Origin of the sequence: Oleisolibacter albus (genome assembly GCF_003336875.1) — a bacterium.
Classification (GTDB): Bacteria; Pseudomonadota; Alphaproteobacteria; order Azospirillales; family Azospirillaceae; genus Niveispirillum; species Niveispirillum album.
In genome coordinates, this window is sequence record NZ_QGNJ01000002.1 from 113,700 (window position 1) to 167,835 (window position 54,136).

Here is a 54,136-nt window from a genome sequence, read left to right on the forward strand (position 1 = left end):
ACTGGCGACCAGCAGCTATTTCAGCTCGGCCGACAGCTTTGCCATGATCCGCGGCGGCCATATCGACCTGTCGGTGCTGGGCGCCATGCAGGTGGCGGCCAATGGCGATCTGGCCAACTGGATGATACCGGGCAAGATGGTCAAGGGCATGGGCGGCGCCATGGATCTGGTGGCCGGGGTGAAGAAGGTGGTGGTGGTGATGGAGCACTGCGCCGTGGACAAGGCCACCGGCGCGCTGGACCCGAAGCTGCTGCCGGCCTGCACCCTGCCGCTGACCGGCACGCGGGTGGTGGACATGGTGGTGACCGATCTCGGCGTCTTCACCATCGATAAGCAGGGCGATGGCGGCATGACCCTGGTCGAGCTGGCGCCCGGCGTGACCGTGGGCGAGATCCGGTCCAAGACCGGGGCACCGTTCCAGGTGGCACCGGGCTTGGTCTGAGCGCCGCCGGCGCCTGCTGACCGGCGTCCGTGCAAGGAAACGGGCTGGAGAGACCTCTCTCCAGCCCGTTCGTCATTCTGCCTCTCCGGCGCGGCCCGGCGGACCGGGGACGGTCAGGCGGCCAGCTTCACGGTCACCGGCTGCGCCGCGGCGACCACGGCGGCATAGGTCTCGCGCTGCTCGGCGAAGTTGTCCAGCAGATCGCCCAGGCTTTCGCGGGCGAAACCCGGGGCGGCTTCGGCCATGTGGGACTTCACCACCGCACTCAGCTGGTCCAGAACCTGCAGATGCAGGCGGGCGGCGATGGTCAGGTCGGCGGCGATGGCGGTCATGGTCGTGATCTCCGGTTTGGGTGGGGGCGTTCGATAGGGCGATTACAGCGCCGGCCCGGTTAACAACGACTTAATTTTGTCTGTCCACTGCTGGTTAATACTGTGGCGATGTTGGGTATTTCCTATTTTATATTTGGGTTACCCCGTTTGTCATGTTTGCCTGTCTTTTGGGATTGCCCTGCCGGGCGCAATGCGCAAGGGCAAATCGGCGGGGCCTGCCGGCGCCGGGCCGCCGCATCTCGACCGGGGGCCGCCGCGCGCCTGCTTCAAGGCGGGGCGGTGCGCTTTACCGCTGAGCGCAGCCGCGATAGGCTGCGCCCAGGCACTGTTCCAGGCGCCTGCCCGCCGACGGACTGCCGCTGTCCTGCCATTCAGGCGGGCCGGGTCATCTGCGCATGCGATAGAGGCGCAGCACGAGCAGGGTCCCGCCGGTAACGGATGGGGCCCGGCCCTCATCCCTCCGGCCTTGATCCAGGGGGACGAGATGATGACCGACCATGACACGCCCATCCGCCCGGCAGCGCCGGATCTGATCATCCGTGCCCGCCGGCTGGAGGATTGGCAGCAGATCGAAGCGATGACCCAGCAGCCGCGCTTCCTGCACAACACGCTGCGCCTCCCGTTCCGCAACCCGGAGGAAGCCAGACGCCGCCTGGAGGCCGTCAAGCCCGAGGATACGGCCATCGTGGCCGAGTTGGACGGTCTTGTCGTCGGGGCGGCGGATCTCACGCGGGGCCGGGGACGCCGTGCCCATAGCGCAGTGCTGGGCATCGGCGTTCATGACGGGCATCAGGGCCAGGGCATCGGCACGGCCCTGCTGCGGACACTGGTGGATGCCGCCGATCTCTGGCTCGGTCTCCACCGCATCGAGCTGACCGTGTTCGCGGACAATGCCGCGGCCATCGCCCTTTACCGCCGTTTCGGTTTCACGGAGGAGGGGCGGTTGCGCGACTACGCCTTGCGGGCCGGCGGCTACGCCGATTGCCTCGCCATGGCCCGGCTGCGCCATCCGCCATCTGCTCCTTCGACCTCCGCCGCGCCGCACCCTCGGCGTTGATCTTCGGGTTTTCCCGCCGCGTCAGTCCAGTGCGGCCAGCAGGCCGCGGACGGCGTGCAGGTCGGGGGCGACCAGCTGGCACAGCGCGCGGATCTCTTCGGTTGCCGGCAGCAGGTCGGGAACCATGACGGCCATCATGCCGGCCCCGTGGGCGGCGCGGATGCCATTGTGGCTGTCCTCCAGTGCCAGACAATGGGCAGGATCAACTCCCAGCCGGGCGGCCGCGGTCAGATAGGGTTCGGGATGCGGCTTGCCCTGGCTCACCTCGTCGCCGGTCACCAGCAGGCGGAACCGGTGCAGGATGCCGACCTGGGCCAGATGCTCCTCGGCCTTGGCCCGGCGGGTGGAGGTGGCGACGGCCAGGGGCAGACCGGCGGCGTCCAGCGCGGCCAGCAGTTCCTCGACTCCCGCCATCAGCCGCACCTCGGCCAGATGGCGCTCCACCTCCTGCTCGAAGGCGGCGCGGAAGCGCCGCGCCTCCTCCTCGCCGCCGAACCACTGCTTCAGCCGGCGCCAGGTCTCCGGCCAGGGCGTGCCGATGACGGTGACGTAATAGGCATCGGTCATCGGCTTGCCCACGGTCTCCGCCGCGGCCAGCGTGGCCGTGCGCACATGGCGTTCGGTGTCGATCAGCAGCCCGTCCATGTCGAAGATCACGGCGTGGACCGGACGCGGCAGCGACGGGAACAGGGCGCGGGGGCGCGGGGTGGGGGAAGGGCTGGACGGGAGGGTCAAGGCGCAGGCTCCGGCCGGAAGGGCGGCAGCGGCGGGTCTTCACCTCAGGCCGCTGCCGGGGCCGCCACCATGATCTGGTTTCGGCCCTGCTGCTTGGCGCAATACAACGCCTGATCCGCCCGGTCCAGCAATCCGGCCAGGGTCTCCCCCAGGCCGTTCCACTCGGCCACGCCGATGCTGGCCGTGAGGACGAAGGACACGGCCTCATGGGTGATGAGGCTGCCGGCGATCCGCTGGCGGATGCGTTCGGCCACCCGCTCGGCCGCGGCCAGCCGTGTTTCGGGCAGCAGCACCACCAGTTCCTCGCCGCCGTAGCGGGCCAGCGAATCGGTGCTGCGCAAGGCGCTGGCCGTGCGCTGTGCCGCCTCGCAGATGGCGCTGTCGCCCGCCGCATGGCCGAAACTGTCATTGATGGTCTTGAAATGGTCGAGATCGATCAGCAGCAGGGAGAAGCTGCGGCCATAACGCTGGCAGCGGTCGCGCTCGGCCCCGGCCAGCTCGATGAAACGGCGGCGGTTCAGGATGCCGGTCAGGCTGTCCAGGCTGGCCAGCTGCTCCAGCTTGGTGTTGGCCTCCATCAACTCGCGGGTGCGGGCGGCCACCCGCGCCTCCAGCGTCTGGGTGATGGAGCGCAGCTCGGCATTGGCCCGGCGCAGCCGGCCATGCAGCACGACATTGCCGAAGCTGGCCGACATCTTGGCGGCGAACATGGCCAGCAGGTCGCGATCCGTGGCCGTCAGGCCCGGTTGTGCTTCCAGATGCACGAACAGATCCTGGCCCCCCGGCACGGGAATCGGTAGGGTGGCGGTGTCGGTGCCCAGGCGCGGACGGCCCAGCACCCGCGCTTCGGCCAGGGCGTCGCGGACAGTCGTGTCGAGCAGCGGCCCGCCGTCGGGATGCTGCTGGGTGAAGCGGCCGCTGCTGGCCAGGACGCCGAAACTGGGCACCAGCCCCCCGGTCAGCACCAGGGCGCAGATCACATGGCACCGGCGCTGCTCCAGCAGCTGGTGCAGCTGCGTCAGCGCATGCTGGGCGAAGTCCGGCAGGGATGCCCCCTCCGGCAGGCCATCCGCCGCCTCGATGATGCGGCGCAGGCCGCGGCGGTTGTCTTCGATGGCCATGATGTCGGCATAGCCGCGCAGGGCGGCGATGACGGTGGTGAACAGCTTCTGCGCCGTCAGCTCGGTCTTGGCCCGGTAATCGTTGATGTCGTAATCGAGGATGACCCGGTCCTCCGGCGCCTGACCCGGCTGGCCGGTGCGCAGGATCAGGCGGACGGCACTATTCCCCAGATCCTCGCGGATGCAGCGGACCAGCCGCAGCCCCGCATCATCTGTCTCCATCACCACATCCAGCAGCACCAGGGCGATGTCCGCTGTGGCGCGCAGAATGCGCAGCGCCTCGGCCGCGGAATAGGCCGAGATCAGATCCAGCGGCCGGTTGCGGAATGTGACCGTGCGCAGGGCATAGCGGGTGACGGTGTGGACCTCCGGGTCGTCATCGACCACCAGGATGCGCCAGGGGTCGGCACCGCAGGTGGCCGGCTCGGGCCGTGACAGCGGGCCGTGTCGCAGCGTCCCGTCTTCCGCGAACAGGAATTCCTTATCCATGCAGCCCGTCAGCTCCCCGCTCAGCGAGCACCGCACGCGGCGGGACCCCACGGCCTTCGCCGCCTGTCCGGGTAGACCGGATTCTGTTGTGGAGCACGCTGCCGGCCCGCTGATCGGGTTGCATAATACCGTGTTTTGCAATCGCTGCACGGGTCTTTTCACCCCCCGGTCGTGGTGCTGTCACCACCTGCGCTGGGGGCTGGCGGGGAAGCGGCCGGCCGTCCTATGGTGGGCGCGCAACAGCGTGCCCGACGCCATGCCCGAAACCGTGATCGAAAGCCCCATGTCCCAGCCTGATGCCGCCGTGCCGTTCCGTCAGAGCGCCTTTCCGCCACCGCCGCTGGCGCGGCAGGAGCCGGTGGTCCTGACCGCCCATGGCGACAGCCGCCAGGATCCCTATGACTGGCTGCGCGACCGCGGCTATCCCCAGGTCACCGACCCGGCGGTGCTGGCCCATCTCACGGCGGAGAACGACTATACCGACCGTGTGCTGGGCACGGAGGGGGAGGGGCTGCGCCAGTCCCTGTTCGAGGAGCTGAAGGCGCGTCTCAAGCCGGACGACAGCGGCGTGCCCTACCGCGCGGGCGGATTCCTCTATCAGGTCCGCTTCGCCGCCGGTCAGGACCACGCCATCCATGTGCGCTGGCCGCTGGCGGCGGCCCTGGACGGCCAGCCGGCCGGCGACCCGCAGGTCATCCTCGATGTCAATGCCCTGGCCGCGGGCAAGGATTTCATGGATGTGGGTGCGGTCGAGCCCAGCCCGGACGGGCGTTATCTCGCCTACAGCGTCGATGACCAGGGCGCGGAGATGTTCACCCTGCTGGTCAGGGATCTGGCCACGGGCGAGATCCTGGGGCCGGGCGTGCCCGGCACCTCCGGCGAGGTGGCCTGGGCCTCCGACAACCGCACCCTGTTCTATGTGCTGCGGGACGAGAGCCAGCGCCCGAAGAAGGTGATGCGCCATACCCTGGGCAGCGACCCCGGCACCGATGTGCTGGTCTATGAGGAGGCGGACCCCTCCTGGTGGGTGGGGATCGGGCGGTCGCTGTCCGGCCGGTTCATCCAGATCGGCACCGGCACGCTGGTGGCCAGCGAAACCCGGCTGATCCCGGCCGACGATCCCACGGCCCCGCCGCGGGTGGTGGTGCCGCGGCGTGACGAGCATCTGTATTCCGTGGCCGACCAGGGCGACGGCCTGTGGATTCTGACCAACGACCGCCACCTCAATTTCCGGCTGGTGCGGGCGCCGCTGGACGATTGGTCGGAGTCCGCCTGGCAGGAGGTGATGCCGGCTGGCGACCGCCAGTATCTGACCGGCCTGCTGGCCCTGCGCGACTGGCTGCTGGTGTTCGGCCGCCAGGACGGGTTGCAGCAGGTCTGGGTGCGCGACGCGGCCGGGGCCACCCACACCATCGCCTTCCCCGACGCCGTTTTCGCCGTGGGGGCCGGGGCCAATGCCCATTACGAGGCTGCAACGGTGCGCCTGCGCTATGACAGCCTGGTCACGCCGCCGACCACCTATGATTACGACCCGGCCGCCCGCCGCCTGACGGTGCGCAAGGTGCAGGAGATCCCCAGCGGCTACGACCCGGCGCTCTACACCAGCGAGCGGCTGATGGCGCCGGCCCGTGACGGCACCCTGATCCCGGTCAGCGTCGTCTACCGCAAGGACTTCCGCAAGGATGGGGCCGGGCCGCTGCATCTCTACGGCTATGGCAGCTATTCCATGGCCATGGACCCGCATTTCTCCCCCAGCCGCATCAGCCTGCTGGACCGGGGCTTCGCCTATGCCATCGCCCATATCCGCGGCGGCGACGAGTTCGGCCGGCCCTGGCACGATGCCGGCCGTCTGCTGAACAAGCCCAACACCATCAACGATTTCCTGGATGCGGCCCAATTCCTGGTGCAGCAGGGGTTCGCCCGTCCGGGCCACATCTCCATCGAAGGCGGCAGCGCCGGCGGCACGCTGGTGGGGGCGGCGCTGAACCAGGCGCCGGAGGGGCTGTTCCGGGCTGCCGTGGCCCATGTGCCCTTCGTTGATGTCATCAGCACGCTGCTGGACGAAAGCCTGCCGCTGACCGCCAGCGATTATCCGGAATGGGGCAATCCCAACGACCCCGCCATCTATGCCGTGATGAAGGGCTACAGCCCCTATGACAATGTGGCCCGGCGGGCCTATCCGCATCTGCTGATCACCGCCGGCCTCAACGATTACCGCGTCACCTACTGGGAGCCGGCCAAATGGGCGGCCAAGCTGCGCACGCACAAGACCGACGACCATGTTCTGCTGCTGCGCACGGAGATGAGCGCCGGCCATGGCGGCTCCACCGGCCGTTTCGACCGGCTGAAGGAGGTGGCGCTGGCCTACGCCTTCCTGCTGTGGGCCCATGGGCTGGCCTGACGCCATGATCCGCGGCCGCTACCCCGCCGAGGCGCTGAAGGCGGATTATCTGCGCACGGCGGCGGGGCTGGCACTGGGCCTCGCCCCCTTCCTGCTGGCCCGGCCGCATCCGCTGGTGGCGGTGCCGGCCATGGCCGTGCTGCTGCTGTTCCTGGTCTATGGGCTGCGCACGGGCCTGCGCCAGTTCAGCGAGATCCAGGCCGACGACACCGGCATCCTGCGCCAGGGGCCGCTGGGCCGGGCCATCCGCTGGGATCAGGTGGACGCGATCAGTCTGAAATATTACTCCACCCGCCGCGACCGCAAGGAGGGCTGGCTGCACCTCACGGTGAAGGGGGCCGGCCGCCGCATCGACCTGGACTCCACATTGACCGGGTTCCAGCCCATCGCCGAACGGGTGGCGGCGGCGGCCCTGGCTCGCCGCCTGCCCCTGTCGGACCTGACGCGGGAGAATTTCGCCTCGCTCGGCGTCTCGCTGCCGCGTCTGGCCCCCGTCCCCGGGCAGGGGGCACCGGGGGGCGGCCGATGACCGCCCCCGATCAATGGCCGGCGGTTTGACCGGCTTTTTTGCCTGTGCGAGGGATATCCATGCTCGACCTGCCTTCCGTCATCGGCCATCGCGGTGCCGCCCGGCATGCGCCGGAGAATACGCTGATCAGCATCCGCACCGCCGCCCTGCAGGGCGCACGCTGGGTGGAGGTGGATGTCAAGCTGACGGCGGACGGCGTGCCGATCCTGCTGCATGACGACATGCTGGACCGCACCACCAGCGGCCACGGCCCGGCGGCGGCCCTGACCTTCGAGGAAATGCGCCGGCTGGATGCCGGCGGCTGGTTCCATCCCACTTTCCGCGGCGAGCGGGTGGCCGCCCTGTCGGAGCTGCTGGCGCTGGCGGTGGAGCTGGAGCTGGGCCTGAACCTGGAGATCAAGCCCTGTCCCGGCCGGGCGGAGGAGACGGCGGGCGTCGCCATCTCCCTGGCCCTGTCGCTGTGGCCGCAGGACCGGCCGCCGCCGCTGGTCAGCAGCTTCGACTTCGCCGCCCTGCGCATGGTGCGGCAGGTGGCGCCGCACTGGCCCATCGGCTATCTCATCGACCGGCGCCGGCCGGACTGGCGCCAGCAGGCCGACGCGGTCGGCGCCGCCACCATTCATGTCAATGCCCGGCGGGAGTCGGCCCGGACCATCGCGGAGTACCGGGCGACCGGCCGGCAGGTCCTGGCCTATACCGTCAACAGCGTGCCCGCCGCCCGCGAGGTTCTGGGCTGGGGTGTCTCCGGGGTCTTCACCGACACGCCGGAAACGCTGATCAAGGGGCTGGCGGCCAGGGGAACAGATCGGGGCTGAGAGGCGGGAATCCGGCCCCGGTCCTGGCCGTGGCCGGTCGCCGCAGCCGATTATCCTATGCAGAGGGTGGGGGACTCTTCCGCTGCATTTTCTTTTCCTATATGCACCCATACGGGCACAAAGCCCGTGGGACCCGCTCGGGCCCAACAGGGGGCGCGGGGGGCGGCCCGGTCTGGTTTTCGGTTTGGAGGGTAGGTTGAAGGCGCTGAAGCCTCTGGTGATGTCCGGTAAGGAAGTGCTGCCCCTGGTCGAGGGCGGCAAGGGTATTGCTGTCTCCAACGGACAGAGCTCCGGTGCCTGGGCCGCGGCTGGCGGCATCGGCACCTTCTCCGGTGTCAATGCCGACAGCTATGATGCGGACGGCAACATCGTTCCCCAGATCTATCAGGGCCGGACCCGGCGCGAGCGGCATGACGAGCTGGTGGAGTTCGGCATCCGCGGCGGCATCGCCCAGGCCCGTATGGCCCACGAGATGTCCAACGGCCAGGGCCGCCTGCACATGAACGTGCTGTGGGAGATGGGCGGGGCCGAGCCCATCCTGCATGGTGTGCTGGAGGGAGCCAAGGGCCTGATCCATGGCGTCACCTGCGGTGCCGGCATGCCCTACCGCGTGGCCGAGATCGCCGTGAAGTTCGGCGTCCATTACTATCCCATCGTCAGCTCGGCCCGCGCCTTCCGTGCCCTGTGGCTGCGCGCCTACAACCGCTTTCCCGACTTCCTGGGCGGCGTGGTCTACGAGGACCCCTGGCTGGCCGGCGGCCATAACGGCCTGTCCAACAGCGAGGACCCGAAGAAGCCGGAGGACCCCTATCCCCGCGTGGCCGCGCTGCGCACCATGATGAACAGCTTCGGCCTGACCGAGGTGCCGATCGTCATGGCCGGCGGCGTCTGGTGGCTGTCGGAATGGGAGCACTGGCTGGACAATCCGGAGATCGGCCCCATCGCCTTCCAGTTCGGCACCCGTCCCCTGCTGACGCGGGAAAGCCCCATTTCCGACGCCTGGAAGCAGAAGCTGCTGTCCCTGAAGCCGGGCGATGTCTATCTCAACCGCTTCTCCCCCACCGGCTTCTACAGCTCGGCGGTGCGCAACCCGTTCCTGGAGGAGCTGCGCCAGCGCTCCGAGCGGCAGGTGGCGTTTGTGGTCGAGCCCGTGGGCGAGCACACCGATGCCTTCCTGCTGGGGCCGCGCGGGCGTCCGGTCTATCTGGCGCCGCACGACCGCGAGCGGGCCGAGGGCTGGGTGCATGAGGGCTACAGCACGGCCCTGAAGACCCCGGACAACACCCTGGTCTTCGTGACCCCGGAGAGGAGCCGGGAGATCCTGAAGGACCAGGTGGACTGCATGGGCTGCCTCAGCGCCTGCGCCTTCAGCAACTGGGCGCAGAACGAGGAGGGCACGACCGGCCGCCGGGCCGACCCGCGCAGCTTCTGCATCCAGAAGACGCTGCAGAACATCAGCCATTCCGAGGATGTGGACAACCAGCTGATGTTCGCCGGCCACAATGCCTACCGCTTCGGCAGCGATCCCTGGTACGCCAACGGCTTCGTGCCGACGGTGAAGGAACTGGTGGAGCGCATCGCCACGGGCTACTGAGGGGCTTCCGCCCCGCCGGGCCATGGACCCGCCAAGCGATACCGATGGGAAGGGGCGCCGGCTGGCGCCCCTTTCCGTTTCGGCCCGTTCCGCTTGGCCTCAGGTCAGCCGCAGCTCCGCGCCCTGCAGGCACAGTTCCGCCGGCTTGATCAGCTGGGCGCTGGCCACGCGCACGCTGTGCAGCCTGCCTTCCAGCGACCGCGTCCAGAAATCCAGGAAGCGCCGCAGTTCCGGGAAGCGCGGTGCCAGATCCAGCTCCTGCCAGACATAGCTCTGCAGCAGGCCGGGATGGTCGGGCAGATGATAGAGGATCTCCGCCGTGGTCAGGCGGTAGTCGCGCAGCTGCAAAGCCAGAGTCGTCATGCCTGTCTCCCTGTCTGGTCGGCAACCGGACTGGTGACGCCTTCCCTGCTGCGGGGCCTGTCCCCATGGCGGCCCCATCATTTTTCCAGCTTCATGCTGCCAGGGCATGACGGTTTTGTGAAGGCATAATATTCTTTATTTTCAATGGCTTGGCAGCCGCTTTCCGCGAGTGCTGCCAGATTTGCCGGCCCTACCCCCTCCGGTCGTGCAAAAAGCTCTCCGACCCCCCTCTTGACTCTGGCCCCAAGCTTGATTACGTCGCTGGCACTCACCGCGGGTGAGTGCTAACAGCAGGCTCATCCCGAGTCTTTTGCCTATCAAGGGAGAGAATCCATGCGTTTCCGTCCGCTGCATGACCGCGTGGTGGTCAAGCGCGTCGAGTCCGAGCAGAAGACCGCCGGCGGCATCATCATCCCCGACACCGCCAAGGAAAAGCCCCAGGAGGGCGAGGTGGTGGCCGTGGGTCCGGGTGCTCGTGACGAGTCCGGCAAGCTTGTCGCCCTGGACGTCAAGGCCGGCGACCGCGTGCTGTTCGGCAAGTGGTCCGGTACCGAGGTGAAGATCGACGGTGTCGAATACCTGATCATGAAGGAAAGCGACATCATGGGCGTCCTCGCCGCCTGAGTCGCGCCTCGCGCTTCGCCAGACCCATTGAGAAAGAGGGACGAGTACCATGGCTGCCAAGGAAGTTAAGTTCGGCTCCGACGCCCGCACCAAGATGCTGCGCGGCGTGGACATCCTCGCCGACGCCGTGAAGGTCACGCTGGGCCCCAAGGGCCGCAACGTCGTGATCGAGAAGAGCTTCGGTGCTCCGCGCATCACCAAGGACGGCGTGTCGGTCGCCAAGGAAATCGAGCTGTCCGACAAGTTCGAGAACATGGGCGCGCAGATGGTGAAGGAGGTCGCCCAGAAGACGGCCGACCTCGCCGGCGACGGCACCACCACCGCCACCGTGCTGGCCCAGTCCATCGTCCGTGAGGGCGCCAAGGCCATCGCCGCCGGCATGAACCCGATGGATGTGAAGCGCGGCGTCGATCTGGCCGTCGCCACCGTCGTCGAGGACATCAAGTCCCGTTCGCGCAAGGTCACGACCAACGACGAGATCGCCCAGGTCGGCACCATCTCCGCCAACGGCGAGGCCGAGATCGGCAAGATGATCGCCGAGGCCATGGCCAAGGTCGGCAACGAGGGCGTGATCACGGTCGAAGAGGCCAAGAGCCTGGAGACCGAGCTGGACGTGGTCGAGGGCATGCAGTTCGACCGCGGCTACCTGTCGCCCTACTTCGTGACCAACGCCGACAAGATGGTCGCGGAGCTGGAGAGCCCCTACATCCTGCTGTTCGAGAAGAAGCTGTCCGGCCTGCAGGCCATGCTGCCGGTTCTCGAGGCGGTGGTGCAGTCCTCCCGTCCGCTGATCATCGTGGCCGAGGATGTCGAGGGCGAGGCCCTGGCCACGCTGGTGGTCAACAAGCTGCGCGGCGGCCTGAAGGTCGCGGCCGTGAAGGCGCCGGGCTTCGGTGATCGCCGCAAGGCGATGCTGGAGGACATGGCCATCCTGACCGGCGGCCAGGTCATCTCCGAAGATCTGGGCATCAAGCTGGAGACCGTGACGCTCGACATGCTGGGCAAGGCCAAGCGCGTCGTCATCACCAAGGACAACACCACCATCATCGATGGTGAGGGCTCCAAGGCCGACATCGAGGCCCGCATCGCCCAGATCAAGGCGCAGATCGAGGAGACCACCTCGGACTACGACCGCGAGAAGCTGCAGGAGCGTCTGGCCAAGCTGGCGGGCGGCGTGGCCGTCATCCGCGTCGGCGGCGCCACCGAGGTCGAGGTGAAGGAGCGCAAGGACCGCGTTGACGACGCGATGCACGCCACCCGCGCCGCGGTGGAAGAGGGCATCGTGGCCGGCGGCGGCGTCGCCCTGCTCTACGCCACCAAGGCCCTGAAGGTCCTGGAGGCGAAGGTCGCCAACAACCCGGACCAGAAGTTCGGCGTTGACATCGTGCTGAAGGCCCTGCAGTCGCCGGTGCGCCAGATCGCCCAGAACGCCGGGTTCGACGGCTCCGTGATCGTCGGCAAGCTGCTGGAAGGCAGCGACACCAACCACGGCTTCAACGCCCAGACCGGTGAGTACGGCGACATGTTCAAGTTCGGCGTCATCGACCCGACCAAGGTCGTGCGCGCCGCGCTGCAGGACGCCGCCTCCATCGCCGGCCTGCTGATCACCACCGAGGCCATGATCGGCGAGAAGCCGGCCCCGAAGGCCGCTCCGGCCGGCGGCCCGGGTGGCATGGGCGGCATGGGCGACATGGACTTCTAAGTCCCGGTCGTCCGGCCGGACAGGCTTGACCGCGAAGACCCCCGGCAGGGTGACCTGCCGGGGGTTTTTGTTTGGCGCACGCATTTGTTTGGCGCGCATTTGTTTGACGGACGCGAGGGGGCGGCTGTTGCACGGTCGCGCCCGACGGACGATGCTGCCATTCCGATACAGCAGGAGCCGCGCCCATGCTCTGTCCGTTCCTTTTCCCCGTGCGCCGGATTGCCGCTATTCTGGTATCAGGCTTGGTATCAGGCCTGGTATCGGGCGCCGTGCTGACGGGGGCAGCGGTGCCGGCCCTGGGGAAGGAGACCGCCATGGATTTGCAGGCTGCCGGGACCTTCGATGTGTCGCTGACGCCGGACGGTACGCCCGATGCCGGCCCCGACGGGACCAAGCTGGGCATGATGCTGCTGGACAAGCGCTTCCACGGGCCGCTGGAGGCCACGGGCCAGGGCCGCATGCTCACGGCCATGACCGGGGTGGAGGGATCGGCGGTCTATGTGGCGCTGGAGCGGGTCACCGGCACCCTCGACGGGCGCAGCGGCAGCTTCGTGCTGCGCCATGTCGGCACCATGGACCGCGGCCATCAGCACCTGTCGATCTCGGTGGTGCCGGACAGCGGCAGCGGGGATCTGGCCGGTCTCAGCGGCGAGATGCGCATCCGCGTCGCCGACGGCCAGCACTTCTACGATTTCAGCTACAGCCTGCCGGACGACTGACCCCGCCGGTGCTCCCGGCCGGTGCCGGTTGCCCGGACCGCCGGTCTCAGCGTCCGGGCGGGCGCCAGCGGCTGTCCGGCGGCGGCAGCTTGTCGGGGCCGGCCGCCCCGTCGGGCGGACGCACCTCGTGGAAATCGGCGTCGATCACCGTCGGGTCGGTGTAGCGGGGCTGGCCCTGGTCGCGCCAGACCGTGGTCCGGCCGCCCATGTTCAGGCTGCCGCTCATCATCACCCCGCCGCGGCGGAACAGCCAGCCGCGCACCGGCGGCAGGAACAGGGCCAACGCCATCAGGTCGGTGATGAATCCGGGAATGATCAGCAGCACCCCGGCCAGGGCCAGGCACAGCCCGTCGAAGGCTTCGCGCACCGGCGGCTGGCCGCTGTCCATGCGCTGCTGCGCCCGCCGCAGCGTGTCCAGCCCCTGATGGCGCAGGATCAGCACGCCGGCCAGCCCCGCCAGCAGCACCAGCGCCACCGTGTTCAGGGCGCCGATCCGGTCCCCCACCCAGGCGAAACCGGCGATCTCCGCCAGGGGAAGCAGCAGGAAAGGCAACAGCGCGCGCATGGGTATCCTTGCTCTGGGGGTGGTCGCGGCCTATCTACAGGGAACGGTGCCGTGACGGAACCGGGCCGCACCCCGCTCGGTTCTGGCTTAGACTTAGTGTCTTGCCGCGGCGACGTGAAGGGGTGTGGCGTGACGGGGACAGGACCATCTGTCCCACCCCGGCGCAGCGGATCAGCCCCCGGCGCATCGGATCGGCGCCGGATGCGGTGGTGGCTCTGGTCAGGCCGGCCGGTCTGGTCTAGGGTCGGGACGGGTCCAGGGGCCGCCCAGGGGACCCGGGGGGTCTAGGTCCGGGGGTCTGGGTCCGGCCAGCCGCGCTGCGGCGGGTCGGCAGCACAGCGGTTCGAACCACAATGGTGCGGACCATGGATATGGGATACGGGTCACATGGGTGAAGGCTTCTTTTTCATCGATATCCTGATCTTCGCCATGGTGGCCGCCTTCCTGGTGTTCCGGCTGCGCAGCGTGCTGGGCCGCCGCCACGGGGAGGAGCGCCAGCGCCCCAATCCCTTCGCCCAGCAGCCACCGCGGCCCGGCATGCCGCAGCCCGTGGGGGACAGCGACAATGTGGTGCCGATGCCCGGCCGGACGCCGGTCGAGCCGCCGCCACCGCCGCCCAGCGACGGGCCGGTTTCGCTGGAGGACGCCATCCGCCAGATCCGCGCCGCCGACCCCGGCTTCAACGAACGCCAGTTCCTTCAGGGGGCCCGCGGCGCGTTCGAGATGATCGTGCAGGCCTTCGCCGCCGGCGACACGCCCACCCTGCGCCCGCTGCTGGCCGACGATGTCTACGACCAGTTCGCCCTGGCCATCCGCCAGCGGCAGCAGGCGCGGGAGACGCTGGAAAGCCGCATCCATTCCGTCGAATCGGTCGATCTGACCGCGGCGCGCATGGAAGGCCGCACCGCCTTCTGCACGGTCACCTTCATCTCGCACCAGACCCATGTCACCCGTGACGCCGCCGGCACCATCGTCGATGGCGACGAGTCCCGGCCGGAAGAGGTGGTGGATATCTGGACCTTCGCCCGCAACACCCGGGCCACCGACCCCAACTGGAAACTGGTCGAAACCCGCACGCCGTGAGGCCCGGCGCCGTGATGGCCGGTCTTTCCCGGCACCGCCCGGCCCTGTCGCCTGTCCGCCTCCTGTCCGTGGCGGCGCTGCTGCTGGGTCTGGCCGCCTGTACCCCGAAGCCGCCCGAAGCGCCCCCGGCGCCGAAACTGACCCTCAGCGCCGCCCGGTTCGACGATCTGGCGGGCTGGCAGGCGGACCGGGTGGCCGAGGCGCTGCCTGCCCTGGCGAGATCCTGCGGCCGGCTGCTGCGCCAGCCGCCGGACCGTGCGCTGGGACCGGACGGGGCCATGGGCCGCATCGCCGACTGGACTGCGCCCTGCCGGGCGCTGGACAGCGTTCCGGCCGGCGACGATGCCGCCGCCCGCGCCTATGTGGAAACCTGGTTCCAGCCCTGGCTGGCCGCGGACAATGGCACGGCCGAGGGACTGTTCACCGGCTATTACGAGGCCGAGTTGCATGGCAGCCGCACCCGCCAGGGTCCCTATCAGACGCCGCTGCTGCGCCGGCCGGATGATCTGGTCATGGTGGATCTGGGAGAGTTCCGCCCGCAGCTGAAGGGCGAGCGCATCGCCGGGCGCGTGGTCAACGGCCAGCTGAAGCCGTTCGCCGACCGCAAGGCCATTGAGGCTGGCGCCTTGGCCAACCGGGACCTGGAACTGATCTGGGTCGATGACGCTGTGGACGCCTTCTTCCTGCAGATCCAGGGGTCCGGCCGCGTGCTGCTGGACGATGGCGGCGAGCTGCGCGTGGGCTATGACGGGCAGAACGGCCATCCCTATGTGGCCATCGGCCGGGAACTGGTGGCGCGCGGCGCCATCCCCAAGGACCAGGTGTCGATGCAGTCCATCCGCGCCTGGCTGGAGGCCAATCCTGCCGAGGTGCAGGCCATCCTCGACTCCAACCCCTCCTATGTCTTCTTCCGCGTGCTGGAGGGGGAGGGGCCGGTCGGCGGCCAGGGCATCGCGCTGACGCCCGGCCGTTCCCTGGCGGTGGACCGCAGCTTCATCGCCTATGGCGTGCCCCTGTGGCTGGATGCCCAGGACCCGCTGGACCCGGCCGCGCGGCTGCGCCGCCTGCTGGTGGCCCAGGACACTGGCGGGGCCATCCGCGGCCCGGTGCGCGGGGACGTGTTCTGGGGCCATGGGCCGGCGGCGGAACAGCGGGCCGGCCTGATGAAGAGCCGCGGCCGCTATTGGCTGCTGCTGCCGAAGACGGTCAGCCCGTCCCTGTCCTGACCGTCCCTGTCCTGACCGTCCCTGTCCTGAGCCGCCTGCCGGGGCTCCTCACGCCCGGTTCTGGTTGGCGCCGGTGACGAATTCGGCCGTCGGTTCCTGCTCCACCATGTCGGCCACCACCTCGAACGCCTGGGCGTTGTGGTCCATCTCCAGCCGCAGCGGCTCGTTCTGCTCGCCCACCTGGCGGAAGAAGTCGGCGGCATCCCGCAGCAGGCGGGCGGCGATTTCGGCATTGGTCGGCATCGGGACCTCTCCTGGGGGACCTCTCCTGGTCGGGTGGCGGGGTCAGGCGCTGTGGCGCGTCGCGGGTTCGTCGGCCAGGGCGGGGTCGGTCTTGGCCAGCCGGTCCCGGTCTTGCTGCACCCGCACCAGATGGCCGGACAGGGCGTCGCGCAGGCCCGGCGGCAGATCATCGGCGGACAACAGGGTCTGGATCTGGCCCAGCAGCGCTTCCTGGTCGCGGACGGCCGCGGCCACAAGCCCGCCGGCGCCGCGGGGTGCAATCAGCAGGTTGCCGGCCAGACGGCTGGCCTCCCCCAGGAGCGTGCCCGCCGCTTCCGGCGTCCCGCCCTGGGCGGCCACGCGCTGCTGCAGATCACGCACCAGGGCGGCCCTGCGCGCAGCCAGATCGTTGAACAGCGACTTGATCGCCGGAATCTCGGCGCGTTCCGCCGCCTGCCGCAGATTGAGATGGCTGTCCTCGGTCACGCGGATCAGCGCGTTCAGCCGACCGGTCAGCGCGTCCCCGTCCATCGCGTCCCCTCCGTCACCGGTCATATCGGCGGCGGCTCACGCCCACCCAGGCTCGACCCGCAGCGTCAGCCCGCACGTTCAACCCGAATATGGGGGCCGGGGTTCCCGGCGACAGACACGCTGTGGCTGGCGTGGCCGGCAGGCCCGGGTTTCGTGTCGGTGAAGAGGATGGTGGGGGATCAGCGGGGCGGCTTGCCGCGGGCGAAGGCCGCCGCCGCCCGCATCAGCCGTTCCATCTCGCGGATGCGTTCGCCCTGCCGCCGGAGCCGCTCCTGCTCCCGGGTCCGCGCCGTACCATCGTCGGGGGGCTCGTCCCGGGGCGTTTCATTGGCCGCCATGATTGGTGTCCCTCGCGCTCCGTGATCCTGTGCCGGCCATAGCGACCTGGCGTCCTGGCAACGGGCCGGGGGGCATCCGGGTTCCGCCCCGCCCTTTATTGCCGGCCGGGCACCAGGGCGAGGCAGTTTTCCACGATGGCGTAGCACGCGGCGGGGTCGTCGCTGCCACCGCGGTAGGTCAGCTGCTCCACCCGGCTCTGGCGCACGGTGAAGGTGGCAACGCAGCCGGAGGCGTCGCGGCTGCCGCCCAGGGGGATGCCGATGCCCAGCCCGACGCCCAGATGGCCGCCGCCGCCGCTGCCCCCGCCGACGCCCAGCCCGACGCTGCTGCCCGATGACGAGGCGGCGCGGCGGCCCAGGCTGCTGTAGGTGAAGTACTCGGCGGCATCCACGGCCTCGCGCCGGTCGGGGACCCCGGCACAGGACAGCAGCGTCTGCACCGGCATGCCGACCAGCAGCTGCTGGGCCGAGCGGGCCTCGTCCGCTTCACGCGTGGCGCAGGCGGACAGCAGCAGCAAGCCCGCCAGCAGCAGCGGCCGCCCGCCGCCCAGGGTTTTCCACCCGCCCGTCACCATCCACCTCCGCGTTTCATGCATCGAAGATCAACCCTGGCGGTCGCGGCCGAGTTCCGCACCCGGCATCCGCGACCTTTCGGCGGCCTCAGCGCCGGCTGGCGTGGAACCGCCGTTCGATGGCGTCCCACAGCGTCACCTCCAGCGTCGCATCGTCCAGCCGGTTGATCTCCTGGATGCCGGTGGGGCTGGTGACGTTGATCTCGGTCAGGTAATCGCCGATGACGTCGATGCCGACGAAGATCAGCCCCTGCTGGCGCAGGGTCGGGCCGATGGCGGCGCAGATCTCCCGCTCGCGCGCGGTCAGGGTGGTCTTGCCGGCGCTGCCGCCGGCATGGAAATTGGCCCGTGCCTCGCCGGCCTGCGGGATGCGCGACACGGCGCCCGCCGGCTCGCCGTCGATCAGGATGATGCGCTTGTCGCCCTGGCGGATCTCCGGCAGGTATTTCTGCACGATCACCGGCTCGCGGTAGAGCTGGGTGAAGGTCTCCAGCAGCGCCCCCAGATTCTCGTCCTCCGGCTTCAGGTGGAAGACACCGGCGCCGCCATTGCCGAACAGCGGCTTCACGATGATGTCCTTCCAGGCGGCCCGCGCCTCCAGCACCTCCGCCCTGGAGGAGGTGATGACCGTGGGCGGCATCAGGTCGGGGAAATGGGTGACGAACAGCTTTTCCGGCGCGTTGCGCACGGCGGCCGGATCGTTGACCACCAGCGTCCCGGGATGGATGTGCTCCAGCAGGTGGGTGGCCGTGATATAGGCCATGTCGAAGGGCGGGTCCTGGCGCATCAGCACGATGTCCATGCTGGCCAGATCCAGCACCGCCTCGGCGCCCAGGGTGAAGTGGTTGCCGCGCTGGCGCCGCACCTGCAGCGGCCGGGCACGGGCCACCAGCCGGTTGCCGCGCAGGGCCATGTCGCGGGGTTCGTAGTGCCACAGGCTGTGGCCGCGCCGCTGCGCTTCCAGCGCCATCATGAAGGTGCTGTCGGTGTCGATGTTGATGGACTGGATCGGGTCCATCTGGATGGCGACGCCAAGGCTCATCGGTAGGGTCCTTCCCCGCGGGACGACGGTTGGTCTGATGCTGGAGCGGACGACTACGCCCGCCCCCTGTCAAGGGCGATGACCGGCATCACAGGCGGGGGCGGGCTCAGTGCAGGCGCGTGCGCAGCTGCTGCACCAGGGTTGCCGTCTGGTGCAGCAGCTGGGCCGGGGCACCCAGGCGCGCGCCGCGGTCCATGAAGGTCTCGAAGGCCTGGATGGCGGCCCCCAGATTGCCCAGATGCGCGTTCAGCAGCCCGGCTTCCCGCCACAGGGCCGGCTGGTCGGGGGCGAACAGCAGCATATGCTCGATGACATCCACCGCCTTGTCGGCGCGGTCGTTGCGCAGATGGCGGAGCTTCAGATTGTTCTGCAGCCGCAGCAGGATCTCGCGGTTGGACACCGGCGCGTAATGGTCGGGCGACAGCTCCGCCTCCAGCCCGGCGGTCTGCTTCAGCAGTTCGCGCAGCGCATGGGGTTCGCGCACGCCCAGCCGGTCGAACGGGTCCAGGATGGCGCGGTCGCCCTCATGCTCCAGCCGCACCAGGAAATGGCCGGGGAAGCTCAACCCCACCATCTGCCAGCCCAGGGCGCGGGCGGCATGGAGATAGAGGATGCCCAGCGCCACCGGCAGCCCCAGGCGCCGGTCGATGACCCGGACCAGACTGGCGTTCTGCAGATCCTCATAGGTGACGCTGTCGCCGCGATAGCCGTGGCGGTCGTTGATCACCGCGCGCAGCACCTGGATGCGGTCGCCCAGGGCCAGATCCTCCACCGGGCCGGGGCGGGCCAGGGACGCGGCCTCGTCCGCCGCCTGGGCGGCCAGTTCGGCCAGGTGCCGGCGATAGGGGGCCAGGTCGGTCTCCGGCAGGTCGAGCGCGGCCAGGGCCAGGGCTGTTTCGGCAAGATCAATGCGCTCATCCGGCAAAGTGCCGGTCTGGCGCAACAGCTCCAACGCATGGCGGCGCATGCTCATTCAGGCGGCTCCCGGCTGGGACGCGGGCGGCTTGGGCGGTGCTGTCCTAACGCAGCCGATCGAGTCTTGTCGAGCGAAACACGTCACATCCGCGCGGTGGTGATCCCCTTCCCAGCCGAAAGGATAGGTCGGCCCCGCACATCGGTTTGGGGCGCCGCGCCGCGGGCCATGGCATGGCATTCCCATGCATGCTGTTGCGTTCATGCCCATGGTTCCCGTTGCCCGCATCGCCGTCCTTCCCGTAAGTTCATGGACAGGCCGATATAAGCACAAGAAAGGGGTCCACCCTTGACGGTTGAGGATATGAGGAGGGACAAGCCCGGTTCCGTGTCCCGGGTGCGTCAGACCAAGAAGAGTATCGCCACCCACCAGCGCATCATCGATGCGGCGATCCGCTGTTTCCTGGAGATCGGCTACCACCGCACCACCACGTCGGAAATCGCCAAGCGGGCCAATGTCACCCGCGGCGCCGTGCAGTATTATTTCCCGACGACGCCGGAGGTGCTGCGGGCCACCGTGGCCCATATCCAGAACAGCATCCTGACCGAATTCGGCCAGGTCATGCGCGATCTGCCCGACGGGGCCGACCGGCTGGATGCCGCCGTGGAGAAAAGCTGGGAACTGGCCAACAGTCCGCTCTGGACGGTATGGACGGAGCTGCTGGCCGCTGCCCGCACCGACGAGGAACTGCGCGCCATCGTCTATCCCGCCGCCGAGCAGTTCGAGGTCGACGGCACCACCGTCACGCGGGAGGCGCTGCCCGATCTGGCGGCCCGTGTCGATGCCGACCGCTTCATGTTCGGCCGCTATCTCAGCTGGCAGATGGTCCTGGGCGTGGCCCGCTGCCATCTGGGGCCGGATGCGCCGGCGGTGAAGCGGCGGCTGATCGACCAGTTGAAGGTCCATATGCACGAATTCTGGGAGATGCAGCGCAGCCACAAGGGCTGAACCGTCCGAAAGGTGGGGCGTCGCGCAGAACGGGCATTTACAAGCGCCCCCGCCCGGCGCTACGGTCATTCACCCATTCCGGGAGCATGACGCGTGGCACGGACCTGCTTTTCCTTCGTGTCGTTTTATTGGTGGACCACCGACCAGGCGGCCCACCGTTCGCGCATGCGCTAAGTCGAACCCGGGGCCGCCGACGGAAGTCGGTGGTCCGGATGCGAACTTCGCCCCCTGGCCCGACCGATTTCCGCCCACGGCTCCTGAGCCCAAGGGATTGAGATCGCCATGGACCAGCACCATACCAGCAGCACCAGCCGCGACAGCCGTCACCTCGGCCCCCTTGCCGTGGCGGCGGACCCCGCCCGCAATGCTCCGCAGGCCGATGCCCTGGCGGCGGAGATCGCCGCCCAGGTGGCGCACCTTCCCATTGATGACCGGCTGCCGGGAGAGCCCAAGGACCCCGACGCCAGCCCCCTGTTCCGCCTCTATGCCGCCTTCGCGTCGCCGACCAAGGCGGAAACCATGCGGCTGCGCTTCCATGGCGGCATCAGCTGGGCCGACGCCAGGACCGACCTGACCAGTCTGCTGCTGCGGCTCCTGGCCGCCGATCCCGGCGCCCGCGACCGCGTGCGCACGGAACTCCGGGCCGCCGCGGGTCCGGCCCGGCTGGTGCCGGTCGGTTGAGGGGGACACGGCACACGGAGGGGAGACGTGCCGGCGGTCGTCACAGGCCGGTCGGCACCAGCAGCCGGTCGCCCGGCCGGCAGATGGCCAGCAGCCGCAGCAGGTCGGGCCGGTCGAGCGCGACGCAGCCAGCCGTGCCCTCATAGCCTGGCCGGGCCAGATGCAGGAACACGGCGCTGCCCAGCCCCGGCACCGGCGGGTCGTCATTGTGGCCCAGCACCACGACCAGATCGTAGACATGGTCGTCGCGCCACATCACCTCGTGGCTGGCGGGGAAGGGCCGCTTGACCGGGCGGTTGTAGGCGGGATGGGCCGGGTCGTCGCACCAGCCGTCGTCCGCGGCGATGGGCGCCGCCGGCAGGCCGGTTTCCGGCGGGGCCAGCCGGTCCGGCCGGTACAGCACCCGGCGCAGGGGAAAGGCACCCACGGGCGTGGCCCCGTCCCCCTCGCGCTTGTCGGCGGCGATGCCGGCGCGGCCGATGGCACAGGGCGCGGCACCGCCGGGCCAGACCAGGGTCCAGCCGCCATGCGGGCCGCGGGTGACGGTCAGCTCCATGTGCGCAGCGTCCGGGGTCAGAAGGCCTGGGGCTGGAAGGTGGTGGGGGCCTGATCGACCACGCTGGTGCCGGTGCGGGTCACCTCCAGCACCGACAGACCGCGCTCCGGCAGGCCGCTGGGCAGCAGGCGGAAGATGCCGTCGATGCCGCTGAAGCCGTTGGGGTTGGTCAGGGCCGCCGGAGTGAAGGGCTGGGGGCCGCCCTGCCGGGCCAGCACGGCCGCCAGGGCGGCGGCGTCATAGGCCAGGGTGGCCAGCCGGTGCGGCTTGTAGCCGTACAGCTCCTGGAAGCGGCCCTCGAAGGGCTGGCGCGCCTCCGGTGCCGGGGCGGCGAACCAGCCGCCGACCAGGGCCGGTTCACGTCCCAGGCCCTGTTCGTCCCACAGGCCGGTGCCCAGCAGCCGCACCGGACCCGGATCCAGGTCGAAGAAGGGGAACAGCGAGGCCAGGGCCCGCAGCTGCTGCCCGCCCTCGGCGATCATCACGGCCTGGAAGGGTGGCTCCGCCGCCTCCTTGCCGCCATGGGCGGCGGCCTTGCGCTGCTCGAAGTCGGACAGGCGCTTGACCACGGCGGTGGAGTCGCCGCCGGGCGTGTAGCGCTCGATCCTGGTGATCTGACCGCCCGCCTGCTGCACGGCGCCGGTCATGCTCTCGATCACGGCCTGGCCATAGGGGGTGGCCGGAGCCAGGATGCCGAAGCGCGTCAGCCCCTGGGCGGCGGCGTAGGCCACGACCCGTTGCACCTGGTCCTGCGGCTGGAAGCCCAGGGTCCACAATCCGCCGCCGGCCACGGCCCAATCGCTGGAGAAACTCAGGACCGGCACGCCGGCCGCCGCGGCCACCGGCTTGATGCCGGCTGCTTCGGGGCTGAACAGCGGGCCCAGGATCAGCTGGGCGCCGTCATTGATGGCCGCCTGCGCCGCCGCGGCCGCATCCTGGGCACTGCCCTTGGTATCGCGCGGCATCAGCAGGAACTTGTCATCCGCCAGCTCGAACACGGCCAGCTGGGCCGCGTCCAGCATGCTCTGGCCGACCTGCTGGCCGCGGCCGCTCAGGGGCAGCAGCAGGGCCACGCGGATCCTGCCGTCCTGGGGCTTGGTGATGGCGGGCGGCGGGGCCACCGGCTGCGGCGCCGCTTCGACGACGGGTTGCGGCGGGGGCGGTGGGGCCTGTACGGTCGGGGAACTGCTGGCGCAGGCGGCAAGGCCCAGTGTCAGTGCCAGGGCGGCGACCGCCCGTCCGAATTTCGCCAGCATCGGCTTCCCTTCTCCAAATCCAAGCGCCATGGCCACCCCGACCGATCCCGATCTCAACGCCGAAGACGGCCCGTCCGACCCGACCACCGGCGACCCGACCTCCGGCGACCCTATGCCGGGGGACGACCCGTCCGATGCGGCGGCCGGGACGGCAGCCGGGTCGGGGGCGGAGCCTAGCGGCGCCAGGCCCGCACGTAAACCGGGGCCTGGGCTGCATGTGGTGGCTACCCCCATCGGCAATGCCGGCGACATCACCCTGCGCGCCCTGGAGACGCTGCGGGGCGTGGACGCCATCGCCTGCGAGGATACCCGGGTAACGGCGGGGCTGCTGCGCCGCTACGGCATTGCGACCCCGCTGTTTCCATATCACGAGCACAATGCGGCGCGGATGCGGCCACAGATCCTGGGCCGCATCGCCGACGGCCAGGCCATCGCCCTGGTCAGCGATGCCGGCACCCCGCTGATCAGCGATCCCGGCTACAAGCTGGTGCGCGAGGCGCGGGACCAGGGGCTGGCGGTGTACCATCTGCCCGGTGCCAATGCCGCCATCACCGCCCTGGTGCTGTCGGGCCTGCCCAGCGACCGTTTCCTGTTCCTGGGCTTCCTGCCGCACAAATCCGGCGGCCGCCGGGCGGCGCTGGAGGAGGTGCGGGGCCTGCGCACCACGCTGGTGCTCTACGAGTCGCCCCAGCGTCTGGCCGACCTTCTGGCCGATGCCGCCGCCATTCTCGGCCCGCGCGACGCGGTGATGGCGCGGGAGCTGACCAAGCTGTTCGAGGAGGTGCGGCGGGGCAGCCTGACCGACCTGGCCGCCCATTATGCCGCGGCCGGCGCGCCCAAGGGCGAGGTGGTGGTGGTCATCGGCCCGCCCGATGCCGCCGCCGAACAGGCCGACGCGGCCGATCTCGACAGTCTGCTGCGTCAGGCCCTGGCCAGCATGAGCCTGCGCGACGCCGCCGCCCATGTGGCCACCGCCACCGGCCAGCCGCGCAAGACCGTCTATGCCCGTGCCCTGGAACTGGGCCGGACGGGGGACAGCGATGGGACGCCGCCGGACACGCCGTGACCGTCAGCGCGCCGAACGCCAGGGCCGCTGGGCCGAATGGCTCTGCTGTCTGTCGCTGTGGCTGCGCGGCTACCGGGTGCTGGCCCGGCGCCTGCGGCTGCCGGCGGCCGAACTGGATATCCTGGCGCGCAAGGGCGGGGTGCTGGCGGTGGTGGAGGTCAAGGCCCGCGGCAGGCTGGACCATGCCCTGGCCGCCGTCGGCGGGGCCAGCTGGCGGCGGCGGTCGCTGGCCGTGGGCCAGTATCTGGCCGGCCGGCCGGCCCTGCACCGCCATGCCATCCGCTACGACCTGATGCTGGTGCGACCGCGGCGCTGGCCCACGCACATCAAGGATGTCTGGCGGGCGGAGGGGTAAGGGGCGGGGCCGGCGCGGGATGCGTCGTCACAACGGGTGCGTCGTCACAACGGGGTGCGTCGTCACAACAGGCTCTCCAGGGGCGGCGGCCAGGCGGCCGGCCCCAGGCGCGCCATCATCTCGGCGCCGCTGGCCGGGGTGCCGGCGCGGCGGCCCGTCGGGGCGGCCGGCACCAGGATCAGGCCGCTGCGGGCGGCCAGCACGGGCACCGACTCGACGGGGGCCTCGGCCAGATCCAGCTCCAGCACATCATCGCCTTCGATCTCCAACCCGGTTTCCACGAAGCCGTGGCGGACATAGAGCGTGCGGGCGGTGTCGTTGCCGGGCGTGACCTGCAGCCGGATGCGGCGGCAGCCGGGGCGCGAGGCCAGCCAGGCCAGGATCAGCCGGAAGGCCGGCTTGCCATAGCCCTTGCCCTGCTCACGCCGGTCCAGCATGAACCAGGACAGCCACCAGGTGGCGGCGTCGCGCAGGTCGCGGCGGGTGATGAAATAGCCCACGGGCTTGCCACGGGACAGCAGCAGCATGGCGATGCTGCCCACATGGCCGTGAATGTCGGTCAGAACCTCGTCGGGTGTCCCGAAATACTGGATCTGCGACTCTTCGATCTCAAGGCCGGCCAGCTGGTTCAGCTCGGTCGGGTCCAGGTGCTGTTTTTCCAAGGCCACAGCGGCCTTCACGGGAGACATGATGCCCTTCGCAGGACGTGACTGGGGTGACCGTGCCGGCCCTGGGGCCGTCGGTCGGGCGCGGGTCGGCGGCATGATCGCCACCATCGGGCCGGGTCTAGGTGCCCGGTGCGCCAGGAAACAGGGTGACTCGCGATTGGGTCAGAATTGCGCCGGATCTGCGGGAGGGGCGTGGCAGGCCAAAGCCTGTCATGGCGGCGCGTTCGGCGGCCTGCTGTCGGCCGTCGCCTCGGACGAGGCGGAGGAACATGGAACCCCGACGGGTTGTTTCAGCTCAGCAAAAGGTACGCCCGCCCGAATGACCTGTCCAGGGGACCGCGGTCTGCCTCATTGCCACGGCTGCCCTGCGCTTTTTGCCGCAAGCTCGGCCACGGCCCCGGTCAGCAGCACCAGGTCCTGCGGGCGCGACAGGCGGTGGTCGCCATCCTTGACCAGGGTCAGCCGCACATCCGGCGTGGCCAGCGCCGCCGCCAGCTCCAGGCTGCCCTGCCAGGGCACATCGGCATCCTGCTGGCCATGCAGCAGGCGCACCGGGCAGTCGAGGGCGATGGGACCCGCGGGGCCGTCCAGCAGCAGATGCCGCCGCCCCTCCTCGATCAGGGTGCGGGTGATGGGATAGCCGGCGGGGTCATAGGCGGACGGGGCCAGGAAGCGGCCGTCGCGCTCCACCGCCCGGCGCTGCTCCGGGGACAGCCGGTTCCAGATCAGCCGTTCGGTGAAATCCACCGCCGGGGCCATGGCCACCAGCCCGGTCACCCGCCGCGGCCGGGCCAGGGCGGCCAGCAGCGCCAGCCAGCCGCCCATGCTGGACCCCACCAGGATCTGCGGCCCCTCGGTCAGCGCGTCGAGCACGGCCAGCGTGTCGGCCAGCCAGCCGCCGATGGTGCAATCCTCCCAGCGGCCGGACGAGGCGCCATGGCCCTGATAGTCGAAGCGCACGCAGGCGTGGCCGGCGCCGGCGGCCCACTGTTCCAGCGCCGCGGCCTTGGTTCCCGTCATGTCGGAGCGGAAGCCGCCGAGAAAGACCACGCCCGGCGCGCATCCCGGCTCCCGTCGATAGGCTATGGTGGCGCCGCCCCGATCCAGGCTATGTATCGCCGCACCCATGTCCGCTCCTGTCCCGCACTTGAAATGACAATCCAGGTCGATTCCTCCGGTACCCTATCGCCCGCCCCCACCGCGGTAAACCGGGAGGACCAGTTCGGGAACGGCCGGCCCGTGGTGCTGCAGGTGATCCCCACCCTGGTCACCGGCGGGGCCGAACGCGGCTGCATCGACATGGCCGCGGCCATCCAGCATGCCGGCGGCCGCGCCTTGGTGGTGTCCGCCGGCGTTCCCATGGCGCATGAGCTGCAACGCTACGGCGCCACCCACATCACCCTGCCGGTGGCCAGCAAGAACCCGCTGACCATCCGCCGCAACGCCGGCCGTCTGGCCGCCCTGATCCGGGACGAGGGGGTGGATCTGATCCATGCCCGCTCCCGGGCGCCGGCCTGGAGCAGCTATTGGGCCGCCCGGGAAACCGGCATCCCCTTCGTCACCACCTTCCACGCCCCCTACAATTTCAAGTCCGGGCTGAAGCGCTGGTACAACTCGGTCATGGCCCGGGCCGACCGGGTCATCGCCGTGTCCCGCTTCGTCTACGACCATGTCGCCCATGTCTACGGGGTCGGCCCCGACCGGCTGCGCCTGATCCATCGCGGCGTCGATGTGGACATCTTCCAGCCCGGCCGGGTGACCCAGGCGCGGCTGGCCGACCTCATCGGCGCCTGGCGCCTGCCGGAGGACCAGCGCATCGTCATGCTGCCCGGCCGCCTGACCCGCTGGAAGGGGCAGGGGGTCCTGATCGAAGCCATCGCCCGGCTGGGCCGCCCCGATGTGCGCGCCGTGCTGGTGGGGGCGGACCAGGGCCGCACCGAGTACCGGCAGGAGCTGGAACAGCGCATCAAGGCCCTGGGGCTGGAGGCGCAGGTCACCATCACCGGCCACTGCAACGACATGGCCACGGCCTACATGCTGGCCGATGTGGTGGTCAGCGCCAGCACCGAGCCGGAGGCCTTCGGCCGCATCATCGTCGAGGCCCAGGCCATGGGCCGGCCGGTCATCGTCACCGATCTGGGGGCGGTCAAGGAAACCGTGATCGACCGGGAAACCGGCCTGGTGGTGCCGCCCAACGATCCGGACGCGCTGGCCCAGGCCATTGCCGCCGTGCTGGATCTCGACCCGCTGCAGCGGCAGGCCGTAGGGCTGGACGGCATGCGCCATGCCCGGGAAAACTTCACCCGCGACCGCATGTGCGCCGCCACCCTGGACGTCTATGCCGAGCTGCTGGCCGGGCGCGGGCCGGCCCGCCGGGGCCGGCGGTGACCGGTCCGGCGGCAGATCAGGCGGCTGATCGGGGGGCAGATCCGGCGGCGGGCCGGGTCCTGGTCATCCGGCTGGGGGCTCTGGGGGATCTGGTCCAGTGCTTCGATGCCTTCCACGCCATCCGGCGGCATCATTCCGGTAGCGAAATCATCCTGCTGACCAAACCCGCCTTCGCCGGATTCGGCCGGGCCATGCCCTGGTTCGACACGGTGTGGGAGGACAATCGCAGCCGGTCGCCCCTGCATTACTGGCGCATGCGCCAGCGGCTGCGCGGCGCCGGCCTGTCCCGGGTCTACGATCTGCAGAACAAGCCGCGCACGGCCCTCTATTACCGGCTGATGCGGCCGGGGCCGCGGCCGGACTGGTCCGGGGCCGCCCCCGGTGCGCGCTGGCCGCTGCCCGCCCTGGCCGGCCTGCACAATCACGACCGCTATCTGCGGCAGCTGGCGGCGGCCGGGGTGCCCGATGCCGGCGTGGCCGACCTGTCCTGGCTGGAGGGCGACCTGTCGGGCCTGCTGCCGCCCGGGCCGTTTGCCCTGCTGGTGCCGGGCTGTTCCCCGCATCTGCCGCACAAGCGCTGGCCGGCGGCGTTCTATGCCGCGCTGGGGCGACAGGTGCTGGACCGTGGCATCACGCCGGTGCTGGTGGGGACGGGGGCCGACCGCGAGGCCGCCGACGCCATCCGGGCCGCCTGTCCACAGGCCGTGGATCTGGTGGGGCGGACCAGCCTGCACCAGCTGGGCGCGCTGGCCCGCCGCGCGGTGGCCAGCGTCGGCAACGACACCGGGCCGGTGTTCCTGACGGCGGCCATCGGCTGCCCGACGCTGATGCTGATGTCCCACCACACCGATCCCGTGCGCTCGGCCCCCTGGGGGCCGCGGACGGCCTGGCTGAAGCGGGACGACCTCGCCACCCTCCCGGTCGCGGAGGTCATGGCCGTGCTGGACGGGATGTGCCCCGGCTGATCGGCCGCCGCCCCCGTCGTGCCGCTTCCCAAGGCGCCTCTGTCCCTTTTCGCCGCAATCCTGCCGGCTTTGCGTGGCAGGAGATCGGGCGGACCCCGGCCGGCCTTGCCTAAACGCGGCTTTTTTGCTCTAAGGGGTTCCTTCCTTCCCGCTGGCGTCATTCCAGGTGGTTGATCCATGTCCTCGCGTTTCCCGTCCCGTTTCGGCCGCGCCGCCCTGCTGGCCACCCTGCTGCTCGGCGTTGCCGGCTGCTCCTGGATCGACCAGATCGGGTCCGACGGGGAAGGCCCCGGTGCGCCGGGCAATGCCGGCGCCCAGATGACCACGATCCGCCAGAACTCATCGGGCTATGCCGGGATGAACATGGCGGCCCGTCCGGCGGCCGGCCAGGCGGTGAACGCCTATCTGTGGCGTGCCGCCCTGGATACGCTGCAGTTCATGCCGATCCAGCAGGCCGATGCCTTCGGCGGCGTCATCCTGACCGACTGGTACAGCCCGCCGGCCACGCCCAGCGAGCGTTTCAAGATCAACCTCTATATCCTGGATGCGGCCTTGCGCGCCGATGGCGTCCGCGCCACCGTGTTCCGGCAGGTGGACCAGAATGGCAGCTGGCGCGACGCGCCGGTGGCGCCGGAAACGGCGACCCAGCTGGAAGACAGCATCCTGACCCGGGCCCGGCAGCTGCGCCAGGCTGCGACGGCCGCCCATTAATCCGCCGGCGGCGGGCGTGTAGCCCCTTAGTCGGGTGTCGCCCCGCCGGAGCGCCACCCGACCATCCAGGGCGATCCCATGTCCCGCTACAATGTCCGCGAATCCGAAGCCAAGTGGCAGTCCGTCTGGGCCGAGCGCAACAGCTTCGCCGTCCAGGCCGACCCGTCCAAGCCCAAGACCTATGTGCTGGAGATGTTCCCCTATCCCTCGGGGCGCATCCACATGGGCCATGTGCGCAACTACACCATCGGCGACGTGATCGCCCGCTACAAGCGGGCCAAGGGCTTCAACGTCCTGCATCCCATGGGCTGGGACGCCTTCGGCCTGCCGGCCGAGAACGCGGCGCTGGAGCGCGGCGTGCATCCGGGCAAGTGGACCTACGAGAACATTGCCACCATGCGCGGCCAGCTCCAGTCGATGGGTCTGGCCATCGACTGGAGCCGTGAGCTGGCCACCTGCCGGCCGGACTATTACCGGTTCGAGCAGAAGATGTTCCTGGACTTCCTCAAGGCCGGCCTGGCCTACCGCAAGGAGTCCTGGGTCAACTGGGACCCGGTGGACAACACCGTCCTGGCCAATGAGCAGGTGATCGACGGGCGCGGCTGGCGTACCGGCGCCCTGGTGGAGAAGCGCAAGCTCTCCCAGTGGTTCCTGAAGATCACCCACTTCGCCGACGAGCTTCTGGGGGCCCTGACCAGCCTGGACCGCTGGCCGGAGAAGGTCCGCATCATGCAGGAGAACTGGATCGGCAAGAGCCAGGGCCTGCGCTTCTTCTTCAGCCTGTCCGGCGGCCATGCCGATCTGGAGGTGTTCACCACCCGCCCGGACACGCTGTTCGGCGCCTCCTTCGTCGCCATCAGCCCCAACCATCCGCTGGCGGCCACGTTGGCCGAGGGCAATGCCGATCTGGCCGCCTTCATCGCCGAATGCAACCGCAGCTCCACCTCGGAAGCCGATATCGAGAAGGCGGAGAAGAAGGGCTTCGCCACCGGCATCACCGCCGCCCATCCCTTCGTGCCGGGCTGGGACCTGCCGGTCTATGTGGCCAATTTCGTGCTGATGGAATACGGCACCGGCGCCATCTTCGGCTGCCCGGCCCATGACCAGCGCGACCTGGATTTCGCCCGCAAATACGGCCTGCCGGTCAAGCCGGTGGTGGTGCCCGAGGGGCAGGACCCCGCTGGCTTCAGCGTGGGCGACGAGGCCTATACCGGCCCCGGTCTCCTGCGCAATTCCGACTTCCTGGACGGGATGGCGGTGGAGGCGGCCAAGACGGCCGCCATCGCCCGCATCGAGTCGCTGGGCCGTGGCACCGGCACCACCATGTTCCGCCTGCGCGACTGGGGCGTCAGCCGCCAGCGCTACTGGGGCTGCCCCATCCCCATCATCCATTGCCCCGCCTGCGGCGCCGTGCCGGTGCCGGAAGCGCAGCTGCCGGTGACCCTGCCGGAGGATGTGACCTTCGACGCGCCGGGCAACCCGCTGGCCCGTCATCCCACCTGGAAGCACACGACCTGCCCGCACTGCGGCGGGGCGGCCGTGCGGGAGACCGACACCTTCGACACCTTCATCGAGTCGAGCTGGTACTTCCTGCGGTTCGCCGATCCGCGCAACGAACAGGTGGCCTTCGACAAGGAGCTGGTGAAGTACTGGCTGCCGGTGGACAATTACATCGGCGGTATCGAGCATGCGGTGCTGCATCTGCTCTATTCCCGCTTCTGGACGCGGGCCTTGTCCCATGTGGGCTATCTGGATCTGCCGGAGCCGTTCGGCGGCCTGTTCACCCAGGGCATGGTGACCCACGCCACCTTCCAGGATGCCGACGGCAAGTGGGTGTTCCCCACCGATGTCGATCTGCAGGGCGGCAAGGCCACGCTGAAGGCCGGCGGCACGCCGGTGACCGTCGGGCCGGTCATCAAGATGTCGAAGTCGAAGAAGAACGTGGTCGACCCCCAGTCGATCATCGAGACCTACGGCGCCGACGCGGCCCGCCTGTTCATGATGTCGGACAGCCCGCCCGACCGCGACCTGGAATGGACCGAGGCCGGCATCGACGGGGCCTGGCGCTATATCAGCCGCCTGTGGCGCCTGGTCACCGAGCCGGGCTTCACCCTGCCGGCGGCCGGCACGCCGGCGCCCGCCAGCTTCGGCGCCGAGGCCACGGCCATCCGCCGTGCCGCGCACAAGGCCGCGGCCGGGGTCGGCGACGATATCGAGCAGTACCGCTTCAACAGCGCCGTGGCCAAGCTGCGCATCTTCAGCAACGCCCTGGGCGAGTCGCTGGCCAGGCTGGCGGCCAAGGCCGCCGAGGGGGCGGCACCGGCGGCGGACGACGCCTGGGCCGCGCGTGAGGCGCTGGAATATCTCTGCCAGACCGTGCAGCCGGTGATGCCGCATCTGGCGCAGCAGATGTGGGTGGAGCTGGGTCATTCCGATCTGCTGGTCGACCGGTCCTGGCCGGTGGCCGACTCGGCCCTGCTGGTGGAGGACACCGCCACCGTGGCCGTCCAGGTCAACGGCAAGCTGCGCGCCACCCTTGCCCTGCCGCGCGATGCGGCGGAGGATGTGGCCAAGGCGGCTGCCCTGGCCGACCCGGCCGTGCAGAAGGCCATGGACGGCAAGCCCCCGCGCAAGGTCATCGTCGTGCCGAACAGGATCGTCAATGTCGTGGTCTGACGCCGGACGCCGCCCGCCCTTCTCCCGTGGACGGGCGGCCCTGGCCGCCCTGGTGCTGGCGGTCACGCCGCTGGCCCTGGGGGGCTGCGGTTTCACCCCCATGTACGGCGCCGCCGCCAACCGCTCGGCCGCGGCGGCGGAACTGGCACAGGTGCAGATCGATCCGATCTCGGAGCGCAACGGCCAGGTTCTGCGCAACCACCTGATCGACCGCTTCTACACCGGCGGGCGTCCGGCCAACCCCACCTACCGTCTGGCCATCAATCTGGTGAGCACGGAGGAGGAGCTGGGCATCCGCCAGGACGCCACGGCCACCCGCGCCCGTCTGCGGCTGGTGGCCAATTACGAGCTGATCGACACCCGCACCGGCCAGGTGGTCTATCGCACCTTCAGCCGCTCCATCGTCGCCTACAACCTGCTGGAAGCGCAGTACGCCACGCTGGTGTCGCAGCAGGACGCCTATGAGCGTGGCCTGACGGAACTGGCGGAGGACATCCGCACCCGTCTGGCCCTGTATTTCAGGCGCGACCCCCAAGCGTCCCAGAACGCGGCCGCGGATACGGCCGGGAACGCGGCCAAGCCCTGATCCGGCGGCGGGGATCTCCCGCCGTCCATGCCGGTGTCCACGGCCCTGTCACCTCCGGTTCCGCCATGAAGATCCAGCCCCGCAACGCCGATGCCTTCATCAAGCGCCCCGGCCCCGAAGTGCGGGTGGTGCTGGTCTATGGGCCGGATGCCGGGCTGGTGCGGGAACGCGCCGCCCAGGCCGCCCGCACGGCCTGCGAGGATCTGGCCGATCCCTTCCGCGTGACCGAGCTGAAAAGCGATCAGGTCGCCGGTGACCCGGCCCGCCTGTTCGATGAGATGGCGGCCCTGTCGCTGATGGGCGGGCGGCGCCTCATCCGCGTGCGCGACGCCGAGGAGACGCTGGCTCCCAGCCTGCAGAAACTGCTGAAGGACCTGCCGCCCGGCGACAGCCTGCTGGTGATCGAGGCCGGCGATCTCGGCAAATCCTCCAAGCTGCGCGCCGCCGCCGAGGAAGGCGACGCCCGGATCGCCGCCGTGGCCTGCTATGTGGAGGGCGAGGAGGAGCTGGCCGGCACCATCGCCCGCATGCTGGGCGAGCATGGGCTGCAGATCGATGCGGAGGCGCGCGACTGGCTGGCCGGCAATCTGGTCGGCGACCGCGCCCTGGCCCGGGGCGAGATCGACAAGCTGGCCCTCTACATGCTGGGGCAGAAGCGGGTGACGCTGGAGGATGTGCGGGCGGTGATCGGCGACAGCGCCGCCCTCGGTCTGGACGAGCCGGTCCTGGCGGCGGCGGACGGCAACATCGCCGAGGTGGACCGCAGTCTGCGCCGCCTGTTCGCCGATGGAACCAGCACCGTGGCCATCCTGCGTGCCGCCCAGCGCCATTTCCAGCGGCTGCACATGGCCGTGGCCCACACGGCCCGGGGCCAGACGCCGCAGCAGGCGGTGAAGGCGCTGCGCCCGCCGGTCTTCTTCAAGCAGGAACCGCAGATGGTGGCCCAGGTCCGGCGCTGGACCCTGCCGCTGCTGCATCAGGCGCTGGAACGGCTGCTGGAGGCGGAGATGGATGCCAAGCGCACCAATATGCCGGACGAGACCCTGTGCGCCCGCGCCCTGTTCCAACTGGCCCAGCTGGCGCGGCGGTCCTGATCGGCACCGGCCGGGCGATGCCCCGTGGCCGGGGAATCCGCGGTCGGGCGCCACGCACACCGGCCGGCCCCACGGGGCCGGCCGTTCCGCTGTTGTCCCTTGGCCGGGGTCAGAAGGCGAAGGTGACGGTGCCGACGATGCGCGAATCGGCAATGTCGCTGTCGTCCAGGTCGGTATCGGTATATTTCACGTCAAAGGTGAAGGCGTTGTAGGTGAAGGCGGCTCCGATGTTCCAGTCGACGTAATTGGTCCCTTCCTGGATCCAGGACTTGCCGGCGGCGTAATAGATCTTGAAGGCGTCGGTGAGGGCGTAGCTGGCGCCGATATTGCCGTAATAGGCATCACCCCCCGCCGGCCCGGTGAATTCCGGGCTCCAGTAGACCTGGCCGGTGAAGGCGAACTTGTCGAGGGTGTAGCTCCCGGTGAAGCCAAGCTCCACATAGTTCACGTCCGCGCCATCGTCCTGGCCGGGATAGGTGTACCAGTAGACGCCGGCGGTATAGCTGAAATCGCCGACGCTGTTGGAATAGCCGGCGCTCAGATCCAACTCCACATCGGCCCCCGGGATGAAATCATCATCCACGTTGGAGGCCCAGGCGCCCGCCCACAGACCGGATTCATGGCTGACGGTCAGGCCCGCCTGCAGGGCGGCTTTCTCATCGGTCTGGCTGACGCCGCGGAAGACATAGTCGCTGGTGACGGCGGCGGTGCCGGACAGGGTGAACGGGCCGTCGGCCGCCTGGGCCGTAGCGGCCCCGAAGAGCAGGGCGGCGGTGGCTGTGGACGCAAGCAGACGCGTGATGGTCATGGACCGCTCCTTTAGTGAGGCTTCGTTATGTCAGGCTTCGTTCGCTCCGCTTCGGGACGCAGCAAAAGCGATGCCAGCGGCGAGCCGCCTTGTTTTTTCGCATCTGCACTATGGAGGAGCGGCTTGTATCGGCAATATAGGCCGGATCGAGGGGCTTGCATTTATGGGACGCTGTTGCAAAATAAATACGCACATGCCTGATTTATGGGCATGTTTATGATAAAATTTGCAGGAAAATTCGCCCGTTTATTGCGCAATCGCGCCGCGGCGCCGGAACGGCGGCGGCGGCATGAAAAAGGCCCGCCCCCCTGTATCGGAGGCGGGCCTGCGGACGCGTCGCCGCGTCGTCGGACGGGTCAGATGTAATAGGCGGACAGCGGTGCGAACCCGTTGAAATTCACCGCGGAATAGGTGGTCGTATAGGCCCCGGTGGCCAGGATCGAGACCCGGTCCCCGATCTTCAGGCTGGTGGGCAGGCTGTAGGGCGACTTCTCGTACAGCACGTCGGCACTGTCGCAGGTGGGGCCGGCCAGGATCACCGGCGCCGATTCGCCGTCGCCGTCGCGCTCGGTGACGATGGGATAGCGGATCGACTCGTCCATGGTCTCGGCCAGACCGCCGAACTTGCCGATGTCCAGATAGACCCAGCGCTTGTCGTCATTGGCCGACTTGCGCGAGATCAGCACCACCTCGGACTGGATGATGCCGGCATTGCCGACCATGCCGCGGCCCGGCTCGATGATGGTTTCCGGGATGCGGTTGCCGAAATGCGTGCGCAGGGCGGCGTCGATGGCCTCGCCATACTGCTGGCTGGTCGGCACGTCACGCAGATAGCGGGTGGGGAAGCCGCCGCCCATGTTGACCATGCGCAGCACCACGCCCTTCTCCTCCAGGTCGCGGAAGATGGCGGCGGTGGTGGCCAGGGCCAGATCCCATTGGCCGACATCGCGCTGCTGGCTGCCCACATGGAAGGAGATGCCATAGGGCACCACATTCATGCCGGCGGCCTTCAGCAGCAGGTCGCGCGCCATCTCAGGCTCGCAGCCGAACTTGCGCGACAGCGGCCAGTCCGCGCCTTCGCCGGAGGTCAGGATGCGGCAGAACACGCGCGAACCCGGCGCGTGCTCGGCGATCTTCTCCAGCTCCTCGATGCTGTCGAAGGCATAGAGCCGCACGCCCAGCGCATGGGCGCGGGCGATGTCGGACGCCTTCTTGATGGTGTTGCCGAAGCTGATGCGGTCGGGCGTGGCGCCGGCGGCCAGACAGTCCTGGATCTCCGGGACCGAGGCGGTGTCGAAGCTGGACCCCAGCGACACCAGCAGGCGCAGGATCTCCGGTGCCGGATTGGCCTTCACGGCATAGAAGATCTTCGAATCGGGCAGGGCGCCCGCCAGTTTGGCATAATTGTCCGCCACCACGTCCAGATCGATGACGAGACAGGGGGTGGCCGGGGATTGCTCACGGAAAAAACGGGCGATCTTCTCGGTCATCGCGGACTCCGAGGCGGCAGGTCGTTGGATTATCGGGTGGGGAAAAGACAGAAAGCACCTTACGCCGGACCCGTTAAGGTCCGGTTCCGCTCAGGCGTGCCGACGGGGCCGGCCGGAGCGGGTCAGATACTCGACCTGCCGGGAGGTGACATGCGTCCGATGGCCGCCTGGCTCAAGGCCATGCAACCGGAGACGGATCGGAATCGGGTGGGCGCGGCCGGCCCACCGACAACAACATCAACCATCGTAGCCTCCAATTCGCCGCCTTGCTTAAGGGACGGACGAGGATACGCGTTGCGTCGTTGCATAACCCCACCGGGCTGACGGCGCCGCCCGATGCTGTGGGCGGGAGTGGGGGCCATAGGCACGTGCGCTGCGACTGAGGCGCTATATAAGGCGAAGGGGTAGCGGGCAAAAGTGATTTTTCTGTGGGCAATCCCCGATTTGCGCACGTCTGGGGCGCGCCGGCCACAAATCACAATTTCGCCACTTTGCCGGGCGAGTTTGGCCATACGGGCGTGGCCTTTTAGACCGCGCAGGGGACGTGATTACCGCTGGGGACCCCGGGTTCCGAGCGTACTTCCCGAGTCCGGGAGGAGACGCCCCGACCAGCCAAGCCCCGGCTGGTACCATTGCGGCCACCGCAGGCAGCCCCCCCGCGGTGGCCGTTTCTTTTACGGCCCCCCCTGCTGCCGCTTTCGTTTTGCCATGGCCCCCGGTTCCTGGCTATGGTTCCGGCCCCCTGCCCCTGTCCGGCCGTTCCATCCGCCATGCCCCGTTTCGAAGGACGCGATCTGACCTGCCTGCGCAGCACCCGCGTCGTGTTCGCCGGCCTGGATTTCGCTGTCGACACCGGGGCGGCCCTGGTGCTGGTCGGTCCCAACGGCAGCGGCAAGTCCAGCCTGCTGCGGCTGATGGCCGGGCTGTCGCGCCCGTTCGCCGGACAATTCCTGTGGGATGGCGCCGCCATCGCCGACGAACCCGACGTCCATCGGGCGCGGCTGCGCTATGTCGGCCATCTGGACGCGGTCAAGCCGGCCCTGTCGGTGCTGGAGAATCTGACGGCCTGGGCGGCCCTGGATGGCGGTGCCGACCCGCGCGGACGGGCGTTGGCGGCGCTGGAGCGGTTCGCCCTGGATCATCTGGCCGATGTGCCGGGCCGCTACCTGTCGGCCGGGCAGAAGCGGCGGCTGAACCTGTCGCGGCTGGCGCTGGCGGCGGCGCCGCTGTGGCTGCTGGACGAGCCGACCACGGCCCTGGACCGGGCCAGCGTCGCCCGGCTGGCCGCCGAGATCCGCCGCCACCGGGCCAGCGGCGGCATGGTGGTGCTGTCCACCCATACCGATCTCGATCTGGAGGCGCCGGCGGTGCTGGACGTGTCCGACTTCGCGGTGCAGCCGGCGCCTGGGGAGGTGCTGCTGTGACGGGCTTCCTGCGCCTGGTCGGCCGCGACCTGTCCCTGGCCCTGCGTCAGGGGGCCGATGCCGCCACGGCCGTTCTCTTCTTCGTGCTGTGCGTGGTGCTGTTCCCCTTCGGCGTGGGACCGGAGCCCAATATCCTGGCCCGCATCGCCCCCGGGGTGATTCTGGTGGCGGCGCTGCTGGCCTCGCTGCTGTCGCTGGAACGCCTGTTCCAGACCGATCATGACGATGGCTCGCTCGATCTTCTGGCCCTGTCGCCGCTGCCGCTGGAGGCGGTGGCCATGGCCAAGGTGCTGGCCCACTGGCTGGTGACCGGCCTGCCGCTGCTGGCGGCCAGCCCGCTGCTGGCGCTGCTGCTGCATCTGCCGGCCGGCGGGCTCGGTGTGCTGCTGCTGACGCTGCTGCTGACGACACCGCTGCTGAGCCTGATCGGCGCCGTCGGTGCCGCCCTGACCCTGGGCGCCCGGCGCGGCGGCGTGCTGCTGCCGCTGCTGATCCTGCCGCTCTATATCCCGGCCCTGATCTTCGCCGCCGGGGCCGTGGATGCCGCCCTGGCCGGGCTGGAGGCGCGGCCGCATCTGCTGCTGCTGGGCGGGCTGCTGGCCGGGGCCTTGCCGCTGGCGCCGCTGGCCGCCGCGGCCGGCCTCCGCGCCGCGCTGGACTGACGCAGACCGGGGGGCGCCGGATTCGAACCTTGCCGCCCCCCGTTGGAATCCCCTAAGGTCTACCCGGAAGTGGTAGACGCTGGTCCGGCCGGGCTGTGACCGGCCTGCGGCGGAAAAGGCGGGACGGGGGGAACGTTGCTCGAATCAATCACCCGCAGCGAACGCGTCATCATCGTCGAGGATGACGGGATCAGGTCCGTTATCATCGGCCCGCGTCAGCGTCTGCGGCCTGCTTTCTTCGTGGCTCTGGCCTGCGTCGGAACGGCGCTGGCGCTGCTGGGCTGGGGCATGACGGCCGCCCGGCTGGCGGAGGCCCACCGTACCGCCGCCTTCCTGGAGCAGGGGGCGGAAAGCCTGGCGGCGCAGCTGGACGACAGCCGTCGCCAGATCTCGGCCCTGTCCGGCGTCCTGGATCAGGCCCGGGGATCGCTGGGACAGGCACTGGCTGACAGTGGCAGCATGACCGAGCGGCTGGCCGCCGCCGACCAGTCCCTGCGTGCGGTTGACAGCATGACCCGCGATGCCGCGGCCCGCCGGGCCCAGGCGGCCCTGGCCGCCATCGACCAGCTGGCCTCGCAGCCTTTGATCCCGTCCGACTCGGTGCCGGAGCGGACCAGCGGTCTGGCCCTGGCCCTGGCGGAAGCCCAGGCCGAATCGGCGCGTCTGCGCAGTGAAACCGGCTCGGCCCGGGACGAGCGTGACGGCATGGCGGCCAAGGTCGACGCGGTCGAGCGCCAGATGGAGGCCATGGCCGAGGGGCAGGTGGCCCTGCTGTCCCGCCTGTCGGAACATGCCGATCTGCGCATCGGCGCCATCGAAACCGCGCTGAAGGACACCGGCATCAATCTCGACCGGGTTCTGCGGGAACTGGAGCGGGGCCGCTTCGGCATGGGCGGGCCGCTGGTGCCGCTGCCGCAAGCCCTGCCGCCGCAGGCGGAGCAGGCCATGGCCCAGCTGGAAGCCAAGCTGGACCGGCAGGCCCGTCTCCGTGCTCTGCACGAATTGCTGCCGCTGTCGGCGCCGGTGGATGATTTCTACGTGTCCAGCGGCTTCGGCGGCCGGCGCGACCCCATGACCAATCAGTGGGCACGGCATGACGGGCTGGATCTGGTCGCCCGGCTGGGTACGCCGGTGATGGCGACGGCGCCGGGCAAGGTGGTCGAGGTGGGATGGGATGAGGGCTATGGCCGCTCGGTCATCGTCGACCACGGATTCGGCATCCGGACCCGCTATGCCCATCTGGAGAAAGCCACGGTGAAGGAGGGCGACGCCCTGGCCTATGGTCAGGTTCTGGGCGCCCTGGGCAACAGCGGCCGAAGCTCCGGCCCGCATGTCCATTACGAAGTTCTGATCGATGGCAAGCCCGTCGATCCTCTGCGTTTTATGGAGAAGGGCCGGCATGTTTGCGAAGGTTAAGGAACGCATCGACACCGGTGTGAAGGCGGCCGGGGCCGCGGTCGGCAGCGGCGCGACGGCGGCTGCGGATCGTCCGGTCCCGTCCATCATCGGTCCGGATATGAGCATCACCGGCAATCTGGACACGCCGGGCGAGGTGCATGTGGAAGGGCTGGTCGATGGGGATGTCACCTGTTCCCGGCTGATCATCGGCGCCAGCGGCCGCATCATCGGCCGGGTCAGCGCCGTTTCGGTGCGCGTGCATGGCAGCGTGCAGGGATCGGTCGATGCCGACGAGGTCTATCTGCTGAACGGCAGCAGCGTCGAAGGCGACGTCATCCAGGCCAGTTTGGAGATCGCCCCCGGTGCCCGCTTCGAAGGCGCCGTGCGCCGTCGCCGGCCGGGTGAACGGCAGCCCTTGCCGCCGCGCGTCGTGCCCGAACCGCCTGTGGTCGTTGCCGTGGAGCGGCTGGAGACGAAGGCGGAGGCGCCGGCCGTGACCGGCGTGCCCGATGCCGGGACGGCCGCGGACGACGACACAGCCGCCGACAGCTCCCCGGCGAGTGCAGCCCCGGCGGATGCCGCCGACGAGCCGGTGGAGACCGTGGAGGCCGAGGTGGTGGACCCGGCCGCCAAGTCGGCGCGCGAGAAGAAGCGGGCCGGCGGCTGACCCGGCTGCGGCTTGGTCCGCTCCTGCATCGGCGTGTGGCAATGGCGGGCGACGGGTTGGCGGCGGAACCGTTCGCCCGGTGACCTGTGCCTGATTTGGATCAATTCGCCAGATCGCCGCACCCGTGCCCCTCGTCCGCGGGCGCGGACGATGCTACATAACCGTCGCCATGCATCGATTCGCCAACCCCGCCCGCTTCCTCCGTCTGGCCGCCCTGATCCTGCCCTGGGCCGCCGGGCTCGCCGTGGTCTGCTTCGCCGCCGGGCTCTACATGGCCCTGCTGGACAGCCCGGCCGACTATCAGCAGGGCCAGACCGTCCGCATCATGTACATCCATGTGCCGGCGGCCTGGATGGCCATGTTCGTCTACACCAGCATGGCCGTGGCCGCGGCCACCGCGCTGGTGTGGAAGCATCCGCTGGCCGAGGTCTATGCCCGCGCCGCGGCGCCGCTGGGGGCTGGGTTCACCCTGCTCTGTCTGGTGACGGGATCGCTGTGGGGCGCCCCCATGTGGGGGACCTGGTGGGTGTGGGATGCCCGCCTGACCAGCATGCTGATCCTGTTCTTCCTCTATCTCGGCTTCATGGCCCTGGTGAACGCCTTCGACGATCCGGAGCGCGGCAACCGGGCCGGCTGCATCCTGCTGCTGGTGGGGGTGGTCAACATCCCCATCATCAAATTCTCGGTGGACTGGTGGAACACGCTGCACCAGCCGGCCAGCGTCTTCCGCATGGGCGGCCCCAGCATCCACCCGGACATGCTGTGGCCGCTGGCGGTCATGGCCATTGCCTTTAAGGCCTATTTCGTCGCCGTGGTGATTGTGCGAATCCGCTCTGAACTGGTGGCCCGCAAGATCCAGGCGCTGCGCCTGACCCAGGTCGCCTCGGCCGCGGAGTGAGCGGACCGGCGGGACGGCCCCTGCGACCGGCGGTCGCATCACTTTCGTTGGGACGCCCCCGGGATCATATGGTCCGGGGTCCCGGCGCCGGAGTTGGAGATGAGTGAGTTCTTCGCCATGGGCGGTCATGCCGCCTATATCTGGAGCAGCTACGGGCTGGCCGCCCTGGTTCTGCTGGCGCTGCTGCTGGTCAGCCTGCGCGGGCTGCGCCGGCAGCAGGCCCTCCTGGCGGCGCTGGAAACGGCGCATCCGTCGCGCCGCCGCCGCCGCCAGACGGCGGAGGAGGGGCTTGCCGCCCCCGGTGCTCCTGCCCGCTCCGGCGCCCATGCCCCGGCCGGTGAAGGGGGGCTGTCATGACGCGCAAGCGCCGCCGGCTCTATATGCTGCTGCTGGCCATGCTGGGGCTGGGCACGGCCACGGCCCTGACCCTGGCTGCCTTCAACGACACCGTGACCTATTTCTACAGCCCGTCCGATCTGACCACCAAGGCGCCGGGCGACCGCAACGTCCGCCTGGGCGGGCTGGTTGAGGTGGGCAGCATCGCCAGATCCGACGACGGGCTGACCATCCGCTTCACCGTCACCGACACCGCCAACAGCGTGCCGGTCAGCTATACCGGCATCGTGCCCGACCTGTTCCGCGAGGGGCAGGGCGTCGTCGCCCTGGGCCGGCTGCGGCCGGACGGAGTCTTCGCCGCGTCGGAGGTGCTGGCCAAGCATGACGAGAACTACATGCCGCCCGAGGTGAGCGACGCCTTGAAGCGGGCCGACCATTTCAAGGCCAATGCCCAGCCGCCCGCCTCCATCGGCGAGAAGGATGGACTGCACACCACCTCGACCCTGAAGGGCCAGTGACATGACGCGACGCGGGGAGCGCCGGCCATGATTCCGGAACTCGGCCATTACGCCCTGGTGCTGGCGCTGCTGCTGGCCCTGGTGCAGTCGACCCTGCCCTTCGTCGGTGCCGCCCGCGGCAACCTGGCCTGGATGGAGGTGGCCAAGCCCGCCGCCTATGGCCAGCTGCTGATGATCCTGGTGGCCTTCCTGGCCCTGACCTGGGCCCATGTGGTCTCGGACTTCAGCGTGCTGAACGTGGTCCAGAACAGCCATTCGGCCAAGCCCATGCTGTACAAGGTGGCCGGCGTCTGGGGCAACCATGAGGGCTCGCTGGTGCTCTGGGTGCTGATGCTGGCCCTGTTCGGCGCCGCGGTCGCCTATTACGGCCGCAACCTGCCCGACACGCTGAAGGCGCGGGTGCTGGGGGTGCAGGGGCTGATCGGTGTCGGCTTCCTGCTGTTCATGCTGGCCACCAGCAACCCTTTCGTCCGCGTCTCCCCGGTGCCGCTGGACGGCAACGACCTCAATCCGCTGCTGCAGGACCCCGGCCTCGCCTTCCATCCGCCCTTCCTCTATCTGGGCTATGTGGGCTTCTCGGTGGCCTTCGCCTTCGCCGCCGGCGCCCTGATCGAGGGGCGCGTCGATCCCGCCTGGGGCCGCTGGGTGCGGCCCTGGACCCTGGTGGCCTGGTCGTCGCTGACGCTGGGCATCGCCATGGGCAGCTGGTGGGCCTATTACGAGCTGGGCTGGGGCGGCTGGTGGTTCTGGGACCCGGTGGAGAACGCCTCGCTGATGCCCTGGCTGGCCGGCACGGCCCTGGCCCATTCCGCCATCGTCGTGGAAAAGCGCGATGCGCTGAAGACCTGGACCATCCTGCTGGCCATCCTGACCTTCACCCTGTCGCTGATGGGCACGTTCCTGGTACGGTCCGGGGTGCTGACCAGCGTCCACGCCTTCGCCGTCGATCCGGCCCGCGGCACCGCCATCCTGGTCCTGCTGGGGCTGGCGACGGGCGGCAGCCTGCTGCTCTACGCCCTGCGTGCGGGATCGCTGCGGGTGGGCGGCGTCTTCGCCCCGGTCAGCCGCGAGGGCGCGCTGGTGCTGAACAACCTGCTGCTGTCCACGGCCTGCGCCGTGGTGCTGCTGGGCACCCTCTATCCCCTGTTCCTCGATGTGGTCGGCGGCGCCAAGATCAGCGTCGGCGCCCCCTTCTTCAACGCCACCTTCCTGCCGCTGGCCGTGCCGCTGGTGGCGGTCATGGGCGTCGGTCCGTTCCTGGCCTGGAAACGGGCCGATCTGGGCGGTGTGCTGGGCCGGCTGTGGCTGGCGGCGCTGCTGACGGCGGCCTCTGTGCTGTGGGCGCTCTATGCGCATGGGACCCGGCCGGTCATGGCCCTGGTCGGCATCGGCATGGGGGCCTGGGCCGCCTTCGCCGCCCTGTTCGAGGTGGCGGAGCGCATCAAGCTGTTCCGCGGCCCCCTGGCCGACAGCTGGGCCCGGGCCAAGGGTCTGCCGCGCGGTGCCTGGGGCACGGCCCTGGCCCATGCCGGGCTGGGCATCGCCATCATCGGCATGGTCGGCACCAGCGTCTGGCGCGCCGAGGATATCCGCGTGATGCGGCTGGGCGACACGGCCGCGCTGGCCGGCTACAGCTTCAGCCTGGACAAGGTGGAGGAGCTGCGGGTCGCCAACTATGTGACCGAGATGGGCACCTTCACCCTGCGCCGGGACGGCCGCGTCATCGCCACGCTGCATCCGGAACAGCGCTGGTACCCGGTGGCGAAGATGCAGACCACCGAGGCCGCCATCCACACCACCTTCGTCTCGGACCTCTATGCCGTGCTGGGCGACCGCACCGAGGATGGCAGCGGCTGGGTCGTGCGTCTCTACCACCATCCGCTGGTGCCCTGGATCTGGTTCGGCTCCGTGATCATGGTCGCCGGCGGGCTGGTCAGCCTGTCCGACCGCCGCCTGCGGGTGGGGGTGCCGGCCCGCCGTGTCCTCCCGGCCGCCGGTCCGGCCGCGCAACCCGCCGAATGATGGCTGATCCGCGATGAAGCGTCTGCTGCTGCTGCTGCCGCTGGTCCTGTTCCTGGGACTGGTGGGCTATTTCGCCGTCGGGCTGCGCCACGATCCCTCGGTGCTGCCCAGCGCCATGATCGACAAGCCGGCTCCGGACTTCGCGCTCGGGCCGGTGCTGGACGGCGTGCCGGGTCTGTCGTCGCAGGATCTCAAGGGACAGGTGTCGCTGGTCAATGTCTTCGCCAGCTGGTGCGCGCCCTGCCGGGTGGAGCATCCGCTGCTGACGCGGCTGGCGCGGGAGCAGGGCATTGCCATCAATGCCATCGCCTACAAGGACAAGCCCGAGGCGACCCGCACCTTCCTGGCGCAGATGGGCAATCCCTTCAGCCGCATCGGCATGGACCAGGACGGCCGCGTCGCCATCGACTGGGGCGTCTATGGCGTGCCGGAAACCTATGTCATCGATCGTCAGGGCCGCATCCGCTACCGCCATGTGGGGCCGCTGATGCCCCGCGACGTGGAGGAGAAGATCCTGCCCATGATCCGGGAGCTGTCGAAGTGATGCGCCTGCCGGCCCGTATCCTGGCCGCCGCCGGCCTCGCCACCCTGCTGGCGGGGCCGGCCTTCGCCGTGCTGCCCGACGAGAAGCTGGCCGACCCGGCGCTGGAAGCGCGGGCGCGGGAGATCAGTCAGGAGCTGCGCTGCCTCGTCTGCCAGAACCAGTCCATCGACGACAGCAATGCGCCCCTGGCGCGCGACCTGCGGGTGCTGGTGCGCGAGCGGCTGGCCGCCGGCGACAGCAACGGCCAGGTGCTGCAGTACCTGACCGACCGCTATGGCGATTTTGTGCTGCTGAAGCCGCCGGTGCGGCCCTACACCTGGGTCCTGTGGTTCGGCCCCTTCGCCCTGCTGCTGGTGGCGGGGGCGGGCACGGCCTTCTATCTGCGCAACCGGCGCAGCGAGGCGGTCCAGGCCGCCGCCGGGCTGACGGCGGAGGAGGAGGCGCGGCTGCAGGCCCTGCTGGCCACAGACGCCGGTGACGGGGCCGGAGACGAGACCGACGGGGAGCGGCGGCGATGATCGGATTCTGGCTTGCGGCCGCCGCCCTGACGGCGGTGGCGGTGCTGCTGCTGTTGCGGCCGCTGCTGCGCCCGGCGGCGGAGATGCTGCCCACGGCCGCTTTCTCCCGCGGCATCTACACGGACCAGCTGGCCGAGATCGAGCGTGACCTGGGGCGCGGGCTGCTGACGCCGGAGCAGGCCCGCGCCGCCCGGGCCGAGGTGGGGCGCCGCCTTCTGGCCGCGGCGGCGGAAGCGGACAAGGCCGACAAGGGCCGCCATGTCACCGCCGGTCCCAGCCGCAAACTGGCCATGGTGCTGACCGTGCTGCTGCCGCTGGCTGCCCTGGGCCTCTATCTGCCGCTGGGCCGGCCCGACCTGCCGGCCGTGCCCTTCGCCAGCCGCACCACCGGACCCCAGGTGCCGCCGCAGGTGCTTCAGGCCATGGAGCGGCTGGAGCGCTCGCTGAAGGACAATCCCGACAATCTTGAAGGCTGGACCCTGCTGGGCGGCACCTATGCCGCGCTAGGCCGTCATGCCGATGCCGCCGAGGCCTACCGAAAGGCCGTGGGGCTGAGCCAGGGCAATGCCGAGCTGATGAGCGCCTTCGCCGAGTCGCTGACCAATGCCGCCGACGGCATCGTCGGGCCGGAGGCGCAGTCCTCCTTCGAGGCGGTGCTGGCCGCCGATCCCGGGGATGCCCGTGCCCGCTACTATCTCGGCATCGCCCGGCAGCAGGCCGGCGACCTGCAGGGGGCCATCGAGCGCTGGGCCGCCCTGCTGAAGGACAGCCCTGCCGACGCCCCCTGGGTGGAGCCGCTGCGCCAGCGCATCCGCGCCGCGGCGGAGCAGATCGGTGTCGATCCGGCCACGGTGACGCCGTCCCCGCAGCCGCCGTCGCCGCCGCCGGCCATGGCCGAGGGCGGTCCGACGGCGGAGCAGATGCAGTCCATGGCCGCCATGAGCCCGGAGCAGCGCCAGGGCGCCATCCGCGGCATGGTCGACGGGCTGGAGGCGCGGCTGAAGGACAATCCCGCCGATGTGGAGGGCTGGCTGCGTCTGGCCCGCGCCCGCAGCGTGCTGGGCGAGCCGCAGGCGGCCCTCGATGCCCTGCGCCAGGCCACCAGGGCCGCGCCGGAGCGGGTCGATGTCTGGCTGGCTTTGGCCCAGTCCCTGGCCCCGGCTGAGGACCAGCCCTCCTCGCCGGAGTTCCTGGAGACCATGCGCACGGTGCTGCGTCTGGACGCCGACAATCCCCAGGCGCTCTATTACCTGGGCGAGCAGGCGGCGGCCGAGGGCCGGACGGAGGCCGCGCGCGACCTGTTCACCCGCCTGCTGGCCCAGCTGCCGCCCGACGCGCCCATCCGCGCCGACCTGCAGAAGCGGCTGGAGGCGCTGCGCTGATCCCGTGACGCCGCCCCCGCCGCCCCTCCCGCAGTGGCGGGCCGGTACGGCCGGGGCCGGCGCGTCCCGGCGCGGCTCAACCCATGCGGGTCAGCCCATGATGTTGTAGCCGCCGTCCACATAGGTGGTGGCGCCGGTCAGCAGCCGGCCGGCATCGGTGGCCAGCAGGGCCGTGGTCATGCCGACATCGTCGATCTCCACCAGCCGGTGGGCCGGCGCGCGCGAGGCCACGCGCTGCATCAGCTCGTCGAACTGGCTGAGGCCGGAGGCGGCCCGGGTCTTGATCGGACCAGGGGAGATGGCATGGACGCGGATGCCCTTCGGGCTCAGCTCCGCCGCCAGATAGCGCACGGCGGCTTCCAGCGCCGCCTTGACCGGACCCATGACATCGTAATTCTCGATGACCTTCTGGGCGCCGTGATAGCTCATGGTGAACAAGGTGCCGCCCTGGTTCATCAGCGGCTCGGCCAGCCGGGCCATGCGGATGAAGGAATGGCAGGAAATGTCCATGGCGGTCAGGAACCCCTCGCGGGAGCAGTCGACCAGCCGCCCATGCAGATCCTCGCGCGGGGCGAAGGCGATGGAATGCAGCAGGAAGTCCAGCCGGCCCCAGCGGGCCGAGACGGCCTCGAACACCGCCTCCAGCGACCCCGGCTGCGACACGTCGCAGGGCAGGAACAGCGTGGCATCCAGCGCCGCGGCCAGCGGTTCCACATGCGGCTTGGCCTTGTCGTTCAGATAGGTGACGGCCAGCTCCGCCCCCAGGCTGTGGAAGGCGCGGGCGCAGCCATAGGCGATGGACTGGTCGTTGGCGATGCCGACGACAAGGCCCTTCTTGCCCTCCAGGCTGATGGATAGGTTGGACATGGCGGTCTCCGGGCGCGATGGCTATGTTGCGGTGCAACAATAGCAGGCCCGTGTCCGTTTGTGCTCCTGTTCAAAGGGCGCGACACACAAGCTTCACAGCGGGGTCTTTCCGCCCGGCCCCGTCAGCCCGGCCCCGTCAGCCCGGCCCTGTCAGCCCAGCCCTGTCAGCCCGTCCCCCGTCAGCCCGGCCCCGTCAGCGCGGTGCGGCGCGGCTGGCCAGCTTCCACTGGTTGGCCTGGGAGAATTTGCGGGCCAGGAAGGCATAGGTCTGCTTCAGCAGCGCGTCCAGCGGCGGCCCCTTCTCCACCGGGGTCGTCTCCCACCCCTCCAGCACCTCGTCCCACAGCATCAGGCACTGGTGCAGGTCGTCCCGCATCTCGCGGATATAGGCGACGTTCTTATCGAAGGCCCGCAGCATCGACAGGACCTCGCCGGTCTGGGCGTCCAGCTGGGCGAAGCGCTGTTCCAGGTCGGCGATGGGCGGCATGGACAGGGTCTGCATGCGCACGATCTCCTCGCGCACCGTGCGTTCGATCTTGTACAGCCGGTGGGCCGTCTCCAGCCCCTGGCGGATCAGGGCCAGCTTGGCCGCCCGGTCGCGCAGCGCCTCCACATAGGACAGCTCGCCTGCCAGCGCGTCGATGCGCTTGCCCAGCTCCTCCTCAGGATTGTCGGTCAGGGCCAGCCGGTCGGCGATGACGCGGAAGGCCTCGGCCACGCGGGCCTTGGTCTTGGGGTCCTCGGCCACCTGCTCCAGTTCCGTGGGATTGGAGATCACGGTCTCGCCGCCGGTCAGCCAGGTCACCAGCTGCACCGTCAGCCGGGCCTTGGCCCGGATGAAGTGGGCCTCGTCCACCCGCCAGCTGGCGGTGCCGTCGATCAGCTCGTTGGGGATGCTGTCACCGGGGCGGATCTGGCGCACATAGTTCAGCCCCTTCTCCACCATGGCCAGCAATTGCCCGTCGAAGCCCTTGGGGTCGATCTTGAATTCGTTGCACAGCTTGTCGATGGGCACTTCGGCGTCGTTCTTGCCCAGCTTGAAGCGCATCACCGGCTCCTCGGTGGAGCGCGACAGCAGGAAACGGCAGTCCTCCAGGGTGAAGACCTTGTGCTCGAACAGGAAATGGGTGCTGCGGTTCATCGGGGTCCGAGGGGGCTGCGCCGCGCCGGCCGGCCCGGACGAAGGCGAAGAATTGACAGGATAGCATGGGGGGTGACCGGGGGCATGCACAAGCATCCCCCCTTTGTACAAGGCACGGTCCAGGTTGCTGCACGGCTGCCGGGTTGCGGCAGGCGTGCGGCGGGGGTGCGAAAGGCTCTTCCAGGCCGGGCCGGTGCGCGCTAGCCTCGGCCCGCCCATCCCCCGGAGTCGCCCGTGCCCATGTCCGCCCCTGTCACGCCCGCAGCCCAGCCCGCCATCGTGGTGGAGGATCTGCACAAGCGGTTCGGTGACCTGGAGGTGCTGAAGGGCGTGTCGCTGACGGCGCGCGAGCGGGAGGTGGTGGCCCTGATCGGCTCCTCCGGTTCGGGCAAGAGCACGCTCCTGCGCTGCATCAACCTGCTGGAGGTGCCGGATTCCGGCCGCGTCTGGATCGAGGGGGAGGAGCTGCGCCTGACCACGGACCGGTCGGGCCGGGCCAGGCCTGCCGACCGCCGGCAGGTGGACCGCATCCGCCGCCGGTGCGGCATGGTGTTTCAGAGCTTCAACCTGTGGACCCACCGCAGCGTGCTGGAGAATGTCATCGAGGCGCCGGTGCATGTGCTGGGCCAGCCCCGGGACGAGGCGGTGGCGCGGGCCGAGCGCCTGCTGGCCAAGGTCGGACTCGACCAGAAGAAGGACGCCTATCCGGCGCAGCTGTCCGGCGGGCAGCAGCAGCGGGCCGCCATCGCCCGCATGCTGGCCATGGAACCGCAGGTCATGCTGTTCGACGAACCGACCAGCGCGCTGGACCCCGAACTGGTCGGCGAGGTGCTGCGGGTTATGCGCGATCTGGCCGACGAGGGGGCGACCATGCTGATCGTCACCCATGAGATGGCCTTCGCCCGCGAGGTGTCGGACAAGGTCGTCTTCCTGCACCAGGGCCGCATCGAGGAGGAGGGGCCGCCGGAGCAGGTGTTCGGCAATCCCAGCAGCGAACGCTGCCGCCAGTTCCTGGCGCGCGAGGGACGTCTTTAAGTGGTGGCGCTTGACGCCGGCCGGGTTTCGTCTTGAAAGTGCAACATCTTAGGTTCCGTGACGCACTCTGGTGGTGCGGGGCGTCGGGCGCGAAGGGGACGATGGCATGAAGAGGGTGTTCGCCGCGGTTGCGGCGTTGGCGGTGACGCTGGTGCTGGCCGGGTGCGGCCAGGAGGAGAACAAGCAGCAGGCGGCCGACAAGCCCCTTCCCGATCCCATCCGCTTCGCCACCGAGGGCGCCTATCCGCCCTACAACATGGTCGACAGCAGCGGCAAGCTGACCGGCTTCGAGATCGACATGGTCAACGAGATGTGCAGCCGCATGAAGGTGCGCTGCGAATGGGTGGTGCAGGCCTGGGACGGCACCATCCCCGGCCTCCAGGCCGGCCGCTTCGATGCCGCCATCTCCGGCATGTCCATCACGCCGGAACGCCGGCAGGTGGTGGACTTCACCGTCGGGTACGCCTCCACCCCGGCCTATCTGGTCACGGCCAAGGACAATCCGCTGCAGGCCGTGACCTATGGCATGGAGCGCGTCAATCTGGACGAGATCGACCCGGCGGAGCAGCAGGCCATCGATCTGGTCCGCGCCCAGCTGAAGGGCAAGACGGTGGGGGTGCAGACCGCCACCATCCATGCCGACTTCGCCGACAAATATCTGGCCGACGTGGTCGATCTGCGCCGCTACGACACGCAGGAGAACATGGCGCTGGACCTGCAGTCTGGCCGCATCGAGGTCGGGCTGGCCGATGCCGTGGCCTGGGAACCCTTCCTGGACCGTCCGGAGGGGCAGGCCTACAGCTTCTTCGGTCCGGGCTTCGATGGCGGTCTGTTCGGGGCCGGCATGGGCATCGCCCTGCGCAAGGGCGACGACAAGCTGCTGGATGCGCTGAACGGTGCCATCCGCTCCCTGAAGGAGGATGGCAGCCTGCGCAAGATGGCCGAGCAGTGGTTCGGCTTCGACAGTTCCATGCCCTGAGGCACCATCCGGTGCCCCGCTCTCGCTGATGGTTCCCCATGCTGGACCTCTTGCAATTCGGTGACTCCGGTTGGGGGGACGAGATCCTGCGCGGCGCCGGGATGACGCTGGTGGTGGCCGTGCTCGCCTATGGCATCGGTCTGGTGCTGGGATCGCTGTCGGCCGCCGCCACCCTGGCCGGCGGCCTGCTGCTGCGCGGTGCCGCCGCCGTCTACACCACGGTGGTGCGCGGGGTGCCGGCCCTGCTGGTGATCTGGCTGCTGTTCTTCGGCGGCGGCAGCGCCGCCACCTGGGCCGCCGGCCTGTTCGGCTTCAGCGGCCGGGTCGACCTGTCGCCCTTCGTCATCGGCGTGCTGGCGGTGGGGTTGGTCTCCGGCGCCTATGCGGCGGAGGTGATCCGCGGCGCCGTCCAGGCGGTGCCGGCCGGCCAGCTGGAGGCGGCGCGGGCGCTGGGGATGCAGCGGGGGCTGATCCTGCGCCGCATCCTGGTGCCGCTGGCCCTGCGCTATGCCCTGCCGGGCCTGTCGAATGTCTGGCAGATGACGCTGAAGGACACTTCCCTGATCATGGTCACCGGCCTGGCCGAACTGATGCGCGTCTCCTTCGTCGCCAGCGGCTCCACCCGCCAGCCCTTCCTGTTCTACATCGCCGCGGCGGTGATCTTCATGCTGCTGACCACGGGGTCGGAGCTGCTGTTCCACCGGGCCGAGCGCCGCGCCGCGCGCGGCGTGCGCCGGGCCGGGGCCTGAGGGGGGCGGCCATGGATTTGACCCTGATCCAGACCTCGCTGCCGCAACTGGCCGCCGGTGCCGTGCTGACGCTGGAACTGGTGCTGCTGTCGCTGGCCGCCGGCATCGTCCTGGCCGTGGCCACGGCCTTCGGCCGGCTGTCCCGGCTGCGGCCGCTGTCGCTGCTGGTGGGGGCCTATGTCTTCGTCTTCCGCTCCACGCCGCTGCTGGTGCAGATCTTCCTGATCTATTACGGGCTGGGGCAGTTCGAGGCGGTGCGCGCAAGCCTGGTTTGGCCGCTGCTGCGCGAGCCCTACTGGTGCGCCATCCTGGCCCTGACGCTGAACACCGGGGCCTATGGCGGCGAGATCATCCGCGGCGGCATCCTGTCCGTTCCCTTCGGCCAGATCGAGGCGGCACGGGCGCTGGGCATGGCGCCGGGCCTGATGTACCGCCGCATCATCCTGCCTCAGGCCTTCCGCCAGGTGCTGCCGGCCTACGGCAACGAGATGATCCAGGTGGTGCAGGCCAGTTCGCTGGCCAGCACCATCACGCTGATGGAACTGACCGGCGTGGCCCGCGCCATCGCCGCCCGCACCTACCAGCCGCTGGAGGTGTTCCTGGTGGCCGGGGCCTTCTATCTGCTGCTCAATCTCGTCATCGCCCAGGGTGTGCGCCTGGCCGAACGCCGCCTGGCCCGGGAGACGCGGCGCTAGGCCGGGACAGGCGGACGCGCATCCCGGCGGGCCGGCACTGTTCGCCGGCGGCGTGCGCGTTTGCCCCGCGATGGCGCCATCCCGCCGCGCGGATGGCCCGGCCGCCATTGCGGCAGGCTGGATTGTCGGAGAGAGTCTGTCGGAAAGGGAAGGAGGGAAATGGTGGAGCCGAGGAGGATCGAACTCCTGACCTCCGCATTGCGAACGCGGCGCTCTCCCAGCTGAGCTACGACCCCACATTTCCGTCGGCCACCCCTGGGTATCGCGGGCGGCTCGAAGTGGGCGGGATAATGGTCAGGCGGGGGCGGCCTGTCAAGGGCTTTGCGCGGGCCTCATCGGGCAAATCGGCGGGCAAATCGGCGGGCAAGGGGCGGAGACGCGGGGGCTCCCGCATCCGTCCGCTGTATCCCGGACCCGCTCTCCGCTCTGCGGTCGTGCATCCCTGGACAGGGCGGGGCACCGACATTACGTTCATGCCCGGGGAAGAAGCGGTCCGTTCCGGTGGCGCTCCCCCGTATGGCAAACCGAACCAGGCAGGACCAATGGCACCGCTGATCATCGCTCTGTTGCAGCTCATCGATACGGTCCTGGCCCTGTATGTCTGGGTTCTCATCATCTCCGCGGTGTTGAGCTGGCTGATCGCCTTCGACGTCATCAACACCCGCAACCGCTTCGTCTACACGGTCAGCGACATGCTGTACCGGCTGACCGAGCCGGTGCTGGGCCGCGTCCGCGCCGTCCTGCCCAATCTCGGCGGGCTGGACCTGTCGCCGGTGGTGGTGATCCTGGCCATCATGTTCATCCGCTCGCTGCTGGCCGGCTATGCCGGATCGATCGTCGGCACTTTCGGCTGAGCGCCGCGATGAAGCCGCCGGTCGAGCCCGTGGCGGGTGGGGTCAAGGTCTATCTCCGCGTCACGCCCAAGGCGTCGCGCACCGCGGTGCAGGGGCTGGCCGACGGGGCTGACGGGCGCCGGGTGGTCAAGGTCGCCGTCACCGCCGTGCCCGAGGACGGCAAGGCCAACGCCGCCGTCATCGGGCTGCTGGCCAAGCAGTGGCGGGTGGCGAAATCCAGCATCGACGTGGCCGCGGGTGGCGCCGACCGGTCCAAAGTATTATTCGTAGGCGGCGAACCGCAGGATCTGGCCGCCCGTCTGTTGGCGTGGGCCGAAGCCCTGCCAGGATAGGGCCTGCCCCCGCCAACAGACGGGCGGACTGCCCAGAACGACCGAGGACCGGAGACCATGTCGGAAGCACGCATCATCGATGGCAAGGCCTTCGCCGCGGATTTGCGCGGACGCATCGGGCAGGCGGTGCAGCGGCTGCGGACCGAGCGCGCCCTGATCCCCGGCCTGGCCGTGGTGCTGGTGGGCGAGGATCCGGCCAGCCAGATCTATGTGCGCAACAAGGGCGAGCAGACCCGCGAGTCGGGCATGCACTCCGTGACGCACCGGCTGCCGGCCGACACCACGCAGGAAGCGCTGCTGCGTCTGGTGGACCAGCTCAACCATGATCCCAGCATCCACGGCATCCTGGTGCAGCTGCCGCTGCCGGCCCATATCGACAGCGCCGCGGTGCTGGCCGGCATCACGCCGGAAAAGGACGTGGACGGGTTCCATGTGGTCAATGCCGGCCGGCTGGCCGTGGGGCTGCCGGCGCTGGTGCCCTGCACGCCGCTGGGCTGCCTGATGCTGCTGCGCGACACGGTGGGGTCGCTGCGCGGGCTGCATGCCGTGGTCGTCGGCCGCTCCAACATCGTCGGCAAGCCCATGGCCCAGCTGCTGCTGCAACAGGACTGCACGGTGACCGTGGCCCACAGCCGGACCGTGGACCTGCCCGCCGTCTGCCGCGGCGCCGACATCCTGGTGGCCGCCGTCGGCCGGCCGGAGATGGTGCGCGGCGACTGGATCAAGGAAGGCGCCGTGGTCATCGATGTGGGCATCAACCGGGTCCCGGCCCGCGATCCCGTGGCCGCCGCGGCCGGCAAGACCCGCCTCGTCGGCGATGTGGCCTTCGAGGAGGCCAAGGCCGTGGCCGGGGCCATCACCCCGGTGCCGGGCGGCGTCGGCCCCATGACCATCGCCTGTCTGCTGCTGAACACGCTGACCGCGGCCTGCCGCACGGCGGGCATCGACCTGCCGGCCGAGGTCACCACCGCCCGCGGGACTCCCGTTTGATCACGGCCTATGTCCGCGATGGCGAGGGGTTGCAGGCCCGTCTGCTGGAGCCGGGGGCGGCGCTGCCGCCCGGCACCGTCTGGCTCGACGTGCTGCGGCCGGGGCCGGAGGAGCGCGGGCTGACCGAACGCCTGCTGGGCCTGGAACTGCCCACCGAAGAGGACATGAGCGAGATCGAGGCGTCGTCCCGCCTCTATGTGGAGGGCGACTGCGCCTTCCTGACCACGCCGGTCATCAGCCGCGGTGACAACGGGCGGCTGGATCTGGGCCTGCTGACCTTCGTGCTGACGCCGGGCGTGCTGGTCACGCTGCGCAACACCGAGCCGCTGTGGCTGTCGATCTTCGCCGCCCGCGCCCTGCGCAGCCCGGCCCTGGTGACCACGGCGCTGGAGGCCATGCTGG

59 protein-coding genes and 1 tRNA gene (2 of these 60 only partly in view) are annotated in these 54,136 nt (G+C 69.8%); 40 read left to right on the plus strand and 20 right to left on the minus strand.

From position 1 onward, the window contains the following. Nucleotides 1-442, plus strand: partial view of a 3-oxoacid CoA-transferase subunit B gene (locus tag DK368_RS03515; protein WP_114392187.1) — the 3' portion only. Its footprint begins 227 nt before the window's first position; the window shows 442 of its 669 coding nt (coding positions 228-669); its start codon lies beyond the left edge, outside the window; its stop codon occupies nt 440-442. 113 nt (nt 443-555) lie between these two features. Here DK368_RS03515 and DK368_RS03520 read toward each other — a convergent pair whose 3' ends face one another. Next, on the minus strand, nt 556-774 hold the full coding sequence (locus tag DK368_RS03520) for a hypothetical protein (RefSeq protein WP_114392188.1): 219 nt from the start codon (nt 772-774) through the stop codon (nt 556-558). A gap of 484 nt (nt 775-1,258) precedes the next feature. Between DK368_RS03520 and DK368_RS03525 the strand changes: the two genes are divergently transcribed. Next, a complete protein-coding gene (locus DK368_RS03525) occupies nt 1,259-1,831 on the plus strand; it encodes a GNAT family N-acetyltransferase (RefSeq protein ID WP_205028027.1) in 573 nt (190 codons plus the stop codon). A gap of 21 nt (nt 1,832-1,852) precedes the next feature. Here DK368_RS03525 and DK368_RS03530 read toward each other — a convergent pair whose 3' ends face one another. Beyond that, nucleotides 1,853-2,566 (minus strand): HAD family hydrolase, encoded by a 714-nt coding sequence (locus DK368_RS03530; protein WP_240002321.1) that lies wholly within the window; start codon nt 2,564-2,566, stop codon nt 1,853-1,855. A 44-nt stretch (nt 2,567-2,610) separates the two neighbouring features. Beyond that, nucleotides 2,611-4,176, minus strand: coding sequence for a diguanylate cyclase (locus DK368_RS03535; protein WP_114392189.1), 1,566 nt, complete (start codon nt 4,174-4,176; stop codon nt 2,611-2,613). A gap of 283 nt (nt 4,177-4,459) precedes the next feature. Between DK368_RS03535 and DK368_RS03540 the strand changes: the two genes are divergently transcribed. The 4 genes from DK368_RS03540 (at nt 4,460) to DK368_RS03555 (ending at nt 9,515) form a co-directional block, all read left to right on the plus strand. Beyond that, on the plus strand, nt 4,460-6,577 hold the full coding sequence (locus tag DK368_RS03540) for a S9 family peptidase (RefSeq protein WP_114392573.1): 2,118 nt from the start codon (nt 4,460-4,462) through the stop codon (nt 6,575-6,577). After that, the gene (locus DK368_RS03545; RefSeq protein ID WP_114392190.1) at nt 6,564-7,106 is read left to right on the plus strand and encodes a hypothetical protein; all 543 of its coding nucleotides are present in this window, start codon (nt 6,564-6,566) and stop codon (nt 7,104-7,106) included. The genes DK368_RS03540 and DK368_RS03545 overlap by 14 nt, the downstream gene beginning before the upstream one ends. Before the next feature lie 59 nt (nt 7,107-7,165). Beyond that, nucleotides 7,166-7,921, plus strand: a complete 756-nt coding sequence (locus tag DK368_RS03550) for a glycerophosphodiester phosphodiesterase family protein (protein ID WP_114392191.1) — start codon at nt 7,166-7,168, stop codon at nt 7,919-7,921. A 220-nt stretch (nt 7,922-8,141) separates the two neighbouring features. Continuing rightward, nucleotides 8,142-9,515: an NAD(P)H-dependent flavin oxidoreductase gene (locus DK368_RS03555; RefSeq protein WP_114392575.1), complete on the plus strand. Its 1,374-nt coding sequence runs from the start codon at nt 8,142-8,144 to the stop codon at nt 9,513-9,515. Between the two features lie 99 nt (nt 9,516-9,614). On the opposite strand, the gene DK368_RS03560 is transcribed toward DK368_RS03555, so the two are convergent. Further along, nucleotides 9,615-9,878 (minus strand): usg protein, encoded by a 264-nt coding sequence (locus tag DK368_RS03560; protein WP_114392192.1) that lies wholly within the window; start codon nt 9,876-9,878, stop codon nt 9,615-9,617. Between the two features lie 333 nt (nt 9,879-10,211). Here DK368_RS03560 and groES point away from each other — a divergent pair, with 333 nt between their 5' ends. The 3 genes from groES to DK368_RS03575 all read left to right on the plus strand — a co-directional run bounded on the left by groES (nt 10,212) and on the right by DK368_RS03575 (nt 12,923). Then, a complete protein-coding gene (gene groES / locus DK368_RS03565; protein WP_114392193.1) occupies nt 10,212-10,502 on the plus strand; it encodes a co-chaperone GroES in 291 nt (96 codons plus the stop codon). Between the two features lie 49 nt (nt 10,503-10,551). Next, the gene (gene groL, locus DK368_RS03570; protein WP_114392194.1) at nt 10,552-12,204 is read left to right on the plus strand and encodes a chaperonin GroEL; all 1,653 of its coding nucleotides are present in this window, start codon (nt 10,552-10,554) and stop codon (nt 12,202-12,204) included. 314 nt (nt 12,205-12,518) lie between these two features. Beyond that, on the plus strand, nt 12,519-12,923 hold the full coding sequence (locus DK368_RS03575) for a DUF3224 domain-containing protein (protein ID WP_114392195.1): 405 nt from the start codon (nt 12,519-12,521) through the stop codon (nt 12,921-12,923). A gap of 46 nt (nt 12,924-12,969) precedes the next feature. Here the strand turns inward: DK368_RS03575 and DK368_RS03580 are convergent, their stop codons facing one another. Beyond that, the gene (locus DK368_RS03580) at nt 12,970-13,488 is read right to left on the minus strand and encodes an FxsA family protein (protein WP_114392196.1); all 519 of its coding nucleotides are present in this window, start codon (nt 13,486-13,488) and stop codon (nt 12,970-12,972) included. 387 nt (nt 13,489-13,875) lie between these two features. On the opposite strand from DK368_RS03580, the gene DK368_RS03585 reads away from it, so the two are divergent. Next, nucleotides 13,876-14,571, plus strand: coding sequence for a Tim44/TimA family putative adaptor protein (locus DK368_RS03585; RefSeq protein WP_114392197.1), 696 nt, complete (start codon nt 13,876-13,878; stop codon nt 14,569-14,571). 14 nt (nt 14,572-14,585) lie between these two features. After that, entirely contained in the window at nt 14,586-15,797 is a 1,212-nt protein-coding gene (mltA, locus tag DK368_RS03590; RefSeq protein WP_114392198.1) for a murein transglycosylase A, read from the plus strand. 48 nt (nt 15,798-15,845) lie between these two features. Here the strand turns inward: mltA and DK368_RS03595 are convergent, their stop codons facing one another. From DK368_RS03595 to DK368_RS03615, 6 genes are all read right to left on the minus strand, one after another. Then, on the minus strand, nt 15,846-16,040 hold the full coding sequence (locus DK368_RS03595) for a hypothetical protein (protein WP_114392199.1): 195 nt from the start codon (nt 16,038-16,040) through the stop codon (nt 15,846-15,848). 42 nt (nt 16,041-16,082) lie between these two features. Continuing rightward, nucleotides 16,083-16,550 carry a PA2169 family four-helix-bundle protein gene (locus DK368_RS03600; protein ID WP_162305848.1) on the minus strand — a complete coding sequence of 156 codons (468 nt, stop codon included), beginning with the start codon at nt 16,548-16,550 and terminating at the stop codon, nt 16,083-16,085. Nucleotides 16,551-16,729: 179 nt separating this feature from the next. Then, complete coding sequence (locus DK368_RS21240; RefSeq protein ID WP_155524459.1) at nt 16,730-16,888, minus strand: hypothetical protein; 159 nt, start codon at nt 16,886-16,888, stop codon at nt 16,730-16,732. A gap of 95 nt (nt 16,889-16,983) precedes the next feature. Further along, on the minus strand, nt 16,984-17,463 hold the full coding sequence (locus DK368_RS03605; protein WP_114392201.1) for a hypothetical protein: 480 nt from the start codon (nt 17,461-17,463) through the stop codon (nt 16,984-16,986). A gap of 85 nt (nt 17,464-17,548) precedes the next feature. Then, nucleotides 17,549-18,502 carry a glutathione synthase gene (gshB, locus tag DK368_RS03610; protein ID WP_114392202.1) on the minus strand — a complete coding sequence of 318 codons (954 nt, stop codon included), beginning with the start codon at nt 18,500-18,502 and terminating at the stop codon, nt 17,549-17,551. Between the two features lie 106 nt (nt 18,503-18,608). Next, a complete protein-coding gene (locus DK368_RS03615; protein ID WP_114392203.1) occupies nt 18,609-19,475 on the minus strand; it encodes a SirB1 family protein in 867 nt (288 codons plus the stop codon). A gap of 327 nt (nt 19,476-19,802) precedes the next feature. On the opposite strand from DK368_RS03615, the gene DK368_RS03620 reads away from it, so the two are divergent. Both DK368_RS03620 and DK368_RS03625 read left to right on the plus strand, forming a co-directional pair. Further along, a complete protein-coding gene (locus DK368_RS03620; protein WP_162305849.1) occupies nt 19,803-20,423 on the plus strand; it encodes a TetR/AcrR family transcriptional regulator in 621 nt (206 codons plus the stop codon). A gap of 282 nt (nt 20,424-20,705) precedes the next feature. Beyond that, nucleotides 20,706-21,104 (plus strand): hypothetical protein, encoded by a 399-nt coding sequence (locus tag DK368_RS03625; RefSeq protein WP_114392205.1) that lies wholly within the window; start codon nt 20,706-20,708, stop codon nt 21,102-21,104. 40 nt (nt 21,105-21,144) lie between these two features. Here DK368_RS03625 and DK368_RS03630 read toward each other — a convergent pair whose 3' ends face one another. Then, on the minus strand, nt 21,145-21,660 hold the full coding sequence (locus DK368_RS03630; protein ID WP_114392206.1) for a L,D-transpeptidase family protein: 516 nt from the start codon (nt 21,658-21,660) through the stop codon (nt 21,145-21,147). 17 nt (nt 21,661-21,677) lie between these two features. Next, entirely contained in the window at nt 21,678-22,916 is a 1,239-nt protein-coding gene (locus DK368_RS03635; protein WP_114392207.1) for a penicillin-binding protein activator, read from the minus strand. 220 nt (nt 22,917-23,136) lie between these two features. Between DK368_RS03635 and rsmI the strand changes: the two genes are divergently transcribed. Together rsmI and DK368_RS03645 are read left to right on the plus strand one after the other, a co-directional pair. Continuing rightward, nucleotides 23,137-23,982, plus strand: a complete 846-nt coding sequence (gene rsmI / locus DK368_RS03640; protein ID WP_338045689.1) for a 16S rRNA (cytidine(1402)-2'-O)-methyltransferase — start codon at nt 23,137-23,139, stop codon at nt 23,980-23,982. After that, on the plus strand, nt 23,957-24,337 hold the full coding sequence (locus tag DK368_RS03645) for a YraN family protein (RefSeq protein ID WP_114392208.1): 381 nt from the start codon (nt 23,957-23,959) through the stop codon (nt 24,335-24,337). Before rsmI ends, DK368_RS03645 begins: the two co-directional genes overlap by 26 nt. Nucleotides 24,338-24,399: 62 nt before the next feature. Here DK368_RS03645 and DK368_RS03650 read toward each other — a convergent pair whose 3' ends face one another. Then, nucleotides 24,400-25,026, minus strand: a complete 627-nt coding sequence (locus tag DK368_RS03650) for a GNAT family N-acetyltransferase (protein ID WP_162305850.1) — start codon at nt 25,024-25,026, stop codon at nt 24,400-24,402. Between the two features lie 327 nt (nt 25,027-25,353). Beyond that, entirely contained in the window at nt 25,354-26,133 is a 780-nt protein-coding gene (locus DK368_RS03655) for an alpha/beta hydrolase (RefSeq protein ID WP_114392210.1), read from the minus strand. Nucleotides 26,134-26,157: 24 nt separating this feature from the next. Here DK368_RS03655 and DK368_RS03660 point away from each other — a divergent pair, with 24 nt between their 5' ends. The 6 genes from DK368_RS03660 to holA all read left to right on the plus strand — a co-directional run bounded on the left by DK368_RS03660 (nt 26,158) and on the right by holA (nt 33,425). Then, nucleotides 26,158-27,393 (plus strand): glycosyltransferase family 4 protein, encoded by a 1,236-nt coding sequence (locus DK368_RS03660; RefSeq protein ID WP_193552244.1) that lies wholly within the window; start codon nt 26,158-26,160, stop codon nt 27,391-27,393. Beyond that, nucleotides 27,390-28,358, plus strand: coding sequence for a glycosyltransferase family 9 protein (locus tag DK368_RS03665; RefSeq protein ID WP_114392211.1), 969 nt, complete (start codon nt 27,390-27,392; stop codon nt 28,356-28,358). The genes DK368_RS03660 and DK368_RS03665 overlap by 4 nt, the downstream gene beginning before the upstream one ends. A gap of 177 nt (nt 28,359-28,535) precedes the next feature. Continuing rightward, a complete protein-coding gene (locus tag DK368_RS03670) occupies nt 28,536-29,069 on the plus strand; it encodes a DUF3576 domain-containing protein (protein ID WP_114392212.1) in 534 nt (177 codons plus the stop codon). Between the two features lie 78 nt (nt 29,070-29,147). Further along, entirely contained in the window at nt 29,148-31,745 is a 2,598-nt protein-coding gene (leuS, locus tag DK368_RS03675; protein WP_114392213.1) for a leucine--tRNA ligase, read from the plus strand. After that, entirely contained in the window at nt 31,732-32,331 is a 600-nt protein-coding gene (lptE, locus tag DK368_RS03680) for an LPS assembly lipoprotein LptE (protein ID WP_114392214.1), read from the plus strand. The genes leuS and lptE overlap by 14 nt, the downstream gene beginning before the upstream one ends. 65 nt (nt 32,332-32,396) lie before the next feature. Further along, on the plus strand, nt 32,397-33,425 hold the full coding sequence (holA, locus tag DK368_RS03685) for a DNA polymerase III subunit delta (RefSeq protein ID WP_114392215.1): 1,029 nt from the start codon (nt 32,397-32,399) through the stop codon (nt 33,423-33,425). A gap of 109 nt (nt 33,426-33,534) precedes the next feature. On the opposite strand, the gene DK368_RS03690 is transcribed toward holA, so the two are convergent. Next, a complete protein-coding gene (locus tag DK368_RS03690) occupies nt 33,535-34,233 on the minus strand; it encodes a TorF family putative porin (RefSeq protein WP_114392216.1) in 699 nt (232 codons plus the stop codon). A 356-nt stretch (nt 34,234-34,589) separates the two neighbouring features. Then, nucleotides 34,590-35,723: a type III PLP-dependent enzyme gene (locus tag DK368_RS03695; protein ID WP_114392217.1), complete on the minus strand. Its 1,134-nt coding sequence runs from the start codon at nt 35,721-35,723 to the stop codon at nt 34,590-34,592. Nucleotides 35,724-36,493: 770 nt separating this feature from the next. Between DK368_RS03695 and ccmA the strand changes: the two genes are divergently transcribed. The 11 genes from ccmA to ccmI all read left to right on the plus strand — a co-directional run bounded on the left by ccmA (nt 36,494) and on the right by ccmI (nt 46,092). Next, entirely contained in the window at nt 36,494-37,147 is a 654-nt protein-coding gene (ccmA, locus tag DK368_RS03700; protein WP_114392218.1) for a heme ABC exporter ATP-binding protein CcmA, read from the plus strand. Continuing rightward, entirely contained in the window at nt 37,144-37,809 is a 666-nt protein-coding gene (ccmB, locus tag DK368_RS03705) for a heme exporter protein CcmB (protein WP_114392219.1), read from the plus strand. Before ccmA ends, ccmB begins: the two co-directional genes overlap by 4 nt. 135 nt (nt 37,810-37,944) lie before the next feature. Continuing rightward, a complete protein-coding gene (locus DK368_RS21910; protein WP_114392220.1) occupies nt 37,945-39,225 on the plus strand; it encodes a M23 family metallopeptidase in 1,281 nt (426 codons plus the stop codon). After that, nucleotides 39,209-39,874, plus strand: coding sequence for a bactofilin family protein (locus DK368_RS03715; protein WP_162305851.1), 666 nt, complete (start codon nt 39,209-39,211; stop codon nt 39,872-39,874). Before DK368_RS21910 ends, DK368_RS03715 begins: the two co-directional genes overlap by 17 nt. A 169-nt stretch (nt 39,875-40,043) precedes the next feature. Beyond that, complete coding sequence (locus DK368_RS03720) at nt 40,044-40,772, plus strand: heme ABC transporter permease (RefSeq protein ID WP_114392222.1); 729 nt, start codon at nt 40,044-40,046, stop codon at nt 40,770-40,772. 99 nt (nt 40,773-40,871) lie between these two features. After that, the gene (gene ccmD, locus DK368_RS03725) at nt 40,872-41,129 is read left to right on the plus strand and encodes a heme exporter protein CcmD (RefSeq protein WP_114392223.1); all 258 of its coding nucleotides are present in this window, start codon (nt 40,872-40,874) and stop codon (nt 41,127-41,129) included. Next, nucleotides 41,126-41,626: a cytochrome c maturation protein CcmE gene (gene ccmE / locus DK368_RS03730; protein WP_114392224.1), complete on the plus strand. Its 501-nt coding sequence runs from the start codon at nt 41,126-41,128 to the stop codon at nt 41,624-41,626. Before ccmD ends, ccmE begins: the two co-directional genes overlap by 4 nt. 27 nt (nt 41,627-41,653) lie before the next feature. Next, nucleotides 41,654-43,648: a heme lyase CcmF/NrfE family subunit gene (locus tag DK368_RS03735; protein ID WP_114392225.1), complete on the plus strand. Its 1,995-nt coding sequence runs from the start codon at nt 41,654-41,656 to the stop codon at nt 43,646-43,648. Between the two features lie 13 nt (nt 43,649-43,661). Further along, nucleotides 43,662-44,192, plus strand: coding sequence for a DsbE family thiol:disulfide interchange protein (locus DK368_RS03740; protein WP_114392226.1), 531 nt, complete (start codon nt 43,662-43,664; stop codon nt 44,190-44,192). After that, the gene (locus tag DK368_RS03745) at nt 44,192-44,710 is read left to right on the plus strand and encodes a cytochrome c-type biogenesis protein (RefSeq protein ID WP_114392227.1); all 519 of its coding nucleotides are present in this window, start codon (nt 44,192-44,194) and stop codon (nt 44,708-44,710) included. The genes DK368_RS03740 and DK368_RS03745 overlap by 1 nt, the downstream gene beginning before the upstream one ends. Continuing rightward, nucleotides 44,707-46,092: a c-type cytochrome biogenesis protein CcmI gene (gene ccmI, locus DK368_RS03750; protein WP_114392228.1), complete on the plus strand. Its 1,386-nt coding sequence runs from the start codon at nt 44,707-44,709 to the stop codon at nt 46,090-46,092. The genes DK368_RS03745 and ccmI overlap by 4 nt, the downstream gene beginning before the upstream one ends. A gap of 90 nt (nt 46,093-46,182) precedes the next feature. Here the strand turns inward: ccmI and fabI are convergent, their stop codons facing one another. Together fabI and DK368_RS03760 are read right to left on the minus strand one after the other, a co-directional pair. Continuing rightward, on the minus strand, nt 46,183-46,959 hold the full coding sequence (gene fabI, locus DK368_RS03755; RefSeq protein WP_114392229.1) for an enoyl-ACP reductase FabI: 777 nt from the start codon (nt 46,957-46,959) through the stop codon (nt 46,183-46,185). Between the two features lie 193 nt (nt 46,960-47,152). After that, the gene (locus DK368_RS03760; protein ID WP_114392230.1) at nt 47,153-48,100 is read right to left on the minus strand and encodes a hypothetical protein; all 948 of its coding nucleotides are present in this window, start codon (nt 48,098-48,100) and stop codon (nt 47,153-47,155) included. A gap of 240 nt (nt 48,101-48,340) precedes the next feature. Between DK368_RS03760 and DK368_RS03765 the strand changes: the two genes are divergently transcribed. From DK368_RS03765 to DK368_RS03780, 4 genes are all read left to right on the plus strand, one after another. Beyond that, nucleotides 48,341-49,135, plus strand: a complete 795-nt coding sequence (locus DK368_RS03765) for an ABC transporter ATP-binding protein (RefSeq protein WP_114392231.1) — start codon at nt 48,341-48,343, stop codon at nt 49,133-49,135. 106 nt (nt 49,136-49,241) lie between these two features. Then, nucleotides 49,242-50,114, plus strand: a complete 873-nt coding sequence (locus DK368_RS03770; protein ID WP_114392232.1) for a transporter substrate-binding domain-containing protein — start codon at nt 49,242-49,244, stop codon at nt 50,112-50,114. Between the two features lie 38 nt (nt 50,115-50,152). Further along, nucleotides 50,153-50,863, plus strand: a complete 711-nt coding sequence (locus tag DK368_RS03775; RefSeq protein ID WP_114392233.1) for an ABC transporter permease — start codon at nt 50,153-50,155, stop codon at nt 50,861-50,863. An 11-nt stretch (nt 50,864-50,874) separates the two neighbouring features. Next, entirely contained in the window at nt 50,875-51,558 is a 684-nt protein-coding gene (locus DK368_RS03780; protein ID WP_114392234.1) for an ABC transporter permease, read from the plus strand. Between the two features lie 160 nt (nt 51,559-51,718). Here DK368_RS03780 and DK368_RS03785 read toward each other — a convergent pair. Then, nucleotides 51,719-51,794 (minus strand) — tRNA-Ala (locus DK368_RS03785). 306 nt (nt 51,795-52,100) lie between these two features. Here DK368_RS03785 and DK368_RS21595 point away from each other — a divergent pair. The 4 genes in view from DK368_RS21595 to DK368_RS03805 are tightly spaced (at most 57 nt apart) and all read left to right on the plus strand, a layout consistent with a single transcriptional unit that may run on beyond the window. Continuing rightward, on the plus strand, nt 52,101-52,412 hold the full coding sequence (locus tag DK368_RS21595) for a YggT family protein (RefSeq protein ID WP_162305852.1): 312 nt from the start codon (nt 52,101-52,103) through the stop codon (nt 52,410-52,412). A gap of 8 nt (nt 52,413-52,420) precedes the next feature. Beyond that, nucleotides 52,421-52,744 carry a DUF167 family protein gene (locus DK368_RS03795; RefSeq protein ID WP_114392236.1) on the plus strand — a complete coding sequence of 108 codons (324 nt, stop codon included), beginning with the start codon at nt 52,421-52,423 and terminating at the stop codon, nt 52,742-52,744. A 57-nt stretch (nt 52,745-52,801) separates the two neighbouring features. Further along, complete coding sequence (gene folD, locus DK368_RS03800; protein WP_114392237.1) at nt 52,802-53,734, plus strand: bifunctional methylenetetrahydrofolate dehydrogenase/methenyltetrahydrofolate cyclohydrolase FolD; 933 nt, start codon at nt 52,802-52,804, stop codon at nt 53,732-53,734. Continuing rightward, nucleotides 53,731-54,136, plus strand: the 5' portion of a protein-coding gene (locus DK368_RS03805; protein ID WP_114392238.1) for a magnesium transporter CorA family protein. 647 nt of this gene lie beyond the right edge of the window; 406 of the gene's 1,053 nt are visible here — the first part of the coding sequence; the start codon lies at nt 53,731-53,733; its stop codon lies off the right edge, out of view. The genes folD and DK368_RS03805 overlap by 4 nt, the downstream gene beginning before the upstream one ends.

What these genes read in the sequence shown, in the direction of transcription:
- DK368_RS03520 (WP_114392188.1), bottom strand. Translation starts at nt 774, where the DNA reads ATGACCGCCATCGCCGCCGACCTGACCATCGCCGCCCGCCTGCATCTG.
- DK368_RS03525 (WP_205028027.1), top strand. Translation starts at nt 1,259, where the DNA reads ATGATGACCGACCATGACACGCCCATCCGCCCGGCAGCGCCGGATCTG.
- DK368_RS03535 (WP_114392189.1), bottom strand. Translation starts at nt 4,176, where the DNA reads ATGGATAAGGAATTCCTGTTCGCGGAAGACGGGACGCTGCGACACGGC.
- DK368_RS03540 (WP_114392573.1), top strand. Translation starts at nt 4,460, where the DNA reads ATGTCCCAGCCTGATGCCGCCGTGCCGTTCCGTCAGAGCGCCTTTCCG.
- DK368_RS03545 (WP_114392190.1), top strand. Translation starts at nt 6,564, where the DNA reads ATGGGCTGGCCTGACGCCATGATCCGCGGCCGCTACCCCGCCGAGGCG.
- DK368_RS03550 (WP_114392191.1), top strand. Translation starts at nt 7,166, where the DNA reads ATGCTCGACCTGCCTTCCGTCATCGGCCATCGCGGTGCCGCCCGGCAT.
- DK368_RS03555 (WP_114392575.1), top strand. Translation starts at nt 8,142, where the DNA reads ATGTCCGGTAAGGAAGTGCTGCCCCTGGTCGAGGGCGGCAAGGGTATT.
- DK368_RS03560 (WP_114392192.1), bottom strand. Translation starts at nt 9,878, where the DNA reads ATGACGACTCTGGCTTTGCAGCTGCGCGACTACCGCCTGACCACGGCG.
- groES (WP_114392193.1), top strand. Translation starts at nt 10,212, where the DNA reads ATGCGTTTCCGTCCGCTGCATGACCGCGTGGTGGTCAAGCGCGTCGAG.
- groL (WP_114392194.1), top strand. Translation starts at nt 10,552, where the DNA reads ATGGCTGCCAAGGAAGTTAAGTTCGGCTCCGACGCCCGCACCAAGATG.
- DK368_RS03575 (WP_114392195.1), top strand. Translation starts at nt 12,519, where the DNA reads ATGGATTTGCAGGCTGCCGGGACCTTCGATGTGTCGCTGACGCCGGAC.
- DK368_RS03580 (WP_114392196.1), bottom strand. Translation starts at nt 13,488, where the DNA reads ATGCGCGCGCTGTTGCCTTTCCTGCTGCTTCCCCTGGCGGAGATCGCC.
- DK368_RS03585 (WP_114392197.1), top strand. Translation starts at nt 13,876, where the DNA reads ATGGGTGAAGGCTTCTTTTTCATCGATATCCTGATCTTCGCCATGGTG.
- mltA (WP_114392198.1), top strand. Translation starts at nt 14,586, where the DNA reads ATGGCCGGTCTTTCCCGGCACCGCCCGGCCCTGTCGCCTGTCCGCCTC.
- DK368_RS03595 (WP_114392199.1), bottom strand. Translation starts at nt 16,040, where the DNA reads ATGCCGACCAATGCCGAAATCGCCGCCCGCCTGCTGCGGGATGCCGCC.
- DK368_RS03600 (WP_162305848.1), bottom strand. Translation starts at nt 16,550, where the DNA reads ATGGACGGGGACGCGCTGACCGGTCGGCTGAACGCGCTGATCCGCGTG.
- DK368_RS21240 (WP_155524459.1), bottom strand. Translation starts at nt 16,888, where the DNA reads ATGGCGGCCAATGAAACGCCCCGGGACGAGCCCCCCGACGATGGTACG.
- DK368_RS03605 (WP_114392201.1), bottom strand. Translation starts at nt 17,463, where the DNA reads ATGGTGACGGGCGGGTGGAAAACCCTGGGCGGCGGGCGGCCGCTGCTG.
- gshB (WP_114392202.1), bottom strand. Translation starts at nt 18,502, where the DNA reads ATGAGCCTTGGCGTCGCCATCCAGATGGACCCGATCCAGTCCATCAAC.
- DK368_RS03615 (WP_114392203.1), bottom strand. Translation starts at nt 19,475, where the DNA reads ATGAGCATGCGCCGCCATGCGTTGGAGCTGTTGCGCCAGACCGGCACT.
- DK368_RS03625 (WP_114392205.1), top strand. Translation starts at nt 20,706, where the DNA reads ATGGACCAGCACCATACCAGCAGCACCAGCCGCGACAGCCGTCACCTC.
- DK368_RS03630 (WP_114392206.1), bottom strand. Translation starts at nt 21,660, where the DNA reads ATGGAGCTGACCGTCACCCGCGGCCCGCATGGCGGCTGGACCCTGGTC.
- DK368_RS03635 (WP_114392207.1), bottom strand. Translation starts at nt 22,916, where the DNA reads ATGCTGGCGAAATTCGGACGGGCGGTCGCCGCCCTGGCACTGACACTG.
- DK368_RS03645 (WP_114392208.1), top strand. Translation starts at nt 23,957, where the DNA reads ATGGGACGCCGCCGGACACGCCGTGACCGTCAGCGCGCCGAACGCCAG.
- DK368_RS03650 (WP_162305850.1), bottom strand. Translation starts at nt 25,026, where the DNA reads ATGTCTCCCGTGAAGGCCGCTGTGGCCTTGGAAAAACAGCACCTGGAC.
- DK368_RS03655 (WP_114392210.1), bottom strand. Translation starts at nt 26,133, where the DNA reads ATGGGTGCGGCGATACATAGCCTGGATCGGGGCGGCGCCACCATAGCC.
- DK368_RS03660 (WP_193552244.1), top strand. Translation starts at nt 26,158, where the DNA reads ATGACAATCCAGGTCGATTCCTCCGGTACCCTATCGCCCGCCCCCACC.
- DK368_RS03670 (WP_114392212.1), top strand. Translation starts at nt 28,536, where the DNA reads ATGTCCTCGCGTTTCCCGTCCCGTTTCGGCCGCGCCGCCCTGCTGGCC.
- leuS (WP_114392213.1), top strand. Translation starts at nt 29,148, where the DNA reads ATGTCCCGCTACAATGTCCGCGAATCCGAAGCCAAGTGGCAGTCCGTC.
- lptE (WP_114392214.1), top strand. Translation starts at nt 31,732, where the DNA reads ATGTCGTGGTCTGACGCCGGACGCCGCCCGCCCTTCTCCCGTGGACGG.
- holA (WP_114392215.1), top strand. Translation starts at nt 32,397, where the DNA reads ATGAAGATCCAGCCCCGCAACGCCGATGCCTTCATCAAGCGCCCCGGC.
- DK368_RS03690 (WP_114392216.1), bottom strand. Translation starts at nt 34,233, where the DNA reads ATGACCATCACGCGTCTGCTTGCGTCCACAGCCACCGCCGCCCTGCTC.
- DK368_RS03695 (WP_114392217.1), bottom strand. Translation starts at nt 35,723, where the DNA reads ATGACCGAGAAGATCGCCCGTTTTTTCCGTGAGCAATCCCCGGCCACC.
- ccmA (WP_114392218.1), top strand. Translation starts at nt 36,494, where the DNA reads ATGCCCCGTTTCGAAGGACGCGATCTGACCTGCCTGCGCAGCACCCGC.
- DK368_RS03715 (WP_162305851.1), top strand. Translation starts at nt 39,209, where the DNA reads ATGTTTGCGAAGGTTAAGGAACGCATCGACACCGGTGTGAAGGCGGCC.
- DK368_RS03720 (WP_114392222.1), top strand. Translation starts at nt 40,044, where the DNA reads ATGCATCGATTCGCCAACCCCGCCCGCTTCCTCCGTCTGGCCGCCCTG.
- ccmD (WP_114392223.1), top strand. Translation starts at nt 40,872, where the DNA reads ATGAGTGAGTTCTTCGCCATGGGCGGTCATGCCGCCTATATCTGGAGC.
- ccmE (WP_114392224.1), top strand. Translation starts at nt 41,126, where the DNA reads ATGACGCGCAAGCGCCGCCGGCTCTATATGCTGCTGCTGGCCATGCTG.
- DK368_RS03735 (WP_114392225.1), top strand. Translation starts at nt 41,654, where the DNA reads ATGATTCCGGAACTCGGCCATTACGCCCTGGTGCTGGCGCTGCTGCTG.
- DK368_RS03740 (WP_114392226.1), top strand. Translation starts at nt 43,662, where the DNA reads ATGAAGCGTCTGCTGCTGCTGCTGCCGCTGGTCCTGTTCCTGGGACTG.
- DK368_RS03745 (WP_114392227.1), top strand. Translation starts at nt 44,192, where the DNA reads ATGCGCCTGCCGGCCCGTATCCTGGCCGCCGCCGGCCTCGCCACCCTG.
- ccmI (WP_114392228.1), top strand. Translation starts at nt 44,707, where the DNA reads ATGATCGGATTCTGGCTTGCGGCCGCCGCCCTGACGGCGGTGGCGGTG.
- fabI (WP_114392229.1), bottom strand. Translation starts at nt 46,959, where the DNA reads ATGTCCAACCTATCCATCAGCCTGGAGGGCAAGAAGGGCCTTGTCGTC.
- DK368_RS03760 (WP_114392230.1), bottom strand. Translation starts at nt 48,100, where the DNA reads ATGAACCGCAGCACCCATTTCCTGTTCGAGCACAAGGTCTTCACCCTG.
- DK368_RS03765 (WP_114392231.1), top strand. Translation starts at nt 48,341, where the DNA reads ATGTCCGCCCCTGTCACGCCCGCAGCCCAGCCCGCCATCGTGGTGGAG.
- DK368_RS03770 (WP_114392232.1), top strand. Translation starts at nt 49,242, where the DNA reads ATGAAGAGGGTGTTCGCCGCGGTTGCGGCGTTGGCGGTGACGCTGGTG.
- DK368_RS03775 (WP_114392233.1), top strand. Translation starts at nt 50,153, where the DNA reads ATGCTGGACCTCTTGCAATTCGGTGACTCCGGTTGGGGGGACGAGATC.
- DK368_RS03780 (WP_114392234.1), top strand. Translation starts at nt 50,875, where the DNA reads ATGGATTTGACCCTGATCCAGACCTCGCTGCCGCAACTGGCCGCCGGT.
- DK368_RS21595 (WP_162305852.1), top strand. Translation starts at nt 52,101, where the DNA reads ATGGCACCGCTGATCATCGCTCTGTTGCAGCTCATCGATACGGTCCTG.
- DK368_RS03795 (WP_114392236.1), top strand. Translation starts at nt 52,421, where the DNA reads ATGAAGCCGCCGGTCGAGCCCGTGGCGGGTGGGGTCAAGGTCTATCTC.
- folD (WP_114392237.1), top strand. Translation starts at nt 52,802, where the DNA reads ATGTCGGAAGCACGCATCATCGATGGCAAGGCCTTCGCCGCGGATTTG.